Here is a 57,311-nt window from a genome sequence, read left to right as displayed (position 1 = left end):
CCAGCGATTGGGATACTGCTTATAGGCCTTGCCCAGGCCGGTGACGCGAATATGTCCCATCAGAGTTCATCCACCATTTCACCGACACGCCTGCGAAACAGCCGCAGGCCGATCAGGCACATCACCAGCGCGGTGATGAACACCGGCAGCAGCGAACTCCAGACGGGCCACTGCCCATACAGGAACAGGTTCTGATAGCTGCCGATCAGGTTGGTCAACGGGTTGAGTTGCAGCAGGCGCTGAACCCACTCCGGCAGGATGCTCATCGGGTACACGATCGGCGTCAGCCAGAACCAGAACTGCAGGCAGATGGCGAAGAGCTGACCGACATCGCGAAAGAACACATTCAATACGCCGAGGATCATGCCCAGCCCGGCGCAGAACATCATTTGCAGCGCAATCAGGGGGATCAGCGCCAGCAGCGCCATGCCCGGCCAGCGCCCGGTGATCAGCAGAAAGCCGAGGAACAGGCCGATGATGATGGCGAAGTTGATTGCCGCGTTGCAGAGCACAATCACCGGCAGGCAGATTCTGGGGAAGCTGATTTTCTTCAGCAGGTTGGCGTTGTCCAGAAACATGGTCTGACTGCGCAGGGTGATTTCAGAGAACAGCCCCCAGGCCAGCAGACCGGCGCAGAGGTAGACGCTGTAGGCCATGCTGTCATCCACGCCCGGCAGGCGTGCGCGCATGATGTGGGAAAAGATCACGGTGTAGACGATGATCATCGACAGCGGGTTGAACACGGGCCACAAGGCACCGAGCAGTGAATTGCGATACCGCGATTGAAACTCTCGCTGCACGCTGCCGAGAATGAAACCTCGATAGTCATGCAGCGAGCGATACAGGGAAAGCAGCATTTAAACCGTCCTGCCGTACTGGTCTTCGAAGCGGACGATGTCGTCCTCTCCCAGGTATTCGCCACTTTGCACTTCGATGATCACCAGGTCGATCACGCCGGGGTTCTCCAGACGGTGCTTGTGACCGGCGGCGATGAACGTCGATTCGTTCTTCGCCACCAGGGTCGTGCCGCTGCCGTTGTTGGTGACCTTGGCCATGCCTTCGACCACCACCCAGTGTTCATTGCGGTGATGGTGCATCTGCAACGACAGCTTGCCGCCGGGCTTGACCACGATGCGCTTGATCTTGAAGCGCGGGCCTTCCTCGAGCACGGTGTAGGTGCCCCACGGACGGCTGACCGTACGATGCAGGCGATAGGCTTCGTGGGATTTGTCCTTGAGCTGCTTGGCCACGCGCCGCACATCCTGAGCACGGTCGGCGTGGGCCACCAGCACGGCGTCGGCGGTGTCGATGATGATCAGGTCTTCCACACCGACGGCGGCCACCAGCCGGCCTTCGCTTTGAACGAAGTTGTTGCGGCTGTCGATGAAAATCGCTTCGCCGCTGGCGCGGTTATTGTCAGCGTCGGCCGGCACCAGCGCGGCGACCGCGCCCCACGAACCGATGTCGCTCCAGTCGAAACCGGCGGGCACCACCACGACCTTTTCCGAGCGCTCCATCAGCGCGTAGTCGATGGAGATGTCGGTGATCTCGGCGAACAGCTGCGGCGACAGTTCCTGTTGCAGGCAGCCGACGGTTTCCACCGGTTCGCTGGCGGCCATGCAGGCGCGGGTCTGTTCCAGCAACTCGGGGGCGTGCAGCGCCAACTCGGCGATCAGGGTCGCGGTGGTGAAACAGAACATCCCCGAGTTCCACAGGAAGTTGCCGCTCTCCAGATAATGGGTCGCGGTTTGCAGGTCGGGCTTTTCCACGAAGCGCTGCACCTTGGCTGCGCCGTTTGCGTCCAGTGGCGCGCCGGTTTCGATGTAGCCGAATCCGGTTTCCGGGGCGGTCGGCACCACACCGAAGGTCACCAGATAACCGTCTTTTGCCAGATTGACTGCATGTTCGACCGCGCTCTTGAGCGCGTCTTCGTTGACGATCAGATGGTCGGCAGGCATCACCACCATGATCGCTGCATCACCGTGCAGGGCTTGCAGCGACAGCGCTGCCGCCGCGATGGCCGGTGCGGTGTTGCGCCCGGCGGGTTCGAGCAGAAAATGCCCGCGATGGCGTGAAAGGCGCGCGGCCTGATAGTGATCCTTGCTCTGGAAGTAGTACTCGCGGTTGGTCACCGTGACGATGTCGCCCCAGCCGTCCAGCAGCGCGGCGGCGCGCCGGTAGGTCTTGCCCAGCAGCGACTGGCCGTCGGGCAGGGTCATGAACGGCTTCGGGTGGCCCTCGCGGGACACCGGCCACAAACGGGTGCCGGCACCGCCGGACAGAATCACGGGGATCAGCATGGCCTACTCCTTGGCGACGCGTTTCATGTCTGCATCCATCATCATGCGGATCAGGGTGTCGAGGTCGGTCCTGGGTTTCCAGCCGAGCACGCGCTGGGCCTTGGCCGGGTTGCCGAGCAGCACTTCGACTTCGGCCGGGCGGAAGAACGCCGGGTCGATCTTCACGTAGTCGCGGTAGTTCAGGCCGACGTGATCGAAGGCGATGCGGCACATCTCGCGCACGGTGGTGGTGACGCCGGTGGCGACCACGAAATCGTCGGGCTTGTCCTGTTGCAGCATCAGCCACATGGCCTCGACGTAGTCACCGGCGAAGCCCCAGTCGCGCTTGGCATCGATGTTGCCCAGGGCCAGCTCCTGCTGTTTGCCCTGCTTGATCCGGGCCGCAGCGTCGGTGACCTTGCGGGTGACGAACTCGATACCGCGCAGGGGCGATTCATGGTTGAACAGGATGCCGCTGCTGGCGTGCAGGTTGAAGCTTTCGCGGTAGTTGACGGTGATCCAGTGGCCATAGAGCTTGGCCACGCCGTAAGGGCTGCGCGGATAGAACGGCGTGTTTTCGTCCTGTTGCTCGGCCTGGATCAGGCCAAACATTTCGCTGGTGGACGCCTGATAGAAACGCGTGTGCGGGCTGAACTGACGGATCGCTTCGAGCAAGTGAGTCACGCCCAGGCCGTCGACGATGCCGGTGGTCACCGGTTGGTCCCAGGAGGCAGCGACGAAGCTCTGGGCCGCCAGGTTATACACCTCGTCCGGCGCCGATTTGATGACCGCACGCTGCACCGAGCAGGCGTCGGCCATGTCGCCGTCCAGATAAACGATGTCAGCCTCGACACCCATCTCGCGCAGGCGCCAGCGCGAGTCGCTGCTGCGTCGCGCCACCAGGCCGTGAACCTTGTAACCCTTGTCGAGCAACAGTCTGGCCAGATACGCGCCATCCTGGCCGGTGATCCCTGTGATCAATGCACTTTTTGTCATTCTTGTCGTACTCGTGTCTCCCAGTCGGACAGGATCGCCCGCAGGGATTGTTGTGTAGTGATTTGCGGCGTCCATCCTGTGCTCCGGGCCAGCCGTTGGTGGCTGCCGCAGACGCGACGCTGATCCGCGCGGCGCATGCGTGCCGGATCCTGAACCAGTTGCAGCTTGACCTGGGCCAGGTCGGCCATCTGTTCGATGAGGCTGCGGATGCTTTGCTCATGGCCTGAGCAAATGTTGTACACCTGCCCCGGCGTGCCTTTTTCCAGCAGCGCGAAATAGGCCGAGACCACATCGCCGACGTCGAGGAAATCGCGGGTGACATCAATGTCACCGACTTCCAGTTGCGGCGCCTGCAGGCCTTGCTTGATACGGTTGATCTGCCGCGCGGCGCTGGCGATGACAAAACTGTCTTTCTGCCCGGTGCCGATGTGGTTGAACGGACGCGCGACCAGTACCGGCCAACCTTCGCTCAGCCCCCATTGCAGGCTGAGGAACTCCGCCGACAGCTTGCTGACTGCATAGGGATTGCGCGGGCAGGGTGGTTGTTGTTCGGTGATCGGCAGCGCGGGTTCTTCGACCTGGCCATAGACGTCGCCCGAGCTGACATACAGGAACGTGCCCTTGAAGCCGCGGGCCTTGAGGGCCTGCAACAGGTTCAGAGTGCCGAGCAGGTTGATGTCGAGAGTACGTGCCGGGTCGCGGAAAGCTTCGGGGACGAAGGTTTGTCCAGCCAGGTGAATGATCGCATCGGGCAGCTGCGGCCACAGATCGATAAGGCTGTCCGGTTTTGTCAGGTCGTAGGCCGAGGCGGCAGGCAGCAGCTGCCACGACGCGTCTTCCCCTTGCAGACGTGACTGGATGTGTTGTCCTACGAACCCACTGAGGCCCGTGATGAACAGACTTTTTTTCAAACAGCGACCCCTTGGTCTTTAACTTTCACCTCTTCCCACAGGCTTTAAGGGAATGTCTGTCAGACCCCTGGTAAAACCGGGCAGAACGGCAGGTGAAGTCATTGTTGTAGTTGTTTGGCTGTCAATCTGTGCCAATTGCGCAGCAATTTCAACCGGCCAAACCGTGACCGGTCAGTTCTCGTCAGCGTAGTCGCGTTTTTCTCGTCGGGCGGTTCCCGAACCTTCAACGGATGTGTTTAGAATGCCCCTCGTCACGGTTCCCCGAACGCTGCCGGAGTGGGTGTGCAACCGGGTGAATCTGACCACTAAAACAAGAACGAAGACATGTCCCGGAACACTGGACGAGCATCGGCCCTGCCGACTCGATCCAATGGCCAGGCCGTCATAGCGTGAAGTTGCCGGGACGGCGGTTTCACCGTGGGATGCCATGAATTTCATTCTCTACTCGGACGTCAACGACCGCTCCATCAGCCAGAGTCTCGGGCGTCCCGAATACAGCTATTACTTCGTGCTCAAGGCCTATCGCCCGGTGCTTGAAAGCCTCGGGCAGGTGCATGTGGTGTCCACCACCGCCGAGGTCGATCCGCTCTATCGACGGCTGCTTGCTGCCGGCGAGTCCAGCGTGTTTCTGTCTTTTACTCCGCCGCAAAATACCCCGAGCGATCTTGAATGCCCGACGATCTGCGTGATCGCATGGGAGTTCGATTCGATCCCGGACGAGTCGTGGGACGATGATCCGCGCCATGACTGGACGCAGATGCTCGCACGACAGGGACGGGCCATAACGCTGTCGAGCCACACCGCCCGCGCGATTCGCCGCGCCATGGGCGAGGACTTTCCGGTACTCGTGCTGCCGACGCCCTTGTGGGAAAACTTCGCCGCCATTCGTGAGCAGCACGTCAGTGCGCCGATCAATCCAGGCGCGACCCTGGCGATCAAGGGCTGCATTTTCGACAGCCGCACGCTGGGACTGTCTGCCGACGATTTGCTGCCCAAACCGCTGACCGCCGAACAACTGGCTGAAATCGAGGCCCTGCGCCCACCACCGCTGACGGTCAAACGACGCCTGGTCATTGCCCGTCACTATCTGCGTCTGTGGAGGCTGGGCGCGGGTGAAGAACGGGTGAAATTCCTGCACCACTGGTACTGGGAAGGTGTGCAGGATCTGCTGTCGGACAGCGCACACGCCTGGCTTGAAAAACGTTTCCCGGCCATCGCCGCTCCGCATGCGGTGGCGGTGGTCGAGCCACCCCCGCTGGATTTGCCGGACACCTCCTCGGTGGTCGAGACCGCGGTGGAAGGCGTGATCTACGTCACCGTGTTCAACCCCAAAGACGGCCGCAAGAACTGGCACCACCTGATCACCGCGTTCTGCTGGGCCTTTCGCGAAACGCCTGACGCGACGCTGGTACTGAAGATTACCCAGAACGATCTGGCGTCCTACTACAGCGAACTGATGACCCTGCTCGCGCAACTGACACCGTTCGCCTGCCGGGTGCTGGTGATGCACGGTTACCTGGACGACGCGCAATACGCGCGGCTTTACCAGGCCGCCAGTTTTTACGTCAACGCCTCACGCTGCGAAGGCCTGTGCCTGCCGCTGATGGAGTTCATGTCCAGCGGCAAACCGGTGATCGCCCCGGACCATACGGCCATGGAAGACTACATCGACGATACGGTGGCCTTCGTCGTCCGGTCCAGCGAAGAGCTGACGATCTGGCCTCAGGACACCCGGATAATTTATCGCACGCTGCGCTATCGGCCGGACTGGGCTTCGCTCAAAAGCGCCTATGAGAACAGCTACCGGATGGCCAGGGCGCAGCCGCAGGAGTACGCGCGCATGTCTGCCGCCGCTGTCGAACGCATGCAAGAGTATTGCGCGTTCGCCCCGGTGCAACGGCGCATGGCGGACTTTTTCGGCCTCGAGCCATTGGCCGCCGATGCCGCCCCTGTGACGGACAACGCCTCATGCTGATCATCATTCATTCGGAAACCAACCAGCACACCATCGCGCAAAACCTCGGCCGTTCGGAGTACAGCTACTACTTCGTACTCAAGGAGTACCGGCCGGTGCTCGAACGCCTTGGGCGTGTGGTGGAAGTCGTTGATCCGGCGCGCGAAGTCGATGCGTTGTATCTGGAATGCCTGGCCCGTGGCGAGCCCTGCGTGTTTCTGTCGTTCTCGCCGCCGCACCGCACGCCGATCCACCTCGCGTGCCCGACACTGCCGGTATTCGCCTGGGAATTCAGCACCATCCCCAACGAACCCTTCGACAACGAGCCGCGCAACGACTGGCGCACGGTGCTCCGGGCCTGCGGTGCGGCGATCACCCATTCCGGTTACACGGTCAATGCCGTGCGCGAGGCCATGGGCGCCGATTACCCGATTGTCGCGGTCCCGGCGCCGGTATGGGATCGCTTCGCAGCCCGAGGCGCGCAGCTTCAGGGTCAGTCTCCGACCGGACCGGTGCGACTGACGATCAAGGGACTGGTCGCCGACAGTCGCCAGCTCGACCTCGATGCCTTCGGCCCGGAACATTTGCGCCGTGGTGAGGGCATCGATTTCCAGGCACCGGTGTGCGAGCAAGAGTTGTTGCTGGACGGGGTCGTCTACACGTCGGTGTTCAATCCCGGTGACGGCCGCAAGAACTGGGAAGACATGCTGAGCGCATTCTGCGTGACGTTTCGCGACATCGAAGACGCGACGCTGGTACTCAAGCTCACGCACCACGATGCCGAAGAAGCGCTCAGCGACATTCTTCATCACCTGTATAAGAACCAGTCCTATTGCTGTCGCATCGTGCTGATTTATGGCTACCTCGCGGACGCGGACTACGAGCGTCTGGTACAGGCCACGCGTTACGTGGTGAATACTTCTTACGGTGAGGGCCAGTGCCTGCCGTTGATGGAATTCATGTCCTGCGGCAAGCCGGCCGTGGCGCCGCGGACCACGGCGATGATCGATTACCTGAGTGCCGAGAACGCATTCCTGGTCGAGTCCTCCGATGAACTTACCGCCTGGCCTCACGATCCGCGCAGGGCTTTCCGTACCCTGCGCTACATGACCAACTGGGCGTCGGTCTGCGTGGCCTACCGCGACAGCTACGAAGTGGCGAAACACGATCCGCAGCGTTACGCACACATGGCGGCCCGGGCCGTCAGCAGTCTGCAGGGTTTCTGCAGTCAGGCAGTGGCAGAGCAGCGGTTGCAGGTTTTTCTCGCGCAACTGTTCGAGCATCAGGCATCCGCGGGCACCGAGGTGCCCCAGGCATGAGTGACAAACGAATCCTGGACATCGAAGTGCTGCGGGCGATCGCGGTGCTCGGTGTGCTGTTTCATCATTTGCAGGGCAGCCTGTTCACCGACCCGGTACCCCTGCTGGAAAAAATCCACGCCTGGGCGCAGCCGTGGTGGGGCGTCGATCTGTTTTTCGCGATCTCCGGATTCGTCATAGCCCGCAGCCTGATCCCGGCGTTGCGAGGTTGCACGACCCGTCAGGAATACTGGGAGCAGACGCGCAACTTCTGGTTGCGCCGGGTCTTTCGTCTGCTGCCGTCGGCGTGGCTGTGGCTGGCGCTGATGTTGCTGGCGTGCCTGTTTCTCAATCGCTCCGGAGCGTTCGGTACGCTGCACGCCAACCTGCAGGCGACGCTGGCGGGCGTGTTGCAGTACGCTAACTTCCGTTTTGCCGACAGTTTCTTTCATTACGAGTACGGCAGCAGTTTCGTGTATTGGAGCCTGGCGCTGGAGGAGCAGTTCTATCTGCTGTTCCCGCTGCTGATTCTGGTGTGCCGCAAGCATCTGGTCTGGGCGCTGCTGGCACTGGTTGCGGTGCAATTGTTCACCCTGCGCACGCCGATACTGATGGTCATCCGTACCGATGCGCTGGCCCTGGGTGTGTTGCTGGCGATGTGGAGCATGCAGCCGGGCTATCGCCGGTGGGAGCCGACTTTCCTGCGCCGCCCGTGGGCCGGAGTGGGCGCGCTGATCGTGCTGGCGCTGCTGCTGAGCTACATGGCCACCGACCGTTTCACCTTTGTTTCTTACCGCATCGGCTCGATTGCCGTGCTCGGTGCGCTGCTGGTGTGGATCGCTTCGTACAACCGCGATTACCTGCTGCCTGCCGGCAGGCTGCAACAGTTGATGGCATGGGTCGGCAGCCGTTCCTACGGGATCTACCTCATCCACATTCCGGCTTACCAACTGGTGCGTGAGCTGATCTTCCGCTTGCAGGAGGCGGGAATGTCCAGCCCTGCCGGTCACCCGATCATCACGCTGTTGCTGGCGTTCGGTCTGATCGTGCTGCTCAGCGAGCTCAATTACCGTCTCATCGAAATGCCGATGCGCAATCGAGGCGCTGCCCTGGTGCGGCGCCTCGGTACATCGCGAATCGCCGTCCCATCCTCTGGAGCCACCTCATGCTGAGCCTTTTGAAGAAACTCACGGCGTCGACGCCTGCACCGATGCCCGAGCAGCCAGCTGCCGGGAAGGTCGATTCGTACATGCTCGGCCTGCACGACGCGATGCTCAGCGGCTGGTTCAACCAGGAAACCGGTGAGCTGTTCAAAGGCTTCCCGGTGACCGCCGATGACACCTTGCTGGACGTTGGCTGCGGCGACGGTGGCAACGTGCATTTCTGCGGCATGCGCGGGGCGAAGATCATCATTGCCGACATCGACGGCGCCAAGGTCGAGGCGACCCGCCAGCGCCTGAGCGATACCCCGGCGCGTGGGGTCGAATGCCATGTCACCGACTGCAATCCGCTGCCGATCGCCGATGGCACCGCCACTCGTGTGGTGTCCACCGAAGTCATCGAGCACGTCGACGACCCGGCGCAGTTCCTTGCCGAGCTGGTGCGCGTCGGTCAGTCGGGCGCGCTGTACCTGTTGAGCGTGCCGCATCCGAGCTCCGAAGACCTGCAGAAAGATATCGCCGCGCCGGAGTATTTCCAGAAGCCCAACCACATTCGCATCATCAGTGAAGAGCAGTTCAAGGCGATGGTCAGCGAGGCGGGACTCGAGATCATCAGCCATAGCCAGTACGGCTTTTACTGGTCGATGTGGATGTTGCTGTTCTGGGAGGCCAAGGTCGATTTCAGCAACCCGGATCACCCGTTGCTCAACCATTGGGCCGAGACCTGGCAAGCGGTGCTCGACTCGCCGCGCGGCGCGCAGATCAAGCAGGCGCTGGATGCGGTGGTGGCCAAGAGTCAGGTGATCATTGCCCGCAAGCCCTGAACGCTTTTGTGTAACCTTGCAGCTTGATGTCTCAGGGATCTGCAAGGTATGCGCTTTATCATCGGGTGGTTGGCCCTGGTGGCTGTGTTGTTGCTGTGTGCTTGTGAACGACAGGACGCGGTGCCGCTCGATCAGCAGCTTTACGTCTGGCAACGGCAATGGACGCCAGCCCATGAACGTGCCTTGAACGACAGTCGCAACGACTTTTCGACGTTGCGGGTATTGGCGTTGCAGGCTTTCCCGAATGCCGGCTGGAGTCGGGCACGCGTCGATTTCGCGCTGCTGAAACGCGATGCGCGGCCGTTGATCGCGGTGATTCGCCTCGACGGCCAGCTCAAGGCGCTCGATACGCAAGCGGTCACGGCGCAAATCCTTCAAGTGCTCGCTGACTGGCAAGGCCAGGGGCTGAACCTGAGCGGCGTCGAGATCGATCATGACGCCGGCAATGCCCGACTGCCTGCTTACGCTGAATTCCTCACTCAGTTGCGCGGCGCATTGCCGGCCAATCTGCCCCTGAGCATCACCGCGTTGCCCGCCTGGCTCGACAGCCCGCAATTGCCGGCGCTGCTGGCGACCGTCGACAGCAGCGTGTTGCAGGTGCATGCCGTCAGCGATCCGCGTCGCGGTCTGTTCGATCCCGAGCTGGCCCAGCGCTGGGGCAAGGCCTGGGGGCGGGTGACCGACAAACCGTTTTATCTGGCACTGCCGGCCTATGGCGTGGCGTTGTTGGCGGCTGCCGACGGCGCCCCGGTGGTGGAAAGCGAAGTGCCGCTCGAGCGCGGTGGCCAGCGACGCGAATTGCTCGCCGATCCGCAACAACTGGGCCGGCTGGCCAATGAGTTACGCGACGATCGCCCGGCGCATCTGGCCGGTCTGATCTGGTTTCGTCTGCCGTTGGCCAACGACCGCAGAGCCTGGAGCCTGAGCACGCTACGCTCGGTCGCCCGAGGCGATGCATTGAGCAGCCAGCTCGGCTTGGTGTTTACCGATCAGAATGGCCTGCAAGACATTGCCCTGCGTAACGTCGGCAACCTCGACAGCGCCTGGCCCGCCCGCATCACCCTCAAGGCCCGGGGCTGTGAAGGCGCCGATGCGCTCACCGGTTATGCGTTGCAACAGACGGCGGATCTGCTTACCTTCACCCGCCTGCGCGACGGCCGATTGCCGGCGAACGGGCAGCGTGCGATCGGTTGGGCACGCTGCGCAAATATTGATCAAGGAGGTTCGCATGTTGACCCGTAACTGGCCGCGCCATCTGCTTTGCCTGAGCCTCAGCCTGCCGCTGGGCTCGGCGCTGGCCTGCGGCCCGGATTTCCCGATGCGTCTGCTCGACGATCGCGGGCAATCGCTGGCAGAACTGCCGGAGGGCAACTTCAGGTTCGAGATCAGTCGCCTCGGCAAAACCATTGCCGGGCTGAAAAACGTCACCGCCGCCACCCACAATCCGGATGACATCTACGCCGAGGCTCCAGAACCTGCCGAGGTGCGCGACAAGGCCGAACAGATCGGCCTGACGCCTGAACAGCAAGCGCTGGTCAAACAGCTGCGCAGCCTGACCGACGCGCGTCAGGTCGAGGTGCAGGGCGCGAGCCTGCCAGCGGAACTGCGCCTGTATGTGGCGGGCGCCGTGGCGTTCGGTGCCGGTGACCATCAATTGGCTGTCGAATATTTCCGTCAGTTGCTGGCGCTGCCGGCTGACCAACGCGCGTTGCGCAGCACCTGGGCCGCTTATTCGCTGGGCCGGGCGTTCTTTGCCATGAGCAGCGAAACGGGCGACGCGCTTGAAGCGTTGGAAAACGCCATCGAAGCTTTCCGCCAGACGCGGCAGCTGAGCATCGACGGTTTCAGTGATCCGCTGGAACTGGGCGTGGCCAGCCTTGGCGAAGAGGCGCGAGCACTGCGCACGGCCGGCAGCTGGGACAAAGCCATCGAACTCTATGCTACGCAAAACCTGCATGGCTCGAACGTCGGCTACACCTCGCTGAAGCTGTTGATGAACGATCTGGCAGAAGAGCCCGAGGATCGACTGGAGAAGTTGCTGCGTGGCAAAGCCGTGCAGCAACTGGTGACCGCCTCGCTGATCAGCCGGATCGGCTGGTGGTTCGGCGATGAACCGCCGAACGAGAAGAAGCTGGTCAAGGCGCTGCAAGCGAGCACCCGCGGCAGCCTCGATAACGCTGATCGTCTGGCGGCGATGAATTATCAACAGGGCGATTACGCCAGCGCCAAGGCGTTCCTCGAACACGCTGGCGACAGCGGCCTGGCGTGGTGGCTGCGGGCGAAACTGGCGGTGCGCGATGGCGACAGGAACGCGGCGGCTGCGGCTTATGCGAAAGCCGCGCAAGCGTTCCCGCAGGACGAATCCTGGGGCGAGCGGCGCACTGCCGACTGGAATCTCGAAAGCGTGCAGCCCAAGTGCCGGGTCGAGGGTGAAAGCGCGATTCTGGCGTTGCAACGTGGCGAGTACCTGCAGGCCTTGGATCAGTTGTATCGCAGCCAGACCATTTACTGGTTCGACGCCGCGACCGTGGCCGAGCGCGTGCTGACGGTCGAGGAGTTGAAAAACTATGTCGATACCAACGTCCCGGCACCGCCCGCGCTGAGCCAGCAGGATCGCGACAATTACGTGCCGCTGCCGGTGGCCGCCAGTCTGCGTAATCTGCTGGGTCGGCGTTTATTGCGTGAGGGGCACTACGAAGAAGCGGTCGGTTATTTCGACAGCGCGGATCTGCAGAACAAGGCGCGGCTCTATGGTGAGCAACGCCTCAAAGCCGATTCGGCATGGTGGCCGACCAAACGTGCCAGCGCACTGTTCAATGCTGCGTGGACAGCCCGTGAGTGGGGCATGGACATCCTGGGCTACGAAATGGCCCCGGATTACGCGACCTTCGGCGGCAACTACAGCCTGGAAACCACCGAACTGAAAGTTGGGCCTTTGGTGAGCGAGGCTGAAGTGCAGCGCCAGAAGGCCAGTGAAGCGCAGCCGGATGAGCGCTATCACTATCGGTTTGTTGCCACGGCGCTGGCCAGCCGTGCGGCGGATAATCTGCCGCACACCAGTCAGGCGTTTGCTGCGGTGTTGTGCTCGGCAGCCGGTTTCAATAGCAGCCTGCAAGAGCAAAGCGCGCTGTATCAGCGATATGTGAAAGAAGGTCCGTACATGGGCTGGGGCGGCTATTTCGGCCAGCAATGCCCTTATCCGGATTTCGCCAACGCAGACAAACGCTACGTCACCCAGGTTGTCGATGCTGTACGCGGAGTGTTGCGACCCTACAAGCGTGCAGTACAGATCGGCACCATTGTCGGGTTGACCTTCATTGCGCTGGTGATCATTACCCGCCGTCAGCGCAAGGCCCGCAAAACCTAAGCCTGCTGGACGAACGTCAGGCGCACGGCAAAGCCGATCAACAGGCTGCCGAACAGCCACTGTTGCACTCGCTGGACCGTCGGGCTGTGTTTCAGCCAGCGGCCCAGCGCGGCGCCGGTCAGGGCGTAGGCGCTGTCGAACAGCAGGCCTGCGCCCACCAGCATCGCGCCGAGCACGGCGAATTGCGTCAGCACCGGTGCGCCATTTGCCACGATGAACTGCGGCAGCAACACCGAGCAGAACAGCAACGCTTTCGGGTTGAGCAGGTTGGTCAACAGGCCGCGACGGATGGCGGCGTAGCACTGCGCATGACTGTCCGTGATGGTGCCGGCGTTCAGATCCGGCAGCAGCGTGGTGCGCAGGCACTGAATGCCGATCCACAGCAAGTACGCCGCCCCGGCGATCCGCACGGCATCGAACGTCCACGGCGCCGCCTTGAACAGCGCCGCCAGCCCCAACGCCGCGAGCGCTACATGACAGCCTCGGGCGATGGCCAGACCCACCGCCGTGGCCAGCGCTGCACCGCGCCCCTGGCGAGCGCCGGTCTGCAGCAGCAGGATCATGTCCGGGCCGGGCAACAGAAAGACCACTGCCAGCGCCAGGAAAAACAGCCAGAGACTCGCCATGTCGCACCCCTTTCGTTGTCGATTCGGTCGCCTCAGTCTAGGGCCGAAGGGCGGGGCAGGTGGTTGCGTAGTCAGCTTCTAAAGGCCTCTGAATTGGCATAATCTGCGCTCATTCACCGCTCAAACCATCAGGATCTGCCAACCATGAAACTGGATGCCTTCGACCGCAAGATTCTCGCCGCGCTGCAACGGGACGGGCGCTTGAGCAATGTGCAGTTGGCCGACGAGATCGGTCTGTCGGCATCGCCGTGTCTGCGCCGGGTGCGGATGCTCGAAGAGGCCGGGGTGATTCGCGGTTATCAGGCCAATCTGGATCGGGATGAAGTGGGGTTGGGTCTGACGGTGTTTGTCGGGGTCAAGGTCGAGCGGCATAACGACGAACAAGCCGAGGCGTTCCACCGGGCGGTGACGGCGTTGCCGGAGGTGATTTCAGCGTTTCTGGTGTCCGGGGAATCGGACTTTCTGCTGCAAGTGGTGGTGCCGGATCTGCGCGCCTATGACCGCTTTCTCACCGGGTGCCTGTTGAAGCTGCCGGGGGTGAGCGACATCCGCAGCAATTTTGCGATTCACACGGTGAAGACGCCCGGCGCGCTGCCGCTGGGGCATCTGCCGTCCTGATACTTCCCGCATTGCGCGGGAAGTATTCGCACAGTGCTTACATCTGCGTTGCCATCCCCTCGACATTCATCGCCGCCTGACGCAACGCTTCAGAGCGGGTTGGATGCGGGTGACAGGTCAGGGCAATGTCTTCGGCCGAGGCACTGAACTCCATGGCGACGCAGAACTCCCCGATCATTTCACTGACGCTCGGGCCGACCAGGTGCACACCGAGGACTTCGTCGGTGCGCTCATCGGCGATGACTTTGGCAAAACCTTCGGTCTCGTGATTGATCTTCGCCCGGCTGTTGGCGGTGAACGGGAATTTGCCGACCTTGTACGCCCGACCTTCGGCCTTCAACTGCTCCTCGGTCTTGCCGACGCTGGCCAGCTCCGGGCGGGTGTAGATCACGTTGGGAATCAGGTCGTAATTGACCTCGCCGGCCTTGCCGACGATCTGTTCGATGCAGGCCATGGCTTCGTCTTCGGCCTTGTGCGCGAGCATCGGCCCGGACGTCACGTCACCAATTACCCACACGCCGGGTGCTTCGGTGCGATGCTGTTTGTTGGCGAGCATGCCGCGTTTGTCGGTGCTCAGGCCGACGTTTTCCAGGCCCAGGCCCTGGGTGTACGGACGACGCCCGATGGCCACCAGCACGTAGTCGGCTTCAAGGATTTCCGCGCTGCCGCCAGCGGCGGGTTCGACGCTGAGCTGTACGCCAGTGGCCGAAGAAGTGGCACTGGTCACTTTCGAGCTCAGCTTGAAGCTGATCCCCTGTTTGCTCAGCGAGCGTTGCAGAGTCTTACCGGCTTCGCCGTCGACGCCGGGGCAGATGCGATCGAGGTATTCCACCACCGTCACCTGCGCGCCGAGCCGGCGCCAGACCGAGCCGAGTTCGAGACCGATCACGCCCGCACCGATCACCACCAGATGCTTGGGCACTTCGCTCAAGGACAGCGCACCGGTCGAGTCGAGGATGCGCTTGTTGTCGATCTCCACACCGGGCAGGGGAGTGGGCTCGGAGCCGGTGGCGATGACGATGTCTTTTGCGGTGAGCTCGATCCTGCTGCCCTGATCGCCGGTCACGCTGACTTTTCCGGGACCGTCGATGTGGCCCCAGCCCTTGATCCAGTCGACTTTGTTTTTGCGGAACAGGAATTCGATGCCTTTGGTCAGGCCGCTCACGCTTTCGTCTTTCTGCTTCATCATTTGCGCGAGGTTGAGCGTGGGTTTGACCTCGATGCCCAGATTGGCGAACTCCGCGCCCAACGCCGCTTCGTAGAGCTCTGACGCATGCAAAAGCGCCTTGGACGGCATGCAGCCGACGTTCAGGCAGGTGCCACCCAGCGTGGCGCGGCCTTCGACACACGCGGCCTTGAGACCCAGTTGGCCGGCGCGGATCGCTGCGTTATAACCGCCGGGGCCACCGCCCAGAATCACCACGTCATAGTTGCTCATGCTCTTGCTCCTGGCTGAAGGATGCGGATCAGTAAAAGTAGTTCGTGCTAAAAATTACGAGCGTAATATGAGCGTTTCCCGACATTTCGGTCAAGGCTTCAGGCAAGCGACAGGTTGCGCGTCTTTGAATGATGCAAATGAGTACAAATATTTCACGACTTTCGTTATATCGTAACGATATGTGCAGTGAGCCAAGGGTTTTGGGGGGATATGCAAGTCGATCTGGATGAAGGCACGCCAGTGACCGGGTTGCCGCGCTTTCAGCAAGCGGCGACGCAGGGCCGGCGCTTGCGTCGCCTGGTGATCGGTCTGGGTGCGTTGGCCGGGGCAGGGTGGGTGCTGGCGTTTTTTGTCGGGCTGTTTGCACCGCAATCGCTGTGGCCCGCGTTGCTGGTCAATCAGAGCGCGGCATTGCTGGTGCTGGTGGCCGGGCTGCAATCGGCGAGGTGGGTGACACAATGGCGGGCGCGGGTGATCAATCCCGTCGTGCCGGTGACGGCTGCTGAAGAACCTGCGCCGGATGGCTGGTACGAGCGACTGCTGGATCGCATGAGTCAACGCAGTCTGCACCTGCTAGGGCAGATCGGCGCGGCCACATTGTGGCTGGGCGGGTGGTCGTTGCTGGTGCTGTTAAGCATCGAGCAAATGTGGAGCCTGACGCTGCCGGCGGCGGGAGTGGGGTTGTCCGCCACGGTCGGCGCGGCCATCGCGTTGCTGCTGGCGTTCGCTCTGCTGGTACTGGAGCGGCAACTGGCGCAGGAAAACCCGGCGCAATGGCCCGAGGCCGAAGCGCTGGCGCAACTGACGCGGGTGGCAATCATTAGTCTTGTGCTGGGCGCGTTGTGCCTGTTGTTCGCCAGTGACAGTGCAATCTGGCCGGTGCGTCTGGCAGTGCTGATTGGCATTCTGCCGGGTTTGGTCGCTGTGGAATTGCTGCTGCGTGCCTTGCTGTCGCTGTTCAGCCCGCGCCGCGAACAGCTCGAACCGGTGCTGCTGGCGCGCAGTTTCGTCGCCGATCTGCTGCGCTGGCCGCCACAACCTCTGCTCGCGTTGCAGCATGAATTGCATAACCGCTTCGGCATCGATCTGCGTCAGATCTGGGCCTTCAGTTACATGCGCCGCGCCTTCTTGCCGGTGTTGGTGTTGGTGGCAGCGGTGGGCTGGTTGCTCACCGGCCTTCACGAAATACCGATGCAAAGCCGTGGCATCTACGAGCGCTTCGGCAAACCGGTGCAGGTGTTCGGTCCGGGTTTGCACGCTGGTTTGCCCTGGCCGTTGGGGCGTGTGCTGAACGTTGAAAACGGTGTGGTGCATGAACTGGCAACCAGTGTCGGCGAGAACCCGGCAGCCGTGCAGTTGGATCCGGCAGAAGGCCCGGCGCCATTTACTGCCAACCGTTTGTGGGATGCCAGCCACGTCAATGACAAATCCCAGGTTATCGCCAGCAGCCGGGGCGATCAGCAGAGCTTTCAGATCGTCAACATGGACGTGCGCTTCGTCTATCGCATCGGCCTGAGCGATCAAGCGGCGTTGGCCGCTACTTACAACAGCGCCGATGTGCCGACGCTGATCCGCAGCACCGCCAGCCGGATTCTGGTGCATGACTTTGCCTCGCGCACACTCGACGGTTTGCTTGGCGGGGACAGGACCGGGCTCGCCGAAGAAATCGGCCGCGCCGTGCAAAGCGATCTGCAGAAACTCGACAGCGGCGTGGAAATCCTCGCCACAGTGGTCGAAGCGATACACCCGCCAGCCGGGGCGGCCAATGCCTATCACAGCGTGCAAGCGGCGCAGATCGGTGCTCAGGCGTTGATCTCCCGCGAGCGCGGTGCCGCTGCCGAAGCGAGTAATCAGGCGCAGTTGCAGGCTAGCCTCGCGCGGGACCAGGCCAGTGCCAACGCCCACGAAATCAACGCCACGGCCCGGGCGGCGGATCTGAAATTCAGCGCCGAACAAAAAGCCTACGCCAGCGCCGGCCAGGCCTTCGTGCTGGAGCAATACCTCAGCCAACTCAGCCAGGGTTTGAGCAAAGCCAAACTGTTGGTACTCGACCATCGTCTGGGCGGCAGCAGTAACGCACCGACCATCGACCTGCGTACGTTCACGCTGCCGGCAGATCCGGCGCGCACCACCGCTCAGCCAGGAGCCACCCATTGAGCCAGTCGCACACTCACGATCACCATGACCACAGCGGCCACGATCATGCTCACGGCGGCGATCATCACCATCACGGGCATAATCACCATCACCACGGTGCGCCGGAAGAGGCGGGGCCTTTTCCGTGGAAACGCATGGGCTGGGCAGCGTTACTGGTGGCGTTCGCCATCGCGGCGGCGAGCCTGGTGCAAGTGCGCTCCGGTGAAGCCACTGTCATCACCCGGTTCGGCAATCCATCCCGCGTGTTGCTGGATCCGGGTCTGAGCTGGCGCTGGCCGGCACCGTTCGAAGCGGCGATTCCGGTGGATCTGCGTTTGCGCACGACCTCCAGCGGCTTGCAGGACGTCGGCACCCGCGACGGTTTGCGCATCATCGTTCAGGCTTACGTGGCCTGGCAGGTGCAGGGCGATCCTGACAACGTGCAGCGCTTCATGCGCGCTGTGCAGAACCAGCCGGACGAAGCGGCCCGGCAGATTCGCACGTTTGTCGGCTCGGCACTGGAAACAACCGCCAGCAGTTTCGATCTGGCCAATCTGGTGAACACCGATGCCAGCCAGGTTCGCATCGCCGATTTTGAAGCGCAGTTGCGTCAGCAAATCGATCAGCAGCTGCTCGCCACTTACGGCGTGCGCGTGGTGCAAGTGGGCATCGAACGGCTGACCTTGCCATCGGTGACCCTCACCGCAACGGTTGACCGGATGCGTGCCGAGCGTGAAACCATCGCCACCGAACGCACCGCCATTGGCAAACGTGAAGCAGCGCAAATCCGCTCCGCCGCCGAACGCGATTCGCGCATCGTGCAAGCCGATGCTACGGTGAAGGCCGCCGATATCGAAGCCCAATCGCGAGTGGAAGCGGCGCAGATTTACGGACGCGCTTATGCCGGTTCGCCGCAGCTGTACAACTTGCTGCGCTCGCTGGACACCCTCGGCACCATTGTTTCGCCGGATACCAAACTGATCCTGCGCACCGACGCCGCGCCGTTCCGGGTGTTGGTCGACGGTCCGCCGAATCTCGACAGCAAAAGCGGATCGCAGCCATGAATGAAGTTCCACGTGGAACACATTCGCTGAACAGTCCGTGGATTCAAGCAGGACGTTTGGCGTTTTTCGCGCTGTACGCGGTAACCGTGCTCGCGGCATTGGCCTGGGCGTTTTCCAATGTCCGGCAGATCGACCCGCAAAATCGCGCGGTGGTTTTGCATTTCGGAGCGCTGGATCGCATTCAGAATGCCGGGTTGTTATTGGCCTGGCCGCAGCCGTTCGAGCAGGTGGTTTTGTTGCCGGCGGCAGATCGTGTCATCGAACGCAGGGTAGAAAATCTGCTGCGCAGTGATCAGGCCTTGCAGGCGGATCGCGTTGCAACCTTTGCTACGCCGTTGAGTGATGCGCTGGCCGGTTCCGGTTATCTGCTCACCGGTGATGCCGGTGTTGTGCAGCTGGATGTGCGGGTGTTCTACAAAGTCACCGATCCCTATGACTTCGTACTGCAAGGCGAACATGTGCTGCCGGCGCTGGATCGAGTGGTAACGCGCAGCGCAGTGGCGCTGACGGCGGCGCGGGATCTGGACACGATTCTGGTGGCGCGGCCAGAGTTGATCGGCGCTGATAATCAGGCGGCCAAACGTCGCGAACGGTTGCGCGGTGATCTGGTGCAAGGCATCAACCGACGTCTCGCCGAGTTGAAGGCGAGCGGGCAGGGCATCGGCATCGAAGTGGCGAGGGTCGATGTGCAATCGAGTCTGCCGGAGCCGGCGGTCAGTGCTTTCAACGCCGTTCTCACCGCCAGCCAGCAAGCCGACAAAGCGGTCGCCAATGCCCGCACCGAGGCCGAAAAGCTCACCCAGTCCGCCAACGAGCAGGCCGACCGCACGCTGCAAGTCGCCCATGCCCAAGCCGGTGAGCGCCTGGCCAAAGCCTCCGCCGACACGGCGACGGTGCTGAGCCTGGCTAAGGCGCAACAGCAGGGCACTGACCCGCAAATGCTGTTGCGTCTGTACCGCGAGCGCATGCCGAAGATTCTCGGTCAGGCCGGTTCGGTCACCACGGTCGATCCAAAAGACGATTCACGCCTGATCATTCAGGGAGCCAGCAAATGACTGCCACCACCACCGCACCGAGCCTGTTGTCCTCGGCCGAACAACGCCGCGCCGCGCGCCAGTTGACTTTGGCGATGCTCGCCCTCGGCTTGCTCGGTCTGGGGCTGATCTGGCGCTGGGTGATGCCGGAACAGTCGGGCGTCAGTCAGTTGTTGCTCGGATTCGCTTCTTTATTAGTCGCGGTGCCGGTGATGCGTTCGGCGTGGTTCAGCCTGCGTTATCCGAGCCTGCACGGCATCACCGATCAGTTGATCGCCCTGGCGATGATCGGGGCCTGGGCCACGGGCGATCTGCTCACGGCAGCGCTGTTGCCGATCATCATGATCTTCGGCCACGTGCTGGAAGAGCGCAGTGTGATCGGCTCCCAGGAAGCGATTCATGCCCTCGGCCAACTGACGCGCAGCCATGCACGCAAGGTGCAGGCGGACGGCTCGATCATCGAAGTCGACAACGGCACGCTCAAGGCCGGCGACAAAGTCGAAGTGCGCGCCGGGGATCGGGTGCCGGCGGACGGTCGGGTGTTGTCCGGCCAGGCCAGCCTCGATACGGCGTCGATCACCGGTGAGTCGGTGCCGGTGGAAGCGGGCGTCGGCATGGCGGTGTTCGGCGGAGCGATCAACCTCGACGGGTTGCTGCGAATCGAAGTGACCCGTACCGGGGATGAGTCCACCCTCGGCAAAGTCATCGCGCTGATGCAGAACGCCGAACGCTCCAAACCACCGATCACTCGTTTGCTCGAACGTTATGCCGGCAGTTACATGGTGCTGGTGTTGTTGCTCGCGGCGGTGACCTGGTTCATCACCAATGATGCACAGGCGATGCTCGCGGTGCTGGTGGCGGCATGCCCATGCGCTCTGGTGTTGTCGGCGCCGGCCACGGCGATTGCCGGGGTGGCGGTGGCGGCTCGGCACGGGATTCTGATCCGCAGTTCGGCGTTCCTTGAGGAACTGGCCGATCTCACCTCGCTGGTGGTCGACAAGACCGGCACCCTGACTTACGGCACGCTGCGCTTGCAGTCGATCAACAGCCCGCGAGCGGATCACGGGTCGGTGATGGCGCTGGCTGCAAGTCTGGGTGCGGCGAGCAGCCATCCGGTCAGCCGCGCGCTGGCCGGATTGATCAGCGCGGAACAGGTGCTGGTGCTGACCGATATTCATGAGCGGCAGGGATTGGGCGTAGTCGCCGGAACTGCGCAAGGCGAAGCAGCGCTCGGGCGCCCGGAGCTGTTTGCGCAGTTGGGCATCCCGACCACGGCGATCCCCGAACACGACGGCCCGATTGCCGGGCTGGCGCTGAACGGCGAATTCCTCGCCTGGCTGTTGCTGGCCGACACCGTCAAACCGGAAGCGCGATTTGCCCTGAGTGAACTGCGTGACCTCGGATTGGGACGACAACTGCTGTTGACCGGTGACCGGCAAAGCGTCGCGCAGACACTGGCCAAGGATGTCGGCCTGCACGAAGTCGAAGCCCAGGCGTTGCCCGAAGACAAACTCAATCGAGTGCTCAAGGAAATCGACAACGGCTTTCGGCCGATGGTGGTCGGCGACGGGATCAACGACTCGCTGGCGCTCAAGGCGGGCGTGGTCGGAGTGGCGATGGGAGCGGGCGGCGCGGACATCGCGCTGGCCTCCGCCGACATCGTGCTGATTGGCAGCGACCTGCGTCGGCTCGGCACTTGTGTGCGCCTCAGCCGTCAGTGCCGACGGACCTTGCAAGTGAACGTGGTCATCGGCCTGGGCTGGACGCTGGCCATTGTGGTGTTCGCGGCCTTCGGCTGGCTCGGTGCAGCGGGTGCGATGATCGCTGCGTTGCTGCACAACCTGAGCACGTTGCTGGTTCTGGGCAATGCCGGTCGCTTGCTGCGTTTTCAGGAACCACTGCTGAAGCTAAAAGCATCGGACTGATCAATTTTCGAACTGTGCGCCGCTCTCGCAGTCATTTGAGAAGGCGCACTGACACAAGGATGACAGCGCGGTGACAGCCTCTGCGGCTGATAGTCGGCGACTATCAAATCGATAGCCTGCTAATTTTCAAGGATGGTCTACCCTCAGAGCAGACGTCTGAAACCAGGGGGATATTCCATGCTCGCGCAACTTCCACCGGCCTTACAGAATCTGCAGCTTCCGCTTCGCCTGCGACTCTGGGACGGCCATGAATTCAATCTGGGCCCGACGCCCAGCGTCACCATTGTGGTCAAGGACCCATTGATGGTGTCCCAGTTGACCCATCCAAGTCTCGACGCGCTGGGGGCGGCGTTCGTCGAGGGCAAGCTCGAACTGGAGGGCTCGATCAGCGAAGTCATCCGGGTGTGCGATGAGCTGAGCTCCGCGCTGCTTGATGAAGACGATGACAGTCAGCCGGTGCGCACGCTCCACGACAAGGAAACCGACGCCAAAGCCATCTCCTATCACTATGACCTATCGAACGCGTTCTACCAGCTGTGGCTGGACAGCGACATGGCGTATTCCTGCGCGTATTTCGAAACCGGCAGTGAATCCCTCGAGCAAGCCCAGCAAGCCAAGTTCCGGCACCTGTGCCGCAAGCTGCGTTTGCAGCCCGGCGATTATTTGCTGGACGTCGGTTGCGGCTGGGGCGGATTGGCGCGTTATGCCGCCCGCGAATTTGGCGCCAAGGTCTTCGGTATCACCCTGAGCAAAGAACAACTGGCCCTGGCCCGCGAGCGAGTCAAAGCCGAGGGGCTGGAAGATCAGATCGAACTGCAACTGCTCGACTACCGAGATCTGCCCCAGGACGGGCGTTTCGACAAAGTGGTCAGCGTCGGCATGTTCGAACACGTCGGCCACGCCAACCTCGCCGAATACTGCAAAACCCTGTTCGGCACGGTGAAAGAGGGCGGTCTGGTGATGAACCACGGCATCACCGCCAAGCACACCGATGGCCGCCCTGTAGGGCGCGGCGCTGGGGATTTCATCGAGAAATATGTGTTCCCCAACGGCGAACTGCCGCACCTGGCGATGATCTCGGCCGAGATCAGCGAAGCGGGTCTGGAGATCGTCGACGTCGAGAGTCTGCGCCTGCACTACGCGCGCACGCTGGACCACTGGAGCGAACGGCTGGAGGACAACCTTGAAGCCGCCGCGAAACTGGTGCCGGACCAGGCGCTGCGTATCTGGCGTCTGTACCTGGCAGGCTGCGCTTATGCATTCGCTCGCGGCTGGATCAACCTGCACCAGATCCTCGCCGTGAAGGCCCATGCCGACGGCAGCCATGAACTGCCGTGGACGAGGGACGACATCTACCACCCTTGAATCTAGAGAATCGGTGAAATCAGCCGGGCGATCCGCATGCCGACCTGTTGCAGGCGGTGGATCTCCCGGCTTTCTTCTTTGGCGACTTCATAGGCTTGGGCGAAGTCATCGTTGAGCATCTGTTCCACACTGGCGGCGAACTCGCTGTCGACGGTCAGCAGCATCACTTCGAAATTCAGCCGGAACGAACGGTTGTCCAGATTGGCGCTGCCGATCGCGCTGATTTCGCTGTCGATCAACACCACCTTCTGATGCAGGAACCCTGGTTCGTAGCGGAATACCCGCACGCCGGCGCGTACCGCTTCGAACGCATAAAGGCTGGAGGCGGCGTAGACGATGCGGTGGTCGGGACGCGAAGGCAGCAGCAGGCGCACATCGACCCCGCGCAGCACCGCGAGGCGTAATGCTGCGAACACGGCTTCGTCGGGAATGAAGTAGGGGCTGGTGATCCACACGCGTTCGGTGGCGGCGTGGATGGCCTCAACGAAGAACAGCGAGCAGGTTTCGTAAGCATCCGCCGGGCCGCTGGCGAGCAATTGGCAAAGCACGCCGTCCTCCGGGTACGCGTCCGGCAGGATCAGCGGCGGCAACGATCGCGCGGCCCAGAACCAGTCTTCGGCAAATGACTCCTGCATGCACGCCACCACCGGGCCGCGCACCTGGACGTGGGTATCGCGCCACGGTGCCAGCGGTGGTTTTTCACCCATGTATTCGTCGCCGACGTTGTGGCCGCCGACAAACCCGATCAGCCCGTCGACCACCACGATCTTGCGGTGGTTGCGGAAATTCACCTGGAACCGATTGAGCCAGCCGCTGCGGGTGGCGAACGCCTTGACCTCGACGCCGCCGTCGCGCAGCGCCTGCACGTAGCTGTGGGGCAGGGCGTGGCTGCCGATGCGGTCGTAGAGCAGATGAATCACCACGCCTTCGGCTGCTTTCTTTAGCAGCAGGTCGCGCAGGCGCTGACCGAGACGATCGTCGTGAATGATGAAAAACTGGATCAGCACCGCTTCCCGCGCCTGGTCGATTGCGTGGAAAATCGCCTCGAAGGTGGCCGCGCCGTTGATCAGCAATCGCACTTCATTGTTCGCCAGGCACGGCATGCGTCCCAGCTTCGGCATCGCGCGCAACGAGTCATAGGCATTCGAGGCGCGGGCGGTCAGGGCTTCTTCCACCCACGGGCGCCAGTTGAGTTCGGAAATCGCCTGGCGCATCTGTTCGTTGGCCTGGCGGCGGGCCTTGATGTAGCCATCGAAGGTGCTGCGGCCGAACACCAGATACGGGATGAGTGTGAGGTAGGGAATGAAGATCAACGACAGCGCCCAGGCGATCGAGCCTTGGGCGGTGCGTACGGTCAATACGGCATGGATCGCGGCGATCGAGCCAAGGGTGTGTATCAGGGCGATCAGATAACCGAAAATGTGCGGTCCGAAATAATCCATGGGGCAACCTTGCTCCTGAAGATTCAATGCTTAACAGACCATGTTCCATGGCGATTGTCGCTATTTGTTTTCAAGCCGCCAGCGCCCGCCATGAACCGAAACAGGCGGCCGGCGTCTAACGGCCACTACTGATCAGGAGTTTTTCAATGAACGTTCGTCTGCTGGGTTTGGCGCTGGGCCTGGGTTTGGCCTTGCCGGTGGTTGCTCAGGCGCAAATGCTGCAGCCGGGGTTGTGGGAAATGACGTCGAGCAATGTGAAGGTCGATGATCAGGTGATGGATGTGCAGTCGATCCTCGGCCAGATTCAGGGCCAGATCACCCCGCAGCAACGGGCGGAACTGGAGAAGCAGGGGATCAACATCGGTGGCAAGGGCATCCGCGCCTGCCTGACGCCGCAGCAGGTGGCGACCAACGATATTCCGCTGGCGGACCCGCAGTCGGGCTGCAAACAGCAGATCACCGAGCGTGTCGGCAACCAGTGGAAATTCCGCTTCAGTTGCCCGAAAGCCCAGGGCACTGGCGTCGCGACGTTCCTCAGTGACCGTGAGTTCACCACCGTCGCCAACGGTACTTTCAATGCCATCGGGATCAACCAGAAGGGCAGTCTGGAAACCCGGGCAGTCTGGCTGGGTCAGGATTGCGGCACCGTCAAACCGAGAGCGTAACGTCACCATCGAAACCGCCTCCACATCGAGTGGAGGCGGTTTTTTTCAGCGCATGAACCGCAGCGGCAATCCCTGGCAGTTGTCATGGATCCGATGGTCATGCCACGCGATCTGCCCAGACACCATCGTCGTGCTGACCCGATGCCGAAAGCTGCGCTGAGCGAAGGGCGTCCAGCCGCATTGCGACAGAACCGGCTGACGTGACACCGCGACACCCTTGGGCTCCGGTTGAATCAACACCAGATCCGCCCAATATCCCTCACGCAAATAACCGCGATCCGGAATGGCAAACAGATCCGCCACCCGGTGGCTGGTCTTCGCCACCAGCGTGGTGATCGGCAACACGCCATCCGCCACCAGTTCCAGTAACGCCGGCAGTGCGTGTTGCACCAGTGGCAGTCCTGACGGTGCCTGTTCATACGCTTGCTGTTTTTCCGCCCAGGTGTGCGGCGCGTGATCGCTGCCGATCACGTCCAGTCGATTGCTCAGCAGCGCCTGGCGCAGGGCGTCACGATCGCTCTGGGACTTGATCGCCGGATTGCATTTGATCAGGTTGCCGAGGTTCGGATAGTCACGGTCATCAAACAGCAAGTGATGCAGGCAGACTTCGGCAGTGATGCGTTTTTGCGTCAGCGGTTTGTCTTCGAACAGGGCCAGCTCGCGCGACGTGGTCAGGTGCAGGACGTGCAGACGAGTGCCGTAACGTCGGGCCAGATCCACCGCCAGAGAGGATGAGCGAAAGCAGGTGTCGGCATTGCGGATCTGCGCATGGGCGTCGGGTGGCAGTTGGTTGCCGAAGCGTTCGCGAAGGTTTGCGGCATTCGTTTCGATGCTCGGCGTGTGCTCACAGTGGGCCAGCAGAATCGTCGGCACTTCTGCGAACAGGCGCTCGAGGGTGTTGGGGTCGTCCACCAGCATGTTGCCGGTGGACGCGCCCATGAACACTTTGACCCCGGCCACTTCGCTCGGATTGAGCGCCGCGACAATGTCCAGATTGTCGTGACTGACACCAAAGTGAAAACCGTAGTTGGCCACCGAATTGATCGCTGCCCGGCGCTTTTTGTCGGCCAGCGCGTCAAGGGTCAGGGTGGCAGGGTTGGTGTTCGGCATGTCCATGAAACTGGTGATGCCCCCGGCCACGGCTGCACGGGATTCGGTGTGGATACTGCCCTTGGCCGGCGCACCCGGCTCACGGAAATGCACCTGGTCGTCAATCATTCCCGGCAGCAGCCATTGGCCGGTGGCGTCGATTTCACGGGTCGCGTTTTCACCTTCGATGCTGCCGGCGATCTTGACGATGCGCCCGTTGCTGACCAACAGATCGGCGTCGAACTCACGCCCCTCGTTCACCAGCCGCGCATTGCGAATCAGCACACTGCTCATGGTTCAGAACTCGTTCTGCAGGGCTTTGTAGCCGCGCACCAGGTCGACGTTGGTACGCGCCACGTCTTCGGAAAACTCCGAAGCGCTGACGCTCACCGGCGGGAATTGCGAGAGGTCGGTGCCCGGGCCGATGCGTGTCGTGGAGGGCACGTAGAACGCGTCCGGCAGATCTCGGCCGTCGACCACCGAGTTGTGCCGCACCACACAACCGTTGCCCACGACGCAATTGAACAGCACGCTGTTGAAACCGATGAACACCCGGTCGCCGACCGTGCACGGGCCATGCACGATCGAGCGGTGGGCGATGGAGCTGAATTCGCCGATGGTCACCGCCGCGCCGGATTTGGAGTGGATCACCACGCCGTCCTGGATGTTCGAATTGGCGCCGATGGTGATCGGTTCCATCTCGCCCGTGGCGTCCACTTCATCGGCGCGAATCACCGCGTACGGGCCGACGAACACGTTTTCACCGATCACCACTTTGCCGCAGATGATCGCGGTTTTATCGACGTAGGCAGACTCGGCAATCTGCGGCAAATCACCGGAAGGATTTTTACGGATCATGGTTGGCTCAGGGCTTGGTAAAGAGTGTTGAGGTTGTATTCGAACAGCCCGGTGAAGGTGCTGGCCGGGCCGCTGGCGGCGAGGGCGTCGGAGTACAGCGTGCCGCCGATGTGTGCGCCGCTTTCGTCGGCAATCTGTTTCAGCAGGCGCGCGTCCTTGATGTTTTCCATGAACACCGCTTTGACCTTGGCCTGGCGAATCTGGGTGATCAGCGCGGCGACTTCGGCAGCGGAGGGTTCGCGTTCGGTGGACAGACCTTGTGGCGCCATGAAGTCGATGCCGTAGGCCTGACCGAGATAACCGAAGGCGTCGTGGCTGGTAACGATCTTGCGGTTGCCCGGCGGCAATGAACCGAGCTTGGCTTTCGCTTGGGCGAGGAGGGCGTAGATCTGTTTCAGGTAGGCCTGGCTGTTACGCTCGTAGTCGGCTTTGTTTGCCGGGTCGGCGGCGATCAGCGCCTTGGTGATGTTGGCGACGTACAGCTCGGCGTTCGCCAGATTGTGCCAGGCGTGAGGGTCGGGAACGGTTTCGCCGTCCTCATCCAGCGAGCGCGGAATCACGCCGCGACTGGCGCTGATTACCGGAGCTCTGGTGTCGGTGCTGGCGACCAGCCGATCCAGCCAAGGCTCGAAACCTAGCCCGTTCTTGACGATCAGTTTCGCCTTGAGCAGGGCCTTGGCGTCATCCGGCGTCGGTTCGTAAGTGTGGGCATCGGCGTCAGGGCCGACCATGTTGGTGATCTGGATATGCTCGCCGCCGACCTGATGCACCATGTCGGCAAGGATGCTGAAACTGGTGACCACCGGCAGTTTTTCCGCCGCCGATAACGACATCGACAGCATCAGGCTGAACAACACGAGTAGATCGCGCATCGGAAAACACCTCATTGGGATGTGAGCAAAGGCGGGCGGCGCAACAGACCATGAACCGGTCCGAACACCACGGATAACAGGTAACCGCCACCGGCGACCAACACGATGGCCGGGCCGCTGGGCAGCGAGTAGTAGAACGACAGCAACAGGCCGAGCCATACCGATGCGCAACCGATGAGCGCGGCGATGGCAATCAGGATCGGCAGGCGTCGGCTCCAGAAGCGTGAAGCGGCGGCGGGCAGCATCATCAGTCCGACCACCATCAAGGCGCCGATGGCCTGGAAACCGATCACCAGATTGAGCACCACCAGCGTCAGGAACACGCCATGGGCGACGGGGCCGAGTCGGCTGACTGTGCGCAGGAAGAACGGATCGAGGGTGTCGAGCAGCAACGGTTTATAGATCAGCGCCATGGCCATCAGGCTGAGCGCCGATACCCACAACATGCCGTTGAGGGTCGGGCCGTCAACCGCCAGTGCGGAGCCGAATAGCAGGTGGAGCAAATCGAGTCGCTTGCCCGCGATTCCCAGAATCAGCACGCCGCTGGCCAGCGAGATTGGATAGATGGCTGCGAGGCTGGCGTCTTCGCGCAGGCCGGTGCGTCGGGTGATCCACGCGGCGAGTCCGGCCATGCTCAGACCGGCACCGAGTCCACCGAGGGTCAGCGCCGGCAGACTCAACCCGGCGAACCAGAACCCCAACGCGGCGCCGGGGAGGATGCCGTGGGCAACGGCGTCACCAATCAGGCTCATTCGGCGCAGGATCAGAAACACGCCCAGTGGTGCCGTGCTGCACGCCAGGACCAGACCGCCGAGCAGGGCCCGGCGCATGAAAACGAACTCGTGGAACGGTTGCCATAAATGGCTCAGCGTGAGCATCAGGCCACCTGCGTGTGAGGTGTTTGCTGGATAAGGTCGACGCTGCTGCCGAATGCGCAGCCGCTCGGTTTGATCAGCAAGGTCTGTGGAATGTGTTGGCGCACGGCGGCAAGGTCATGGCAAACCACGACCAGGGTTCTTCCTTGTTCGTGCCAGGCGTGCAGGTGTTGCCACAACAGTGTCTGTCCCATTTCGTCGAGCGCGGCATGGGGTTCGTCGAGCAGCAGCAACGGTGTGTCGGCCAGACTCAATCGGGCGAGCAGGGCGCGTTGCAGTTCCCCGCCGGAGAGGGCCATCAGGGGGCGATGTTCCAGTCCGCTCAGGTGCCAGTCTTCCAGTGCGGATTCGAGACGTTGGGCTCTCAGTTGCGAGGACAGTCGACGTCCCCAGAAACCGGCGGCCACCAACTCTTGAAGACTGATCGGGAACTGTCGATCCAGATGCTGTTGCTGAGGCAGGAAGGACAAACCGCTTTGGCGTGGAACACCCAACTCGACCTTGCCGGCCAGCGGTCGCTGTAGACCGGCGATGACTTTAAGCAGGCTGCTTTTGCCGCTGCCGTTGACGCCGATGATTGCCGTCAGGCTGCCGCTTTCCAACCTCAGGTTGAGCGGTGCAGTGAGCGGTTGGCCGGGTATTCCCCAGCTCAGGTTGTGGCAGCGAATCATGGCTGCTCCCGGCGCCAATGACTCTCGGCGACGGCGTCGTGAGCATGAAGGCTTTCGGCGTGGATGACTCGTACGTGGAATTCGCTGACACCGGGTGAGCGGCGCAGTGCCAGGTTCAGGCGTCGGGCGGCGTCTTCGCAGAACATCAGGTTCTGGCCATTGGCGAGGGCGAAGGCTTGTTCGTCGGCGCGTTTCACAGCGGTTTGCACGGCGGTGCCGAGGGCTGCTTCGGCGTCGTTGATGATGGATGTCAGCGGTAGTTCGTCGACGAATTCATCCAGGTGCAAATGTAGCTGGGCGGTACTGCGCTGGCTGTGAGGTGTAGCCACGATGCCTTGTGTTGAACTCAACCACGCCAACACGTCGGCGTGTTGCAGTGGTTTGTTGGCAAAGTCGTCGACGAATTGTTGCTGGATCAACTGCCTCGCCAATGCCGCAGAACACGGGCAGGTTGAGGAATACGCGACGTCGATTTTCAGTTCCACGTGGAACACTTTGTTTTTTAGCTGGGCTGAAACAGTGACGGGATAGGTTTTCCATCCCGCCAGAGGACTGACCAACGCGGGCCTTCTCAAGAGTAAATCGGCGTGGATATTGAGATAGGCGGCATCAGACAGATCTTCGTGGCTGTCGAGAAAGCGCTGCAGAACTCGGTGTAGTAGAGCGGGAGAAAGATTCTGCTGCTCCAGCGTTTCCAGCCCCAGATAAAGCCGCGACATGTGAATGCCGCGTGCGTCTCCATTATCCAGGCTGACGCCTGCATCCGCTCTGGCAGCCAGACGTTGGCCTTCGATAAATACAGGTAAGGCGATGCCGCACATCCCCACCCATTCGAGAGGCAGGGCCTGGCGGGCGGCTTGAGCCGCGACATCCGGCAAAGTCAGCGCGTTCATGAGCAGTTCCATCATGGTGATTGAATTTGATGTTACATTATAACAATTCAAACCACGATGCCTTTTTCATGAACAGGCTTTCATATGCACAGACGCCACTTGCTCAACCTGATGCTGGCCAGCGCGGCCTTTGTTTTGCCTTTTTCGGTGTCCGCCACGCAGATACGCAATGCGCGGCTTTGGCGTTCGGATGACAAGCTTCGGCTGGTGTTCGATCTGAGTGGTCCTGTGAGCTACAAGACCTTCACCTTGAGTGCGCCGGAGCGGTTGATCATCGATTTGAGCGGCGCCAGCCTGAGTGGGGATTTCAGCCAGTTGGCGTTATCCGGCACCCCTATTCATTCGATCCGCTCCGGCCATTTTGGCCAAGGGAACACCCGGATCGTGCTGGATCTAAGCAGCCCGGTTCAGCTCAATTCATTCTTGTTGGCGCCTCAGGATGGGCAAGGGCATCGTCTGGTTCTAGATCTGATGAGCGCATCAGCGGGGCTCCGGGCGAGCGTTCCACGTGAAACACCCCAGGAAAAATCTCACCCCAAGCGCGACATCATGGTGGTGGTGGATCCAGGGCATGGCGGAAAAGATCCGGGTGCAATCGGCGCCAAAGGCGAGCGGGAAAAGGATGTGGTTTTGTCCATCGCGCAATTGCTCGCGCGTCGGCTTAAACGAGAGAAAGGCTTTGATGTGAAGCTGGTTCGTAACGACGATTTCTTCGTCCCGTTACGCAAGCGTGTGGAGATCGCGCGCCAGCACAAGGCTGACATGTTCATCTCGGTGCACGCCGATGCTGCGCCGCGTCTGACCGCCTCTGGCGCGTCGGTGTATTGCCTGTCCGAAGGCGGCGCAACATCCGCGACCGCGCGGTTCATGGCGCAGCGTGAGAACGGTGTGGATCTGCTTGGCGCGTCCAGCCTGCTCAATCTCAAGGACAAGGATCCGATGCTCGCTGGCGTGATCCTCGACATGTCGATGAGCGCAACCATCGCCGCCAGTTTGCAACTCGGAAGCACGGTGCTGGGCAGCTTGGCCGGCATCACCACGCTGCACCAAAAGCGCGTGGAACAGGCTGGATTTGCCGTTCTGAAATCGCCGGATGTGCCGTCAATCCTGGTGGAAACCGGTTTCATTTCCAACGCACGGGACAGTCAGCGCCTAGTGACGGCGCGTCATCAGCAAGCCGTGGCAGACGGTTTGTTTGAGGGCTTGCAGCGCTACTTCCAGAAGAATCCGCCTGTCGACAGCTACATGGCCTGGCAACAAGAGCAGAAAGGATCGCCGGTTTAGCAGCCAGTGATCCGGCTGCAGGTGAACTTCGCACTGCTGCCGCCTGAGCTGGAGAACCGATTGATCGTCGTCCAGCCCACTCGCCGGTTGTAGCCAACCCAGGCTTCCCCATCGGAAGCGATGCCGGTGAAGAACGTCAGTTGCCCGTAGCGGCTGTTGGTTTGTGTCCAATAGCGGTTGCCCGCTTTCTCGAATCCGCGCAGGTAAATCGTGCTGCCGACGGTGTTGACGCTATAAGCGTTGCCGTTGCCATCGATGCACGCCAGAAGGTTCGCGCTGCGCGTGCAATTGGCGAGCCCCGGCACTTGTGCTTCGGCAGTCAGCGTCAGCAATGCCAGGCAGATAAACGAGTATTTCAACGCGGTTTTCATGACGTAACTCGGCGGCGATCTGATTACAGCTTCGGGCCCTTTGTCACTTTGGGCAAGAAGAGAGTGGATTGATTTTATTGTTATACTATAACATTAATCGGACAAGGCTTTCCGTGGCTTCCATTTCAAGCGTCCGCTTCCCTGGTGATCTCATCGAAGCCCAAGAACGCAGGCCCCTGAGAGCCTCCAGCGCTGTTTAGCGACCGTCTGATGAGGTTTATCCAATGTCTTCCCGACTTCCCGTGACCGTTTTGTCCGGCTTTCTCGGCGCCGGAAAAAGTACACTTTTGAATTACGTACTACGTAACAGAGACGATCTGCGCGTGGCCGTTATCGTTAACGATATGAGCGAGATCAACATCGATGGCGGCGAAGTCCAGCGTGATGTCAGCCTGAATCGTGCAGAAGAGAAGCTCGTGGAGATGAGCAATGGCTGTATCTGCTGTACGTTACGCGAAGACCTGCTTGAAGAGGTCAGCCAGCTGGCTCGTGAAGGCCGTTTCGATTACTTGTTGATCGAATCCACGGGAATCTCCGAGCCATTGCCAGTGGCCGAGACGTTCACCTTCCGTGATGAGCAGGGGCAAAGCCTCGCCGACATCGCTCGCCTCGACACCATGGTCACTGTAGTCGACGGCATGAACTTCCTGCCGGACTACCAGGCCGCGGAAAACTTAGCGTCCCGTGGCGAATTCCTCGGTGAAGAAGATGAGCGTTCGATCACCGATCTGCTGATCGAGCAGATCGAGTTCGCCGACGTCCTGTTGATCAGCAAGATCGACTTGATCAGCAGCCGCGAGCGGGAGGAGTTGATGGCCATTCTCAGACGCCTCAACGCTCAGGCTGAGATCATCCCGATGGTCATGGGTGAAGTACCGCTGGCGAAGATTCTCAATACCGGTCGCTTCGACTTCGAAAAGGCCGCCCAGGCCCCGGGCTGGCTACAGGAACTGCGTGGCGAACATGTGCCAGAAACCGAGGAGTACGGCATCGCATCCACGGCTTATCGGGCACGCCGGCCCTTTCATCCGCAGCGTTTCTTCGACTTCATCGATCGCCCTTGGGTAAACGGCAAACTGCTGCGCTCCAAAGGCTTCTTCTGGCTGGCCAGCAAACCCACCGACGCCGGCAGCTGGTCCCAGGCAGGTGGCCTGATGCGCCACGGTTTCGCCGGGCGCTGGTGGCGCTTCGTGCCAAAAGAACAGTGGCCGCAGGATCAGGAAAGTACCGTCGCGATCATGGAAAACTGGATCGCCAGCGTAGGCGATTGTCGTCAGGAGCTGGTGTTTATTGGGCAGAACATCGATTTCGCACAGCTATCGTCGGAACTCGATGATTGCCTGCTGACCGACGCCGAAATGGCGCTCGGTACTCAAGGCTGGCTACAACTGCGCGATCCTTTTGGCTCCTGGCACGACGAGGTGGCCTGATGCTCGCCCTGAAACCGCTGCCAGGCAGTACACGTCATCAATCGCTCGGCCAGACCCCGCAGGCGCTGGCGGACATTCTTGACGATGAGACCAACCTCGCGGTCTGGCAACGACAGCTTCCGCTGCACATTGCCGTGTTCGCGGACTTATTGTTGTCTCTGAACGAACCTTACGCCGAGGCGCTGTGCCTGGAATTGCCGGACGAAGACGCAGAACCGGATCTCACGGGACTGGCCAGCGGCTTTCGCGATCTGGAAGGCTACGAAGGATTTATCGCCGATCTGAAATGGCTGGTCAGTGCCTTCGCCTGCCTGCTGGGCGCGCGGCGGATCGGCTTGCGCCTGCGGGTATTGGACAAGGCCATGTGTCCGCGTTTTCACGTCGATCATGTGCCGGTGCGGTTGATCACGACATACGCAGGTGTCGGCAGTGAATGGTTAAGGGAAGGGCAGATGGATCGTCGGCAACTGGGACAGCCGCAAGCCGAGCCGCAGGAAGCGTCACGGATTCAGCAATTGAATCGCGGCGAAGTGGCATTGCTCAAGGGCGAAAAATGGCACGGCAACGAAGGTTTCGGCCTGATTCATCGCTCGCCGCAACCGGCGCCGGGAGAGCGGCGGCTGATGCTGACCCTCGACTGGCTCGGATAGCGCCTCAGGGCTTGAGCCATTTCCCCTGGCTTTGGGCCTCGCAATAGGGCTGCAAATACGCCGCATCGGTGGCCACGCCGTAATAGTGGATATCCTGGCGATAAGGCATATTGGCGACTTGCGCGTTGCTGCACACGCCGAATGCGCCGGCGGGGCACTGGTCGACATATTGAACCTCGACTTTCTGCCCGGCCAGGGTCGGCTGACAGAAGCCGTCGCTGAACAGTTTTTCCGGGATGTTGCGGTTCTGCTGGCAGACTTTCACGTCAAGCCGCTCCGCCTGGCTGTGCACCACGCAGGCCTGTGCCAGCGCCTCGCCCGACATCAGCGCCAGCAGCAACGACCATCCCATCCACCGCATCTTCGACCTCCAGAAAACCTTGATCATGTTGCAGAACATTCCCACCCACGTCATCGCCGGCCCCTTGGGCGCGGGCAAGACCAGCCTGATCCGCCAGCTCATGGCCCAGCGCCCGACGGGCGAGCGTTGGGCGGTGCTGATCAACGAGTTCGGCCAGATCGGGCTCGACGCTGCGCTGTTGACCCGCGACGTCGATGGTATCGCACTGGGCGAAGTGGCCGGGGGCTGTTTATGCTGCGTGAACGGTGCGCCGTTCCAGATTGGTCTGGGGCGTTTGTTGCGCAAGGCACGGCCGGACCGCCTGTTCATCGAGCCCTCGGGGCTTGGGCATCCGGCGCAGTTGCTGAAGCAGCTGAGCGAGGCGCCGTGGCAAGGCGTTCTCGCCGTACAACCTTGCGTGCTGGTGCTGGACGCCCAGGCCCTCGTCGCGGGCAAACCGCTGCCGGACGCGCAGCGAGAAACCTTGTCCAGCGCAGGCTTGCTGCTGTTGAACAAAGCAGAATGCCTCGACGAGCCCTCGCGTGAACTAATCACCAGACAGTTGCCGTCTGTACGATTGATCTGGACGCAGCAGGCGATGTTGCCGCTGAGCGAGTTGCCAGGTCTGGAGGTGCAGGCGCAAGCAGGTGTGGATAAGTTGATCGTCCCCCAAGGGCTGGCGCAGATGCCGGCCATCTGGAGCGATCCGGCATTGCCGATCTGCCTGAGCCAGGCGCAGGAGAGTGGTTGGAGCATCGGTTGGCGCTGGCATCCGAGCCAGGTGTTCGACGTGTCGGGGATAACCCGATGGCTGAAAAGCCTGGACTGGCGCCGGGCCAAACTGGTGATTCAGAGCCCGGAAGGCTGGCAGTCAGCCAATGCGCTGGACAATGCCGAGCTCAGTTGGGTGCCCAGTGAATGGCGCAAGGATTCCCGGATCGAGCTGATTTTCGACGAACCGCAGGCAGTCAGTGAATTACAGGCCGGGCTGGCCTGGTGTCGGCTTCAGACGGGCTGATTCAAGGCTTCCACTTGGTGTGTTCCTGGCGCCACTGGCTCAGCTCGATCACTTCACCACGCGGCTTGGTCACTTCCACCACGGGCGGCGTGTCATCAAATGGCGCCGGGTAGGGCGCCAGTTCAATCTGCGCGCTGTGCGCACCGAACTGGGTGATGGTGCCGTTGTGCCGGGTTTCGCCGGTCACGGTGAATTCGAAATTGTAGACCCGGGCCAGACGTCGCCGACCGCTGGCGTCCTTGATCAGACCGATCTTCTTCAGCGCCACGTTACCGTCGAGCAACTCGACGCCGACATTCACGCAATGCTGTTTGACCCGCTCCAGCGCCCGCTCGCGCAAGCCGTGGTTGTGCCAGAGCCACGCACCGGCGACGGCGAACAGCATCAGCACGAAAATGTTTTCCAGGGTGAGCATCAACACGAAACTCCAAATGATGGCGTCAGCTTAACTGCGTCGCCGGTCTGTCGTACAGGCTGCGTTTCGTCGCATACTGCGCGGCTTGAATTTCAATCGTTTTACGGAAAAACCCGAATGAAACGTACGCCTCATCTGCTCGCCATCCAGTCCCATGTGGTGTTCGGCCACGCCGGCAACAGCGCTGCGGTTTTTCCGATGCAGCGGGTCGGGGTAAATGTCTGGCCGCTCAATACGGTGCAGTTCTCCAACCACACGCAGTACGGCCAGTGGGCCGGCGAAGTGCTGGCGCCGCAGCGGATCCCCGAACTGGTCGAAGGCATCGCCGCGATCGGTGAGCTGGGCAATTGCGACGCGGTGCTGTCCGGCTATCTCGGCAGTGCGGCGCAGGGGCGGGCGATTCTCAGTGGCATCGAGCGGATCAAGGCAGCCAACCCGAAAGCCCTTTATCTGTGCGACCCGGTGATGGGGCATCCGGAAAAGGGCTGCAGCGTTCCTGCTGAAGTCAGTGATTTCCTGCTGGAAGAAGCCGCTGCCGTTGCGGATTTAATGTGCCCGAACCAGTTGGAGCTGGACAGCTTCTCCGGGCGCAAGCCGCAGTCGCTGTTCGATTGCCTGGCGATGGCGCGGGCGCTGCTGGCACGTGGGCCGAAAGCGGTGCTGGTCAAGCATCTGGATTATCCGGGCAAACCGGCGGATGGCTTTGAAATGTTGCTGGTGACGGCCGAGGGCAGCTGGCATCTGCGTCGTCCGCTGCTGGCGTTTCCGCGTCAGCCGGTGGGGGTGGGCGATCTGACGTCCGGCCTGTTCCTGGCGCGCGTGCTGCTCGGAGATAGCCTGGTGGCGGCGTTTGAATTCACCGCCGCAGCGGTGCATGAAGTGCTGCTGGAAACCCAGGCCTGCGCCAGTTACGAGCTGCAGCTGGTGCGAGCGCAGGACCGGATTGCGCATCCGCGGGTGAAGTTCGAGGCCACGCCGATCAGCCTCTGATACCGCATCGGCTTCAATCGCGAGCAGGCTCGCTCCCACGGATAAAACATCACCTGTGGGAGCGAGCCTGCTCGCGATAGCGGTCGTCAGATCGCTACAAATTTCAGGCGTCGCCCTTGATTTCCTGATAGCGCTTTTCCAGCTCCTGACGGATCTGCCGGCGTTGCTGCGCCTGCATGTAGCGGCGTTTGTCTTCGCTGTTCTGCGGTTGCAGCGGCGGTACGGCAGCGGGTTTTCGCTGATCGTCTACCGCGACCATGGTGAAGAAGCAGCTGTTGGTGTGGCGTACCGAGCGCTCGCGGATGTTCTCGGTCACCACTTTGATGCCGACTTCCATCGAGGTGTTGCCGGTGTAGTTGACCGACGCCAGGAAGGTCACCAGTTCGCCGACATGGATCGGCTCGCGGAAAATCACCTGATCCACCGACAGGGTCACCACGTAGCGGCCGGCATAACGGCTGGCGCAGGCGTAGGCCACTTCGTCGAGGTATTTGAGCAGGGTGCCGCCGTGGACATTGCCTGAGAAGTTGGCCATGTCGGGGGTCATCAGTACCGTCATCGACAGCTGGGCGTTTCCGGGTTCCATAACGTTCTCACGGGTCAAGGCAGGGTTGCTGGAAGAAACACCTCTGCGGGTGCCTGGTCGCTTTTCAAAAGCACCGTTATCGGGACGCCAGGCAACTGGCCGCCGTCACGCCCGAATCGATCTGTTTCCATATATTGCACCGCCTTTCAGCCGGAAGTCGCGGTGTTACCCTGCAAAAGCGCCTCCCCAAGGGCGATTCCTACACCCAAAGCGGATTATTACTCAGCTCGCCCAGACATTTCCCATGCCTGCGTGAGCCTCGTCATTCAAGGAGCCCACACCATGCATGCCATCAGCTTTATTCAGGATCTGGCGGTGATCATGTTGGTCGCAGGTGTGGTGACCGTGCTGTTTCACCGCTTCAAGCAGCCGGTAGTGCTCGGCTACATCGTCGCCGGCTTCATCATCGGCCCGCACACACCGCCCTTCGGCCTGATCCACGACGAAGAAACCATCAAGACCCTCGCCGAGCTGGGGGTGATTTTCCTGATGTTCTGCCTGGGCCTGGAGTTCAGCCTGCGCAAGCTGTTCAAGGTCGGCGCCACGGCCTTCATCGCGGCGTTCCTCGAAATTGTCCTGATGATCTGGATCGGCTACGAAATCGGCCGTTGGTTCGAGTGGAACACCATGGATTCGCTGTTCCTCGGCGCGATCCTGGCGATTTCCTCGACCACCATCATCGTCAAGGCGCTCAACGACCTGAAGATGAAAAACGAGCGCTTCGCGCAGTTGATCTTCGGTGTGCTGATCGTCGAGGACATTCTCGGCATCGGCATCATCGCCTTGCTGTCGAGCATCGCGGTCAGCGGCACGGTGAGTTCCGGCGAAGTGTTTTCTACCGTCGGCAAGCTCTCACTGTTCATGATCGTCGCGCTGGTCGTCGGCATTCTGTTGGTGCCGCGACTGTTGGCCTACGTGGCGAAATTCGAAAGCAACGAGATGCTGCTGATCACCGTGCTGGGCCTGTGTTTCGGCTTCTGCCTGCTGGTGGTCAAACTCGAGTACAGCATGGTGCTCGGGGCGTTCCTGATCGGCGCGATCATGGCCGAGTCGCGGCAACTGCTGAAAATCGAGCGCCTGATCGAGCCGGTTCGCGACCTGTTCAGTGCGATCTTCTTCGTCGCCATCGGCCTGATGCTCGATCCGATGATCCTTCTGCAATACGCGTGGCCGATTGCGGTGATCACTGTGGCCGTGGTGCTGGGCAAGATGCTGTCCTGCGGCCTCGGGGCGTTTATCGCGGGGAATGACGGACGCACCTCACTGCGGGTCGGGATGGGGCTTTCGCAGATTGGCGAATTTTCTTTCATCATCGCGGCGCTGGGGATGACCCTGCAGGTCACCAGCAACTTCCTGTATCCGGTGGCCGTGGCGGTTTCGGTGATTACCACGTTGCTGACGCCGTACCTGATCCGGGCTGCCGATCCGCTGTCGATCAAGCTGTCCGCCGCGATGCCGCAGCGCCTCGGTCGAGTGTTCGGAATGTACGGCGAATGGCTGCGCAGCATTCAGCCGCAGGGTGAGGGCGCGATGCTGGCGTCGATCATCCGGCGGATCCTGCTGCAGGTCGGGGTCAATCTGGCGCTGGTGATCGCGATTTTCTTTGCTGGCGCTTTCTTTGCCGGACGCCTCTCGATCTGGATGCAGGACTGGATCAGCGATCCTAGCTGGCAGAAGGCGTTGATCTGGGGCGGGGCGTTGCTTGTGTCGTTGCCGTTCCTGATCGCGGCCTATCGCAAGCTCAAGGCGCTGTCGATGCTGCTGGCGGAGATGGGCGTGAAGCCGGAAATGGCCGGGCGTCACACGCAGCGAGTGCGCCGGGTGATCGCCGAAGTGATCCCGATCATCTCGCTGCTGGTGATTTTCCTGCTGTTGGCAGCCTTGTCGGCCAGTATCTTGCCGACCAACAAGTTGCTGGTGCTGATCGCCGTGGTCGCGGCCGCCGTGGCGGCGCTGCTCTGGCGCTGGTTCATCCGGGTGCACACGCGGATGCAGGTGGCCTTGCTGGAAACCCTCGACAACCACAAGGAGCCGTCGGGGCACTGACCACCCATGGGGAGGGGCGTTTCAGCTTTCCAGCCAGACGTCCCGAGCCCAGTGCCAGACCGATTCCCAGGACTCTTCGGTGATCAGTTCTTCTTCGCCCGACCACAGCACCACGGTGCCGTCTTCTTCGACGCAGTAGTAGTCATCACCGTCCTGGCAGATCGGAATCAGGTCGCGCGGCACGCCGGCATCCCAGGCGTTGGCGGCAACGTCCGGCAGGTAGGTGTGGGATTGCGGGTCGGTGACGGTCACCGGCTCCAGGCTGCCGTAAACCACGTCGCTGACGGTCAGCAGAAACTCTTTGAAGACGAACGGGATGTTGATGAAGAGCTCTTCTTCGATTTCCACCAACTGGTCTTCGTCGGGCAACTCCAGGGGAACCGGTACGGGTTCGTTGGCTTCGCGCAGTTGTTCGATGATTTCTTCCACGTCCGGGATCCTCTTGCTTGAATGGCGCGGTTTATATGGGGCGGTTTATACAGTAGCTCGCTATAGATGCAACCGCGAAATAGAAAACCCCGGCCGAGGCCGGGGTTTTCATTACTGCGGGTAAAACGTCGGAGGTGATCAGCCGTTCTGGCGGATACCGGCGACCAGCCAAGGCTGGTTGTCGCCCTGTGGACGTTCCATGTTCCAGCTTTCGCTGAACACTTCGCCCTGCTGGTCGAAACGCGAAGTCTTCGACACGCCGCTGAAGGTCAGCGTGGCAATGGTCTTGTCCGCACGGTCATCCACGCCATCCAGTTGCACCTGGAGATTGTCGATGTAGGTGGACTGGAAGGCGTCACCCAGCTCCGCGCGTTCGCGCTTGAGGAACTCGAACATCTGCGGAGTCACGAACTCGGCGATCTTGTCCATTTCGTTGGCGTCCCAGTGCTGCTGCAGCGCCTGGAAGTGGCTGCGGGCAGCTTCGAGGAAGCGCTGTTCGTTGAACCAGGTCGGCGCGTTGATCACCGGACGGGTGGCAGCAGGCGCGGCCGAACCACCAAAGATCGAACCCATGGCTGCCGGTTTCTGTTCGAACACTTCACGCTGCATCGGCGCGCCGGCCGGAGCGAACTGCTCCTGCTGCTTGCGACGACGGGCGGCGATGAAGCGGAAGATCACGAACGCGATCACGGCCATGATCAGGATGTCGAAGAACTGCATGCCTTCGAAGCCACCGCCCATGAACATGGAAGCGAGCAGGCCACCGGCCGCGATGCCGGCCAGAGGGCCGAGCCATTTCGAAGCACCGCCGGCCTTGGCCGCAGCGCCTGCGGCACCGGCAGCACCAGCGGTCGCCGCAGCGCCGCCCATGCCTGGGGAAGAAGGAGCCATCTGGCTGGTCTGGTGCGTCGGCGCAGCGCCGGCGCTTTTGCCACCACCAAAGCGCTTGGCGTTGGCGTCGAGGCTCATCGTCAGGCCGATGCACAACGCCATGGCGATGCTAAGAAAACGTTTCATAAAGGGAATTCCCGTTTGTGGAGACACGCGCGCCATGTTGCACAGCTGAAGTGTTACTGGCTAGCGAGAGAGTGTTTCGGGCTTTTGCCTGACAGGTTACGTTCAGCTCGGTCAGGGCAATAAGGCCATGTACTTTTGTCTGTAGGAAAAGGCGATAGGTTCAGCAGGAAATGGATCAGCGCCGCAAGGCCAGCATCACCACACCGGCGGTGATCAGGCCGATGCCGCCCCACTGGCGCAGGTCGAGTTTCTCGCCCAGCAGGATCACACCGAGCACCGCCACGAAGACCACGCTGAGCTTGTCCACCGGGGCGACCAGCGATGCCGGTCCGACTTTCAACGCCCGGAAGTAGCACAGCCACGAAGCGCCGGTTCCCAGGCCCGACAACAGCAGGAACAGGTAGCTCTTGGCGGAGATCGATCCCAAGGACTGATATTGGCCCGTGGCGTACAAAATCAAGGCCAGACTGACCAATACGACGATTGTGCGCAGTAGGGTAGCGAAGTCGGAGTCGACGTTTTCGATGCCGATCTTGGCGAAGATGGCCGTCAGCGCGGCGAAAGTCGCCGAGAGCAGGGCCCAGAACGTCCAGGAAGAAAAGAAGCCCGAGCCCATCGATGTTGCCTCCAGTGCCCGTTCCCGCGCCGGGCGCGGGAACGAACGGTGACTTATATGGCTTCCAGCTTCGCGTACCCGAGCATCAGCCACTTGCTGCCTTCGGCGAAGTTCACCTGCACCCGCGCCTGGGCGCCGGCGCCCTCGAAATTGAGGATCACGCCGTCGCCGAAGATCGAGTGACGGACAGCCTGACCAAGGCTCAGGCCGGTTTCCGGAATCTCGCTGCCGCTGAACAGGTTGCTGCCGCCCATCGACTGGTTGCCGCCGAACGGCCGGCTGACGCTGTTGGACAGACGCACTTCCTGAATCAGGCCTTTCGGTACTTCCCGTACGAAACGCGACACCTTGTTGTAGGTTTCGCTGCCGTACAGGCGTCGGGTTTCAGCATAGGTCATCACCAGATTCTGCATCGCCCGGGTAATGCCGACATAGGCCAGTCGCCGCTCCTCCTCAAGGCGCCCCGGTTCTTCCAGGCTCATCTTGTGCGGGAACAGGCCTTCTTCCATGCCCACCAGGAACACGTAAGGGAATTCCAGGCCCTTGGCGCTGTGCAGGGTCATCAACTGAATGCTGTCTTCGTGCTCGTCGGCCTGGGTGTCGCCGGCCTCCAGCGAAGCGTGACCGAGGAACGCCGCCAGCGGCGTCAGCTCTTCGTCTTCTTCGGTGTTCTCGAAGTTGCGCGCGGCGCTGACCAGTTCCTCAAGGTTTTCCACCCGGGCCTGGCCTTTCTCGCCTTTTTCCGCTTCGTGGTAGGCGATCAGTCCGGATTGCTCGATAACGGTCTGGGTCATCAGGTGCAACGGCATCTCGGCGCACTTGGCGGCGAGATTTTCGATCAGCTCGATAAACGCGCCCAGCGCACCGGCGGCGCGACCGGTCAGACCCTTGTTGGCCACCAGCTGGCGCATGGCTTCCCACATCGACACATCGCTGTGACGGGCATGGTCGCGGATCGCTTCGACGGTTTTCTCGCCGATGCCGCGAGCCGGGACGTTGATCACCCGCTCCAGGGCCGCATCGTTGCCGCGACCTTCCAGCAAACGCAGGTAAGCCATGGCGTTCTTGATTTCCGCCCGCTCGAAGAAGCGCTGACCGCCATAGATGCGGTACGGAATGCGTTCACGCAGCAAGGCTTCTTCCAGAACGCGCGATTGGGCGTTGGAGCGGTAGAGAATCGCGATATCGCTGCGAGCCAGGCCGGTTTTCAGCGCACTTTCGATGGTTTCGACAACGTAGCGCGCTTCATCGTGTTCGTTGAAGGCGGCGTAAAGGTTGATTGCTTCGCCGTCGCCACCATCGGTCCACAGTTCTTTGCCGAGACGTCCGGTGTTGTTGGCGATCAGGGCGTTGGCGGCCTTCAGGATGCCGGCCGTGGAGCGGTAGTTCTGCTCCAGACGGATGGTCACCGAATCCGGAAAGTCAGAAGAGTACTGGTGGATGTTCTCGATTTTCGCGCCGCGCCAGCCGTAGATCGACTGGTCGTCGTCGCCAACCACCATCAGGCTGTCGCCACCCTTGCCCAGCAGACGCAACCAGGCGTACTGCACGGCGTTGGTGTCCTGGAATTCGTCCACCAGAATATGTCGGAAACGCTTCTGGTAGTGCGCCAGCAGGCCCGGGTGGTCGCGCCACAGGTCGAGGGCGCGCAGCAGCAGTTCGGAGAAATCGATGACGCCGGCACGCTGGCACGCCGCCTCGTACGCTTCATAAATGCCGCGCATGGTGGCCAGGAACAGATCGCCGCTGGCCTGAATGTGTTGCGGACGCAGACCTTCGTCTTTCTGCCCGTTGATGAACCACTGGGCCTGACGGGCCGGCCAGCGTTGCTCGTCCAGCCCCAGCTCGCGGATCACCCGCTTGACCAGTCGTTGCTGGTCGTCGCTGTCGAGAATCTGAAAGGTCTGGCTCAGCCCGGCTTCCTGCCAGTGCGCCCGCAACAGGCGGTGCGCCAGGCCGTGGAAGGTACCAACCCACATGCCGGCCGGGTTGATGCCCAGCAATTGCTCGATGCGGTGACGCATCTCGGCAGCGGCTTTATTGGTGAAGGTCACCGACAGAATCGAGTGGGGCGAGGCGTTTTCGACCTGGATCAACCAGGCGATACGGTGCACCAGCACTCGGGTTTTGCCGGAGCCGGCACCGGCCAGGACCAATTGACGACCAACGGGAGCCGCTACGGCCTGGCGTTGGGCATCGTTGAGGGAGTTCAGCAGAAGGGAGAGATCATCGCGCATCGGGGCATTCTAGGGTGCGCCGCAGGCCCGGGCAAACCGAGCTTTGCATTAGCCGATGAAAGTCCTGCCGATGACGACCGGTCGGTCACCGGCTACAGGCGTTGGCCCGCCTCGCTTGGGGGCTTTTGCGGGTGTCGGGAGGCTGAAAAGTTTCGGTGAAATTATGATCTGGGGCAGTTTGGCAAGTGGTTCGGCTTGTGTATGCTCCGTCCACGTTTCCGGGCGCATGCTCACACTTATAAGAACAAGAACGTTGCCTATGACCCTCAGCTTCGACCTGTCGGGCCCCTCCGTGGAGCCTCGGGTGATCCGCAAGCTTTACGCCACCCAGATGGCGGTCGAGCGCACGCGCCTTCTTTATCAGGGTTCGCTGTTGCCAACCCTGTTCATGTTGATCAATGGTCTGGTCTGCGCCGGTCTGCTCTGGAGTCCGCAGCGTTACTTCGTGGTCAGCGTCTGGCTGGTGTGGCTGCTGTCGCTGGTGGCGTTGCGGGTGATTCAGGTCGCGGCCTTCGATTCGGCGATTCCCGATCGCCAGGCCCAGCCGATCTGGGGGCGGATGTTCCTGCTCGGCTCGACCATGACCGGCCTGACCCTGGCCGGTGCCGGCATCGCGTTGGTCCCCGCCGACAACTTCATGCAGCAAGCCTGGGTGTTCGGCCTGATCGGTGCCGCGACCCTGTCGGCCAGCGTGGCCTACGCCGTGAGCATTCCGGCCTTCCTTTCCTTTACCTTGCCGTGCCTGCTGCCGGCCATCGGCTACCTGTTCTGGGGCGGTGACGAACTGGCGCGCGGCTGGGGCTGGCTCGGGCTGATCCTGCTCGGCTCGCTGAGTGTGGTGGCGTGGCAGGTCAATCGGCTGATCGATCGCGGTTTGCTGCGGCGCTTCCAGAACCAGCATCTGATCGAACACCTGCAACAAGCGCAAACCCGCAGCGAACAGCTCAATCAGGAGCTGGCGAAGGAAATCGAACATCGGCGTTGCGCCGAGGGCAAGTTGCGTGAAGCCCAAGTTGAACTGGAGGACCGAGTCGCCCAGCGCAGCCGGGAACTGGACGTCGCCAACCAAGCCCTGAGCAAGAGCGAGGCGCGCCTGGCCCTGGCGTTGAAAGCCAGTGAGCTGGGGCTGTGGGACTGGAACCTGCAAACCGACGAAGTTCACCACACGCAGATTCAGGAACTGTTCGGCATCGACCCGGAATACGTCACCGGGCTGCTCAGGCATCTGCGGCCACGCCTGCACCCGGAAGACGTGCCGCCGCTCAAGCGCGCGTTGATCGAGCACTTGAAGGGGCGCACCGAGGATTATCAGATCGAATACCGCGTGCGCCACGGCGACGGCCACTGGGTCTGGATCGAAGACCGTGGGCGAGCGGTGGAGCGCGACGAGAACGGGCGGGTCATCCGCATGGTCGGCACCCGCCGCGACATTAGTGTCAGCAAAAGCCTGGAAGCCCAGCAACAACTGGCGGCGACGGTGTTCGAAGCCGCCAGCGAAGGCATCGTGATCCTCGACCCGAATTATTCGCTGATCGCCATCAACCAGGCCTTCAGCCGGGTCACCGGGTATGACATCGACGACATGCTCGGGCGCAACGTCGTCGAACTGCCGTGCAGCCGCGACGCCCGTCGACACTACGTCGCGATCCGCCACGCGCTGGAGCAGCACGGCAGTTGGCAGGGCGAATTGGTGGAAACCCGCAAGAACGGCGAGCTGTATCCGCAATGGCTGCAATTGAATGCCGTGCGCGACAGTCGGGGAAATGTCAGTCATATCGTCGGCTTCTTCGCCGATCTGTCGGCGCGCCGCGAATCCGAAGAGCGCATGCGCTACCTGACCCACTACGACGAACTCACGGGTCTGGCCAACCGCTCGCTGTTCCGCGAACGCCTGCACGAAGCCCATCAGCGCGTGCGGCAGGGCGGGCGCCGGAGTCTGGCGCTGCTGCATATCAATCTGGATCGCTTCAAGCTGCTCAACGACAGCCTCGGTCATGAGATCGCCGACCAGTTGCTGCAAAAGATGTCGCGGCGGCTGGTCAATGCTCTGCCGGAAGCCGACACCATCGCCCGGCTGTCCGGCGATGAGTTCGCGGTACTGTTCGACGCCTACGGCAACCTGTCGAGCCTGGCGCGGGTCGCCACGCGACTGTCGAGCAAGCTGCGCCTGCCGTTGACCGTGGAAGGGCATGAGCTGGTAGTCAGCGCCTCGATGGGCATCAGCATGCTGCCGGACAACGCCCGGGAGATTTCCGCGCTGGTCAGCCAGTCGAATATGGCCATGCAACATGCCAAACACCTGGGTGGCAACAACTTCCAGTTCTACACCGACAGTCTGCAGGCCAGCACGCTGGAGCGCCTGCAACTGGAAAACCAGCTGCGCAAAGCCATCGAGGAAAAGCAGCTCAACGTCTTCTATCAACCGAAACTGTGCCTGGCGACCGGGCGTCTCAACGCGGCGGAAGCGCTGGTGCGCTGGGATCACCCGACCATGGGCCGGGTACCGCCGGGGGATTTCATCGGTCTGGCCGAAGAAACAGGGCTGATCGGGCCGATCGGCGAATTCGTCCTGCGTCAGGCCTGCTGGCAGGCGTGTGAATGGCAGCGTCAGGGGCTGGCGCCGATCCGGGTTTCGGTGAACCTGTCGGTGCATCAACTGCGCCAGGGCAAACTGGTCAGTCTGGTGCGTCAGGTGCTGGAGGAAACCGGCCTGGCACCGCACTACCTCGAACTGGAACTGACCGAAAGCCAGCTGCTCGACAGCGTCGAACACATCATCGCCACGTTCCAGCAGTTGCGGGATCTGGGGGTGAAACTGGCGATCGACGATTTCGGCACCGGCTATTCATCGCTGAGCTATCTGAAGCGGATTCCGGTGGACTACGTGAAGATCGATCAGGCCTTTATTCGCGGGTTGGGCGAGGGCAGCGAGGACGCGGCGATCACCCGGGCGATCATTGCGATGGCTCACGGGCTGTCACTGAAAGTTGTCGCCGAAGGTGTCGAGCGATCCGAGCAGCTGGCGTTTCTGAAAGCTGAAGGTTGCGACGAGGTGCAGGGCTATCTGATCAGCCGTCCGGTGGAGGCGGTCGGCCTTGCCGCGTTGCTGCGTGAACAGGAAAAACCGCTGTAAAGGGCTACATGCAGCGCATGTCGCCTGATCCGGGGGGATCGAGTTACGCATTGAGCAGGCAAAAAGCCGATTCATGTAGTATAACTACAAACTTGCTACATCCCCGGCATCTGGCCAAAGCACATCTTTCCATAACAAGAGTCCAGCCCCTTGAATCTGCTGCAACACATCGCCCAGTCACGTCACCTGTTACGCAAGTCGGAGCTCAAGGTCGCCGACCACGTGCTGCTTGACCCTGCGGCAGTGATGCACAGTTCCATGGCCGACCTGGCTCACAGCGTCGGCATCAGCGAGCCGACCATCGTGCGCTTCTGCCGGGCCATCGGTTGTTCCGGTTTTCAGGATCTGAAACTCAAGCTCGCGCAAAGCCTCGCGGCCGGCGCCAGCTTCGGTCAGTTCGCGATCCATGAAGACGACTCCGTCGCCGACTACAGCCTGAAGATTTTCGACACCACGTTGCACACGCTGATGGAGGTTCGCGAGAAGCTCGATCCTCTGGAGCTGCAACGCGCGGTGACGCTGATGTCCCAGGCCCAGCGCGTCGAGTTCTACGGTTTCGGTGCGTCGGGCGCGGTGGCGGCGGATGCGCAGCACAAGTTCTTCCGTCTGCTGCTGACCGCCGCGGCGTATTCCGACCCGCATATGCAGGCGATGTCGGCGGTGACGCTGAAGCCGACAGACGTGGCGATCTGCATTTCCCAGTCCGGCCGTTCCAAAGACTTGCTGATCACCGCCAACCTCGTTCGCGAGAGCGGTGCGTCGCTGATCACCTTGTGCCCGAGCCAGACACCGCTGGCCGAGCTGTCGACCGTCAACCTGGCGATCGACGTTCACGAAGACACCGAAATCTACACGCCGCTGACCTCGCGTATCGCTCACCTGGTGGTGATCGACGTACTGGCGATGGGCGTGGCCATGGCGCGCGGGCCGAGCCTGGTCAACCACCTCAAGAGCGTCAAGCGCAGCCTGCGCAGCTTGCGGCTGTCGCCAAAATCGGTGAAAGCGCTGGATGACTGATTGTCGTGGGGTGATGGCAATCTTCATCTGCCTGTAACCCCGACGCAGCCAAATCGTCATCCACCGCGCCTATCGTGAAACTCCCGTAAACGCCTTGGGAGACTCGAAATGGCTCAGCCTTACGAAGAACGCAACAGCGCCGCGAAAACCCGTCGTCAGCAGGAAGACCAGCGCCGCATGGAGTTTCGCCGCGCCATCGAAGATCGCTTCGAACTTCGCCAGCTTCAGGCCGAAATCGGCGATTTTCCCGAGGACATCAATCACTGGCAGGCAGCGCCGGCAGCTTCCCGTCGAAGCGCTCAACCAGCGCGCTGATCTGCACCCGTTCGCTGCGGATAAACGCCAGGAAGGCGTGCGCCACCGGTGACAGCCGCTTGGCTTTGGCTTGCACCAGGCACCAGCTGCGAAACAGCGGCAATTCTTCGACCGGCAGCTCGACCAGGCCGCCGGTCGCCAGCTCCAGGTTCAGGGCGTGGCGCGTCAACAGCGCCAGGCCCAGACCCGCTACCACGCATTCACGCTGGGCTTCGGCCGACGCCACTTCCTGGGTCTGGGTGAAGTGCACGCGCTTCTCCTTGAAATACTCCTCGCAGGCCAGTCGCGTGCCCGAGCCGGGTTCGCGGATCAGCAGGGTGTACGGCTCAAGGTCCTGCAAACGCAGCGGACCCATGTGTGCCAGCGGATGATCCGGCCGCGCCACGGCGACGATCGGGTTGTTGAGGAACGGCAGGAATTCCAGACCCATGTCCTGGGGCACCATCGACATGATCACCAGATCGTCGCGGTTGTCGGAGAGCCGGCGGATCACCTGGCCACGGTTGACCACCGTCAGTTGCAGATTTACTTCCGGATGCTGACGCTTGAACGCCGCGAACAGATGCGGCACGAAGTATTTGGCGCTGGATTCCACCGCCAGCTTCAACTGGCCCTGCAGCGAGCCCTGCATGTCCGAGAGCTGCATGTCGAGGTTTTCCAACCGGCCGAAGATGTCCCGGCTGGCGCGCTGAAGTGCTTCGGCCGCTTCGGTCATGTAGAGTTTTTTGCCCACGTAATCGAATAATGGCTGGCCGATCAGCTCTTCGAGCTGACGAATCTGTAGGCTGACGGCCGGTTGTGTGAGCGACATTTCCTCGGCGGCACGGCTGTAGGAGCGCAAATCGCACACTTCGTTGAAGATCTGCAATTGACGCAATGTCATACGCATCAAAGACTTACGCATTTTCTACCGACTCTGGCCGCGGGCTGATGCGTTGACTATAAGTCTTTACTTATGCCTGACCCAATTTTTATTCATTTTTGTTAATCCCTTGGCAGCGCTAGTGTGGAGCCGAGACCAGATTGAAACATTTGGTCACGTGCCGACCTGGGTCTAGCAGGTCGTGGTGCCACCGGCTCAAGGGAACCTCCAAGTGATAACAAAGATCCTGATCGCCAACCGTGGTGAGATTGCCGTACGAATCGTGCGTGCCTGCGCCGAGATGGGCATCCGCTCGGTCGCGATCTATTCCGACGCCGACCGGCATGCCTTGCATGTCAAGCGTGCGGACGAGGCCCACAGCATTGGTGCCGAGCCGCTGGCCGGTTACCTGAACCCGCGCAAGCTGGTGAACCTGGCCGTGGAAACCGGCTGCGATGCGCTGCACCCCGGCTACGGTTTCCTCTCTGAAAACGCCGAGCTGGCAGACATCTGCGCCGAACGCGGAATCAAATTCATCGGCCCGTCGGCGGAAGTCATCCGCCGCATGGGCGACAAGACCGAAGCGCGCCGCAGCATGATCAAGGCCGGCGTACCGGTCACGCCGGGCACCGAAGGCAACGTTTCGGGCATCGAGGAAGCATTGAGCGAGGGCGACCGCATCGGTTACCCGGTGATGCTCAAGGCCACTTCCGGTGGTGGCGGTCGCGGTATCCGTCGCTGCAACAGCCGCGAAGAACTCGAACAGAATTTCCCCCGGGTCATTTCCGAAGCCACCAAGGCCTTCGGTTCGGCGGAAGTGTTCCTGGAAAAATGCATCGTCAATCCGAAACACATCGAAGCGCAGATCCTCGGCGACAGCTTCGGCAACGTCGTGCATCTGTTCGAACGTGACTGCTCGATCCAGCGCCGCAACCAGAAGCTGATCGAAATCGCCCCGAGCCCGCAACTGACCCCGGAACAGCGCGCCTACATCGGCGACCTGTCGGTGCGTGCAGCCAAGGCCGTAGGCTACGAGAACGCCGGCACCGTGGAGTTCCTGCTCGCCGAGGGCGAGGTGTACTTCATGGAGATGAACACTCGGGTGCAGGTGGAACACACCATCACCGAAGAAATCACCGGGATCGACATCGTCCGCGAACAGATCCGCATCGCCTCCGGCCTGCCGCTGTCGGTGAAGCAGGAGGACATCCAGCACCGCGGTTTTGCCCTGCAATTCCGGATCAACGCCGAAGACCCGAAAAACAACTTCCTGCCGAGCTTCGGCAAGATCACGCGCTACTACGCCCCCGGCGGCCCTGGAGTGCGTACCGACACGGCGATCTACACCGGCTACACCATCCCGCCGTTCTACGACTCGATGTGCCTGAAATTAGTGGTGTGGGCGCTGACCTGGGAAGAGGCGATGGACCGTGGCCTGCGCGCCCTCGACGACATGCGTCTGCAAGGCGTGAAGACCACCGCCGCGTATTACCAGGAAATCCTGCGCAACCCGGAATTCCGTAGCGGCCAGTTCAATACCAGCTTCGTTGAAAGCCACCCTGAACTGACCAACTACTCGATCAAGCGCAAACCCGAAGAGCTGGCCCTGGCCATCGCCGCCGCCATCGCCGCCCACGCAGGCCTGTGAGGAATAGAACAATGACTAAAAAGATTTTCGTAACCGACACCATCCTGCGCGACGCTCACCAATCGCTGCTCGCCACCCGCATGCGCACCGAAGACATGCTGCCGATCTGCGACAAGCTCGACAAAGTCGGCTACTGGTCGCTGGAATGCTGGGGCGGCGCGACCTTCGACGCTTGCGTGCGTTTCCTGAAAGAAGACCCGTGGGAGCGTCTGCGCCAACTGCGCGCTGCGTTGCCCAACACCCGCCTGCAAATGCTCCTGCGCGGCCAGAACCTGCTGGGCTACCGCCACTACAGCGATGACGTGGTCAAAGCGTTCGTCGCCAAGGCCGCAGTCAACGGCATCGACGTGTTCCGCATCTTCGACGCGATGAACGACGTGCGTAACCTGCGCGTGGCGATCGAAGCGGTGAAGGCTGCCGGCAAACACGCCCAGGGCACCATCGCCTACACCACCAGCCCGGTGCATACCATCGACGCGTTCGTCGCCCAGGCCAAGCAAATGGAAGCCATGGGTTGCGACTCGGTGGCGATCAAGGACATGGCCGGTCTGCTGACCCCATACGCGACCGGTGAGCTGGTGCGTGCACTGAAAGCCGAGCAGTCGCTGCCAGTGTTTATCCACTCCCACGACACCGCCGGCCTGGCAGCCATGTGCCAGCTCAAGGCAATTGAAAACGGTGCCGACCACATCGACACCGCCATCTCCAGCTTCGCTTCGGGCACCAGCCACCCTGGCACCGAATCGATGGTCGCTGCACTCAAGGGCACCGAGTTCGATACCGGTCTGAACCTGGAGCTGTTGCAGGAAATCGGCCTGTACTTCTACGCCGTGCGCAAGAAGTACCACCAGTTTGAAAGCGAATTCACCGCCGTCGATACCCGTGTTCAAGTGAACCAGGTGCCGGGCGGGATGATTTCCAACCTGGCCAACCAGTTGAAAGAGCAGGGCGCTCTGAACCGCATGGGCGAAGTGCTGGCGGAGATCCCGCGCGTACGTGAAGACCTCGGCTTCCCGCCGCTGGTGACCCCGACTTCGCAGATCGTCGGCACCCAGGCGTTCTTCAACGTGCTGGCCGGCGAGCGCTACAAGACCATCACCAACGAGGTGAAGCTTTACCTGCAAGGCGGCTACGGCAAGGCGCCGGGCACCGTGAACGAGAAGCTGCGTCGTCAGGCCATCGGCAGCGAAGAGGTGATCGACGTACGCCCGGCCGACCTCCTCAAGCCGGAAATGGCCAAGCTGCGTGCCGATATCGGCGCACTGGCCAAGTCCGAAGAAGACGTGCTGACATTCGCCATGTTCCCGGACATCGGTCGCAAGTTCCTCGAAGAGCGTGCCGCCGGCACCCTCACTCCGGAAGTGCTGCTGCCGATCCCGGAAGCGGGCAAGGTGGCTTCGGCCGGCGGCGAAGGCGTACCGACCGAGTTCGTCATCGACGTGCATGGCGAAACCTACCGCGTGGACATCACCGGTGTCGGCGTCAAGGCTGAGGGCAAGCGTCACTTCTACCTGTCCATCGACGGCATGCCGGAAGAAGTGGTGTTCGAGCCGCTCAACGAATTCGTCGGCGGCGGCAGCAGCAAGCGCAAGCAGGCTTCGGCCCCGGGCCACGTCAGCACCACCATGCCGGGCAACATCGTCGATGTGCTGGTCAAGGAAGGCGACACCGTCAAGGCGGGCCAGGCTGTGCTGATCACCGAAGCGATGAAGATGGAGACCGAAGTCCAGGCGGCGATTGCCGGCAAGGTCACCGCCATTCATGTCGCCAAGGGCGACCGGGTGAACCCGGGCGAAATCCTGATCGAGATCGAAGGCTGAGATAACGGCCTCGATACAACGCTTTAAACCTCGGGGGGGCATGTGCTCCCCTTTTTTTTTTTGCTTTCAAATTGCTGCCGCACCGTGCGGCAGCAACCCGTCCGGACTTAGAACGCCATTCGCCATTGCCCCGATACGCCGTGGTTTCGGCTGTCGGTACCGATCTCACCCGACAAGCCAACACCGAGTGTGTGGCTGGACGAGACGGCCAGATCAAGCCCGGTGTCGAGCGTCAGGCTGTTGCGATCCAGCTCCGCGCCGTAAACGGTGTAGTCATGGCCGCCGGTGACCAGACGTTGCCGGGTGCTGGTGTAGGTCTCGCCATAAACGTGTTTCCACCCCGCGCTGAGTCGTGGCGTGAGGCGCATGCCGTTATCCAGCGTGCTGACTTTCGCCATGCGCAGGCCGACGGTGGTGTTGAAGTTGCCTTGGGATTGAGCGTGAACCTTGAGCGCCGCCGCTCCGCCTTTCTCGGTGTAGCCGTCGCGCTGGTAGCGTTGGTAACCGAGGCTGGCAAATGGCTCGATGCTGACGTTGGCCCGACCCAGGTTGTATCCCGACTCGATGAACACTTGCTGGGTGCTGGCCTGGTAGTTGCCTTTCAGTCGGTCATGGAAGCGGCCGAACGCGACTTCGCGGCGGGTACTGCCTTCATGGTTGCTCCAGGCTGCGCCGAGCCGAAGTGACAGCGGGCCGGTCTGACGCAAGGCGTAAGCGCCGAGGTGCCAACTGTCGAGGTCTCCGTCCAGTTCCTTGCTGTCCATGCGCGTATCGGAGGTGCCGCCCATCAAACCCAGTCGCCATTCTTCGTCGAGGCGCCTGTCCGCACCGAGCAGCAGGCCTTTGGTGGAATGCTGCATGGGCTCCACATCGCGATCCAGTTTCCCGCTGTGGCCGAGGGCCTGCAGCCAGACCCTGCCGCTCTCGGCGTTTCCGGCCGCGTGGCGCGGTGCGTTTGGCTGGTTTTCATGCAGGTTATCGAGCTGGTGCATGGCCGACAGCAGGCTGGCGCTGACCGGTGTGACGCTGCTCAAGGTGGCCTTGGCGAGGTTGGCGTTGCTGCCGCCGGCCAGTTGATCGTAGGCGAGGGCGGCCGTAGTTTCGTCGGCAGCGAGCAGGGCTTCGATGGCTGCGTTTCCCGGAGGTAGAGGGGAATCCGTTGACGGCGGCTGGTCTACCACTTGGGTTTGTTGAAATGCGGACGTTTCGGCCAGAACCGATTCCGGTAAGGGCGCTGGTTTTTCCAGGCTTTCTTTGAGTGCGCTGCCGCTTTGCGTCGTGGCGACCTTCTCGGAGGGAATGTCATCGGGTGCAGGAAGGGGTGCCGCTGGAATCTCAGTGCTGACCGGAAATGTTTCTGGCGTCGGAGCGATACTTTCTGCAAGCAGTGGCTCTGGAGCTAGGCTGGGCAGAGCAGGTTTTTCTTTCTTCTTGCGCGCAGGCTTGGGTTTCACTTCGTCCATGACGGGCGCATCGGGCTCCGACTGCTCCGCCAGAGAAAATTCCACGCAACCGACTGCCAGCGCAACCGCCAGCACAAGATGTTGAAGCTTGTATTTGCATTGAATGGGCATTCAGTTCGTCTCATGTGAAATGAGGCCAAACTGTAAAAGTCGATGCCGGTCCACCGATGCCGGGCAATTCCGAGTCGGATGCAGGTGATGGCGTCTGCTTTTGTAGCCCGGGCGCTGGCAGGTAATGAACCCGCCATGATTACCTGATCGACCAGACGCCTTTACCTACAACTCCCGCTGAAATCCGGATTGGCGAAATCTCAAAAACTCATCTGCCACTGCCCGATCAACCCGTGATTACGGCTGTTGCTACCAATCTCGCCGCTGTATCCCAGCCCCAGCGTATGCCGCGCGGAAATGCCAAGATCCAGCCCTGCTTCGAGTACGAGGCTGTCGCGATCCAGCGAGCTGCCATCGACGCTGAACGCCGTGCCACCGACCACAAATGCCTGACGGGTCGAGCTGCTGACATCGCCGTAGGTGTGCTTCCAGCCGGCGGCCATCCGCGGGGTCAGGCTCATGCCATTGTCCAGCGAGCTGAGGTGCGCCAAGCGCAGGCCGAAGGTGCTGCTGAAGTTGTCCTGGGTCTGACTGTCGACCTGCAAGGCCGCGGCGCCACCCTTTTCCTGATAGCGGTCGCGGTGATAGCGCTGGTAGCCGAGGCTGGCGAACGGTTCGGCGCTGAGTCGGCCGCTGCCCATGGCGTAGCCGAGTTCGGCGAACGCTTGCTGGCTGTCGGCGTCGTAATCACCCTTGGGGCGATCGCTGAAACCATTGAACGCGATGGTGCGTTTGCTTTCGCCCTGATGACCGCTGTACGCCGCGCCCAAGCGCAAGGCGATCGGACCGTTTTGATGCAGCGCATAAACGCCGGCGTGCCAGCTCTCGACATTGCCGTCGAAGCCGGTGGCGTCCAGGTCAGTCTTCGAATAGCCGCCGAGCACGCCCAGACGCCATTGTGGATTCAGTGCCCAGTCGGCACCGAGCACGCTGCCCTTGGTGCGTTGTTCCAGACCGCTGCTGCCGTGTTCGCCATCCAGCTTGCCGTAGCCGCCAATGGCCTGCAGCCAGAGCCGGCCCCGGGCGTTCGGATCGTTCAGGTTTCGTGCTTCGGACGGTACGCCGTTGGCGGCGAGGATCGGCGTATCACGCTGATCGAGGCCGACCATCAAGCCTGGGCTGCCACCCATTTGCTGCATCGCCGAGAGCATGCTGCTGCCGACCTGGCTGCTGGCGCCGAGGGTGGCGCTGGTCAGGTTGGCGTTGCTGGCGCCGGCCAGTTGCTCGATGGCTGCGCCCGCGCTGGATTGCGTGGTGTTGAGCAAGGCGTTGTACAGCGCATTGTTCTTGCCGATCGAGGCCAGGCTCTTGGCGGCATTGCTGCCGTTGCCGGTGGCGGCGAATTCATTGAACGCCACGTCATTGCGGGTGTAAGTCAGGTCGACCTGCGTTGGCGTGTAAGCGAGGGTCGGCGTGAGGAACGCGTAGTCGCTGGTGACCGCGCCGAACGTGCCGTTGACCCGCGCTGCCTGCAGCACTGTGTAATGGCTCTGCCACGGATAAGTGCCGCTGCCGGGATTGACCGCCAGCGTTGCGCCGTTGAGGTTGGCCGTGCCGCCGACCTGGACCGGCGCGCTGCTGCCATCGGCATTGACGCCATAAGCGAGGGTGGATGCGCTGCCCATGTTCAAGTCGTGCACGATGGCCGCGGTGCCGAGGCGGGTGTCGGTGCGCAACGTGCCATTGACGTTGAGGTTGCCTACCGAACCGCCACCCGCATACACACCACCGACGTCCACGGTCAGGTTGCCGGCGATACCGCCCTGGTTGATCAGCGTGGCGCCGTTGCGCACGGCACCACCGTCGCTGAAGTCGCCGCTGCCGGTGAGCGTCCAGGCACCTTGTTTGACTTCCAGCCATTCAAGGTTGCGGCTCGCACCGAAGCTGCCGCCCGCCGCATCGTCCATCACCACGCGGTCATAACCGCTGCCGCCATCGACCACGCCGACAAAGCGGCTGCCGTTGCGCAGGGTCAGGCTGTCATTGCCGCCGCCCAGATCCAGCGCCAGCCCGTTACTTCCGCTGACGGTGCCACCGTTGATCACGTTGTCGGCGAACTCACCGACGAATTTCACCCCGAAACCGTCGAGGCCCTGGATGGTGCCGAAGTTCTCCAGCGTGGTGGCCGCCAGCCCAGAACCACCGCTGCCGTCGTCCACCAGAATTGCGCTGTTGGCGCCGCTGATCAGCGCATCCATGGCGTTGAGGATATAGCCGCCGCCCAGCGCAATGCCTTCACTGCCATTGGCGAAGCCACTCTTGTCCACACCACCGGCGCCGACGCCCTGAATGGTGCCGTAGTTTTCGATGTGGGCAATCTTGTCGATGTCCACGCCGTCGCCGTCGCCATTGGCTTGCAACCCGGAATAGGCGCCAGTGATGGTGCCGTGGTTGATCACCGTGCCGTCGCCATCGGAACCGAAACCGGAGCCGTTGCGCCCGGTGATTTGCCCGTAGTTGACCAGCGTCGCTCCCAGGTCGGTGGTGATGCCATGGCGCCCGCCCGAAATCACGCCGTAGTTGGTCACGCTGACACCGGTCGCGGTGTCGATATCGATGCCGTCGAACTTCTGGTCGGCGTTGTGCGAGTCACCGGTGGAGATCTCGCCGTAGTTGCTGATGGTCGCGTTGGCGCCGGTTTTCATGCCGTCGCTGGCGTCGCCACGAATCAGCCCGCCCGCGCGGTTGATGATCGTGGTTTTGACCCCGTCGCTGCGCAACGCATCCAGATCCAGGCCTTGGCCTGTGGTCGAGCGAATGGTGCCGCTGTTGTCGATCAGCAGGCTGCCGCTGACGAAGTTGCTGTCGATGCGAATCGCGTCGTTGGAGCCGAGAATCTGCCCGCCGCTGCGGTTATAGATGGCGTAGTTTCGCGCCTGGGTCAGGTCGCCGCTGCTGTCGATGGCACGGCCACCGGTAGAAATGATCTTGCCGGCGTTGTCGATGATCACGCCGACACCGCTGGTGCCGTCCTTGAGGCTTACCGCCTTGCCGCTGTTGGTGATGCTGCCCGGCGCCGAAATTGTCAGCGTGTCGCTGCCACCCAATGTCTGCGATGCAGTCGTGGCGGTGTCGATTTGCACGGTCTTGCCGTGGGCGGCGCTGGCGGCGATCAGCAGGGCAATGGCAAACGACAGGCGCTGGGGCGGGAAG

49 protein-coding genes (1 of these 49 running past the window's edge) are annotated in these 57,311 nt (G+C 61.7%); 24 read left to right on the top strand and 25 right to left on the bottom strand.

Going from position 1 to position 57,311, the window contains the following annotated elements:
* The 5 genes in view from C1X29_RS16700 to C1X29_RS16680 are tightly spaced (at most 3 nt apart) and all read right to left on the bottom strand, a layout consistent with a single transcriptional unit that may run on beyond the window.
* A protein-coding gene (locus C1X29_RS16700) for an ABC transporter ATP-binding protein (RefSeq protein ID WP_102717941.1) crosses the window boundary here: on the bottom strand, positions 1-60 show its beginning. The gene continues 1,194 nt to the left of window position 1, outside the view; only the first 60 of its 1,254 coding nucleotides appear in the window; its start codon is at positions 58-60; the stop codon falls past the left edge of the window.
* A complete protein-coding gene (locus C1X29_RS16695) occupies positions 60-857 on the bottom strand; it encodes an ABC transporter permease (protein WP_085747994.1) in 798 nt (265 codons plus the stop codon). Before C1X29_RS16695 ends, C1X29_RS16700 begins: the two co-directional genes overlap by 1 nt.
* On the bottom strand, positions 858-2,300 hold the full coding sequence (locus tag C1X29_RS16690; RefSeq protein ID WP_102717940.1) for a mannose-1-phosphate guanylyltransferase/mannose-6-phosphate isomerase: 1,443 nt from the start codon (positions 2,298-2,300) through the stop codon (positions 858-860).
* A gap of 3 nt (positions 2,301-2,303) precedes the next feature.
* Entirely contained in the window at positions 2,304-3,275 is a 972-nt protein-coding gene (gmd, locus tag C1X29_RS16685; RefSeq protein WP_085747992.1) for a GDP-mannose 4,6-dehydratase, read from the bottom strand.
* A complete protein-coding gene (locus C1X29_RS16680; protein WP_102717939.1) occupies positions 3,272-4,186 on the bottom strand; it encodes a GDP-mannose 4,6-dehydratase in 915 nt (304 codons plus the stop codon). Before C1X29_RS16680 ends, gmd begins: the two co-directional genes overlap by 4 nt.
* A 427-nt stretch (positions 4,187-4,613) precedes the next feature.
* On the opposite strand from C1X29_RS16680, the gene C1X29_RS16675 reads away from it, so the two are divergent.
* The 6 genes from C1X29_RS16675 to C1X29_RS16650 are packed head-to-tail and all read left to right on the top strand — an operon-like array spanning position 4,614 to position 12,789.
* Complete coding sequence (locus C1X29_RS16675; RefSeq protein ID WP_102717938.1) at positions 4,614-6,161, top strand: glycosyltransferase family 4 protein; 1,548 nt, start codon at positions 4,614-4,616, stop codon at positions 6,159-6,161.
* A complete protein-coding gene (locus C1X29_RS16670; protein WP_102717937.1) occupies positions 6,155-7,459 on the top strand; it encodes a glycosyltransferase in 1,305 nt (434 codons plus the stop codon). Before C1X29_RS16675 ends, C1X29_RS16670 begins: the two co-directional genes overlap by 7 nt.
* Positions 7,456-8,610 (top strand): acyltransferase, encoded by a 1,155-nt coding sequence (locus C1X29_RS16665; protein WP_102687925.1) that lies wholly within the window; start codon positions 7,456-7,458, stop codon positions 8,608-8,610. The genes C1X29_RS16670 and C1X29_RS16665 overlap by 4 nt, the downstream gene beginning before the upstream one ends.
* Positions 8,604-9,422, top strand: coding sequence for a class I SAM-dependent methyltransferase (locus C1X29_RS16660; protein ID WP_085747987.1), 819 nt, complete (start codon positions 8,604-8,606; stop codon positions 9,420-9,422). The genes C1X29_RS16665 and C1X29_RS16660 overlap by 7 nt, the downstream gene beginning before the upstream one ends.
* 48 nt (positions 9,423-9,470) lie before the next feature.
* Complete coding sequence (locus C1X29_RS16655) at positions 9,471-10,664, top strand: DUF3142 domain-containing protein (RefSeq protein WP_102717936.1); 1,194 nt, start codon at positions 9,471-9,473, stop codon at positions 10,662-10,664.
* Complete coding sequence (locus C1X29_RS16650) at positions 10,651-12,789, top strand: hypothetical protein (RefSeq protein WP_102717935.1); 2,139 nt, start codon at positions 10,651-10,653, stop codon at positions 12,787-12,789. Before C1X29_RS16655 ends, C1X29_RS16650 begins: the two co-directional genes overlap by 14 nt.
* Here C1X29_RS16650 and C1X29_RS16645 read toward each other — a convergent pair.
* Complete coding sequence (locus C1X29_RS16645) at positions 12,786-13,415, bottom strand: LysE family translocator (RefSeq protein ID WP_102717934.1); 630 nt, start codon at positions 13,413-13,415, stop codon at positions 12,786-12,788. The genes C1X29_RS16650 and C1X29_RS16645 overlap by 4 nt on opposite strands.
* Before the next feature lie 144 nt (positions 13,416-13,559).
* Here C1X29_RS16645 and C1X29_RS16640 point away from each other — a divergent pair, with 144 nt between their 5' ends.
* On the top strand, positions 13,560-14,033 hold the full coding sequence (locus C1X29_RS16640) for an Lrp/AsnC family transcriptional regulator (protein ID WP_007954205.1): 474 nt from the start codon (positions 13,560-13,562) through the stop codon (positions 14,031-14,033).
* Between the two features lie 37 nt (positions 14,034-14,070).
* Here C1X29_RS16640 and lpdA read toward each other — a convergent pair whose 3' ends face one another.
* The gene (lpdA, locus tag C1X29_RS16635; protein ID WP_085747982.1) at positions 14,071-15,471 is read right to left on the bottom strand and encodes a dihydrolipoyl dehydrogenase; all 1,401 of its coding nucleotides are present in this window, start codon (positions 15,469-15,471) and stop codon (positions 14,071-14,073) included.
* A gap of 210 nt (positions 15,472-15,681) precedes the next feature.
* Here lpdA and hflK (C1X29_RS16630) point away from each other — a divergent pair, with 210 nt between their 5' ends.
* From hflK (C1X29_RS16630) to cfaB, 5 genes are all read left to right on the top strand, one after another.
* The gene (gene hflK / locus C1X29_RS16630; protein ID WP_102717933.1) at positions 15,682-17,628 is read left to right on the top strand and encodes a protease modulator HflK; all 1,947 of its coding nucleotides are present in this window, start codon (positions 15,682-15,684) and stop codon (positions 17,626-17,628) included.
* A complete protein-coding gene (gene hflC, locus C1X29_RS16625; RefSeq protein ID WP_102717932.1) occupies positions 17,625-18,671 on the top strand; it encodes a protease modulator HflC in 1,047 nt (348 codons plus the stop codon). The genes hflK (C1X29_RS16630) and hflC overlap by 4 nt, the downstream gene beginning before the upstream one ends.
* Complete coding sequence (hflK, locus tag C1X29_RS16620; RefSeq protein WP_102717931.1) at positions 18,668-19,726, top strand: protease modulator HflK; 1,059 nt, start codon at positions 18,668-18,670, stop codon at positions 19,724-19,726. Before hflC ends, hflK (C1X29_RS16620) begins: the two co-directional genes overlap by 4 nt.
* Entirely contained in the window at positions 19,723-21,630 is a 1,908-nt protein-coding gene (locus tag C1X29_RS16615; protein ID WP_102717930.1) for a heavy metal translocating P-type ATPase, read from the top strand. The genes hflK (C1X29_RS16620) and C1X29_RS16615 overlap by 4 nt, the downstream gene beginning before the upstream one ends.
* 177 nt (positions 21,631-21,807) lie before the next feature.
* Positions 21,808-22,995 carry a C17 cyclopropane fatty acid synthase CfaB gene (cfaB, locus tag C1X29_RS16610; RefSeq protein ID WP_102717929.1) on the top strand — a complete coding sequence of 396 codons (1,188 nt, stop codon included), beginning with the start codon at positions 21,808-21,810 and terminating at the stop codon, positions 22,993-22,995.
* Between the two features lie 2 nt (positions 22,996-22,997).
* On the opposite strand, the gene cls is transcribed toward cfaB, so the two are convergent.
* Entirely contained in the window at positions 22,998-24,437 is a 1,440-nt protein-coding gene (gene cls / locus C1X29_RS16605) for a cardiolipin synthase (RefSeq protein WP_011336657.1), read from the bottom strand.
* Positions 24,438-24,583: 146 nt separating this feature from the next.
* Here cls and C1X29_RS16600 point away from each other — a divergent pair, with 146 nt between their 5' ends.
* Positions 24,584-25,102 (top strand): DUF3617 domain-containing protein, encoded by a 519-nt coding sequence (locus tag C1X29_RS16600; protein ID WP_007954220.1) that lies wholly within the window; start codon positions 24,584-24,586, stop codon positions 25,100-25,102.
* A gap of 45 nt (positions 25,103-25,147) precedes the next feature.
* Here C1X29_RS16600 and C1X29_RS16595 read toward each other — a convergent pair whose 3' ends face one another.
* From C1X29_RS16595 to folE2, 6 genes are read right to left on the bottom strand one after another with little or no spacing between them, the layout of a single operon-like run.
* Positions 25,148-26,485, bottom strand: coding sequence for a dihydroorotase (locus C1X29_RS16595; protein ID WP_102717928.1), 1,338 nt, complete (start codon positions 26,483-26,485; stop codon positions 25,148-25,150).
* A gap of 3 nt (positions 26,486-26,488) precedes the next feature.
* Positions 26,489-27,049 (bottom strand): carbonate dehydratase, encoded by a 561-nt coding sequence (locus tag C1X29_RS16590; protein ID WP_011336655.1) that lies wholly within the window; start codon positions 27,047-27,049, stop codon positions 26,489-26,491.
* On the bottom strand, positions 27,046-27,921 hold the full coding sequence (locus C1X29_RS16585; RefSeq protein WP_102717927.1) for a metal ABC transporter substrate-binding protein: 876 nt from the start codon (positions 27,919-27,921) through the stop codon (positions 27,046-27,048). Before C1X29_RS16585 ends, C1X29_RS16590 begins: the two co-directional genes overlap by 4 nt.
* A gap of 11 nt (positions 27,922-27,932) precedes the next feature.
* Positions 27,933-28,799, bottom strand: a complete 867-nt coding sequence (locus C1X29_RS16580; protein WP_039765042.1) for a metal ABC transporter permease — start codon at positions 28,797-28,799, stop codon at positions 27,933-27,935.
* Positions 28,799-29,467 (bottom strand): metal ABC transporter ATP-binding protein, encoded by a 669-nt coding sequence (locus C1X29_RS16575; protein ID WP_102687935.1) that lies wholly within the window; start codon positions 29,465-29,467, stop codon positions 28,799-28,801. Before C1X29_RS16575 ends, C1X29_RS16580 begins: the two co-directional genes overlap by 1 nt.
* Positions 29,464-30,360: a GTP cyclohydrolase FolE2 gene (gene folE2, locus C1X29_RS16570; RefSeq protein ID WP_102687936.1), complete on the bottom strand. Its 897-nt coding sequence runs from the start codon at positions 30,358-30,360 to the stop codon at positions 29,464-29,466. Before folE2 ends, C1X29_RS16575 begins: the two co-directional genes overlap by 4 nt.
* Positions 30,361-30,444: 84 nt before the next feature.
* Between folE2 and C1X29_RS16565 the strand changes: the two genes are divergently transcribed.
* The gene (locus C1X29_RS16565; protein ID WP_102717926.1) at positions 30,445-31,644 is read left to right on the top strand and encodes an N-acetylmuramoyl-L-alanine amidase; all 1,200 of its coding nucleotides are present in this window, start codon (positions 30,445-30,447) and stop codon (positions 31,642-31,644) included.
* Here the strand turns inward: C1X29_RS16565 and C1X29_RS16560 are convergent.
* A complete protein-coding gene (locus tag C1X29_RS16560) occupies positions 31,641-32,015 on the bottom strand; it encodes a glutamine synthetase (RefSeq protein ID WP_102717925.1) in 375 nt (124 codons plus the stop codon). The genes C1X29_RS16565 and C1X29_RS16560 overlap by 4 nt on opposite strands.
* 224 nt (positions 32,016-32,239) lie before the next feature.
* On the opposite strand from C1X29_RS16560, the gene zigA reads away from it, so the two are divergent.
* Both zigA and C1X29_RS16550 read left to right on the top strand, forming a co-directional pair.
* Positions 32,240-33,445 carry a zinc metallochaperone GTPase ZigA gene (gene zigA, locus C1X29_RS16555; protein WP_102717924.1) on the top strand — a complete coding sequence of 402 codons (1,206 nt, stop codon included), beginning with the start codon at positions 32,240-32,242 and terminating at the stop codon, positions 33,443-33,445.
* Positions 33,445-34,095, top strand: coding sequence for a DUF1826 domain-containing protein (locus C1X29_RS16550; RefSeq protein ID WP_102717923.1), 651 nt, complete (start codon positions 33,445-33,447; stop codon positions 34,093-34,095). Before zigA ends, C1X29_RS16550 begins: the two co-directional genes overlap by 1 nt.
* Before the next feature lie 4 nt (positions 34,096-34,099).
* Here the strand turns inward: C1X29_RS16550 and C1X29_RS16545 are convergent, their stop codons facing one another.
* Complete coding sequence (locus C1X29_RS16545; RefSeq protein ID WP_102717922.1) at positions 34,100-34,456, bottom strand: NADH:ubiquinone oxidoreductase; 357 nt, start codon at positions 34,454-34,456, stop codon at positions 34,100-34,102.
* Between the two features lie 25 nt (positions 34,457-34,481).
* On the opposite strand from C1X29_RS16545, the gene C1X29_RS16540 reads away from it, so the two are divergent.
* On the top strand, positions 34,482-35,453 hold the full coding sequence (locus C1X29_RS16540) for a GTP-binding protein (RefSeq protein ID WP_102717921.1): 972 nt from the start codon (positions 34,482-34,484) through the stop codon (positions 35,451-35,453).
* A gap of 1 nt (position 35,454) precedes the next feature.
* Here the strand turns inward: C1X29_RS16540 and C1X29_RS16535 are convergent, their stop codons facing one another.
* Entirely contained in the window at positions 35,455-35,868 is a 414-nt protein-coding gene (locus tag C1X29_RS16535) for a DUF3301 domain-containing protein (RefSeq protein ID WP_007954242.1), read from the bottom strand.
* 117 nt (positions 35,869-35,985) lie between these two features.
* Here C1X29_RS16535 and pdxY point away from each other — a divergent pair, with 117 nt between their 5' ends.
* Entirely contained in the window at positions 35,986-36,858 is an 873-nt protein-coding gene (pdxY, locus tag C1X29_RS16530) for a pyridoxal kinase PdxY (protein ID WP_102717920.1), read from the top strand.
* 103 nt (positions 36,859-36,961) lie between these two features.
* Here the strand turns inward: pdxY and C1X29_RS16525 are convergent, their stop codons facing one another.
* Positions 36,962-37,444: an acyl-CoA thioesterase gene (locus tag C1X29_RS16525; protein WP_003229693.1), complete on the bottom strand. Its 483-nt coding sequence runs from the start codon at positions 37,442-37,444 to the stop codon at positions 36,962-36,964.
* A 282-nt stretch (positions 37,445-37,726) separates the two neighbouring features.
* Between C1X29_RS16525 and C1X29_RS16520 the strand changes: the two genes are divergently transcribed.
* Positions 37,727-39,490 (top strand): cation:proton antiporter, encoded by a 1,764-nt coding sequence (locus C1X29_RS16520; protein WP_102717919.1) that lies wholly within the window; start codon positions 37,727-37,729, stop codon positions 39,488-39,490.
* Positions 39,491-39,511: 21 nt separating this feature from the next.
* Here C1X29_RS16520 and C1X29_RS16515 read toward each other — a convergent pair whose 3' ends face one another.
* The 4 genes from C1X29_RS16515 to uvrD all read right to left on the bottom strand — a co-directional run bounded on the left by C1X29_RS16515 (position 39,512) and on the right by uvrD (position 43,789).
* Complete coding sequence (locus C1X29_RS16515) at positions 39,512-39,919, bottom strand: SMI1/KNR4 family protein (protein WP_007954245.1); 408 nt, start codon at positions 39,917-39,919, stop codon at positions 39,512-39,514.
* Between the two features lie 138 nt (positions 39,920-40,057).
* On the bottom strand, positions 40,058-40,936 hold the full coding sequence (locus tag C1X29_RS16510; protein ID WP_102717918.1) for a Tim44 domain-containing protein: 879 nt from the start codon (positions 40,934-40,936) through the stop codon (positions 40,058-40,060).
* 175 nt (positions 40,937-41,111) lie between these two features.
* A complete protein-coding gene (locus C1X29_RS16505; RefSeq protein WP_102717917.1) occupies positions 41,112-41,552 on the bottom strand; it encodes an EamA family transporter in 441 nt (146 codons plus the stop codon).
* A 53-nt stretch (positions 41,553-41,605) separates the two neighbouring features.
* Positions 41,606-43,789 (bottom strand): DNA helicase II, encoded by a 2,184-nt coding sequence (gene uvrD / locus C1X29_RS16500; protein WP_007954248.1) that lies wholly within the window; start codon positions 43,787-43,789, stop codon positions 41,606-41,608.
* Positions 43,790-44,048: 259 nt separating this feature from the next.
* On the opposite strand from uvrD, the gene C1X29_RS16495 reads away from it, so the two are divergent.
* The 3 genes from C1X29_RS16495 to C1X29_RS16485 all read left to right on the top strand — a co-directional run bounded on the left by C1X29_RS16495 (position 44,049) and on the right by C1X29_RS16485 (position 48,254).
* On the top strand, positions 44,049-46,922 hold the full coding sequence (locus C1X29_RS16495; protein WP_102717916.1) for a bifunctional diguanylate cyclase/phosphodiesterase: 2,874 nt from the start codon (positions 44,049-44,051) through the stop codon (positions 46,920-46,922).
* A 150-nt stretch (positions 46,923-47,072) separates the two neighbouring features.
* Complete coding sequence (hexR, locus tag C1X29_RS16490) at positions 47,073-47,939, top strand: transcriptional regulator HexR (RefSeq protein WP_007954250.1); 867 nt, start codon at positions 47,073-47,075, stop codon at positions 47,937-47,939.
* Between the two features lie 108 nt (positions 47,940-48,047).
* Positions 48,048-48,254, top strand: a complete 207-nt coding sequence (locus C1X29_RS16485; RefSeq protein WP_007954251.1) for a PA3496 family putative envelope integrity protein — start codon at positions 48,048-48,050, stop codon at positions 48,252-48,254.
* On the opposite strand, the gene C1X29_RS16480 is transcribed toward C1X29_RS16485, so the two are convergent.
* Positions 48,196-49,158 carry a LysR family transcriptional regulator gene (locus C1X29_RS16480; RefSeq protein ID WP_039765068.1) on the bottom strand — a complete coding sequence of 321 codons (963 nt, stop codon included), beginning with the start codon at positions 49,156-49,158 and terminating at the stop codon, positions 48,196-48,198. The genes C1X29_RS16485 and C1X29_RS16480 overlap by 59 nt on opposite strands.
* 190 nt (positions 49,159-49,348) lie before the next feature.
* Between C1X29_RS16480 and C1X29_RS16475 the strand changes: the two genes are divergently transcribed.
* Positions 49,349-50,764 carry an acetyl-CoA carboxylase biotin carboxylase subunit gene (locus tag C1X29_RS16475; RefSeq protein WP_007954255.1) on the top strand — a complete coding sequence of 472 codons (1,416 nt, stop codon included), beginning with the start codon at positions 49,349-49,351 and terminating at the stop codon, positions 50,762-50,764.
* A gap of 11 nt (positions 50,765-50,775) precedes the next feature.
* A complete protein-coding gene (gene oadA, locus C1X29_RS16470) occupies positions 50,776-52,584 on the top strand; it encodes a sodium-extruding oxaloacetate decarboxylase subunit alpha (protein WP_102717915.1) in 1,809 nt (602 codons plus the stop codon).
* Positions 52,585-52,691: 107 nt separating this feature from the next.
* Here the strand turns inward: oadA and C1X29_RS16465 are convergent, their stop codons facing one another.
* Both C1X29_RS16465 and C1X29_RS16460 read right to left on the bottom strand, forming a co-directional pair.
* Positions 52,692-54,158, bottom strand: coding sequence for an autotransporter outer membrane beta-barrel domain-containing protein (locus C1X29_RS16465; RefSeq protein WP_102717914.1), 1,467 nt, complete (start codon positions 54,156-54,158; stop codon positions 52,692-52,694).
* 200 nt (positions 54,159-54,358) lie between these two features.
* Positions 54,359-57,311: autotransporter domain-containing protein (locus C1X29_RS16460; protein WP_102717913.1), on the bottom strand; the 2,953-nt coding region annotated here is incomplete at its 5' end.

Origin of the sequence: Pseudomonas sp. GW456-12-10-14-LB2 (assembly GCF_002884345.1) — a bacterium.
In the GTDB taxonomy this organism is placed as follows: domain Bacteria; phylum Pseudomonadota; class Gammaproteobacteria; order Pseudomonadales; family Pseudomonadaceae; genus Aquipseudomonas; species Aquipseudomonas paraglycinae.
The sequence above is the reverse complement of the archived record's forward strand: the minus strand, read 5'-3'. Positions and strand labels throughout refer to the sequence as shown.

Bases quoted from the DNA above. Each gene is read 5' to 3' on its own strand.
- C1X29_RS16695 (WP_085747994.1), bottom strand. From the start codon at position 857: ATGCTGCTTTCCCTGTATCGCTCGCTGCATGACTATCGAGGTTTCATT.
- C1X29_RS16690 (WP_102717940.1), bottom strand. From the start codon at position 2,300: ATGCTGATCCCCGTGATTCTGTCCGGCGGTGCCGGCACCCGTTTGTGG.
- gmd (WP_085747992.1), bottom strand. From the start codon at position 3,275: ATGACAAAAAGTGCATTGATCACAGGGATCACCGGCCAGGATGGCGCG.
- C1X29_RS16675 (WP_102717938.1), top strand. From the start codon at position 4,614: ATGAATTTCATTCTCTACTCGGACGTCAACGACCGCTCCATCAGCCAG.
- C1X29_RS16670 (WP_102717937.1), top strand. From the start codon at position 6,155: ATGCTGATCATCATTCATTCGGAAACCAACCAGCACACCATCGCGCAA.
- C1X29_RS16665 (WP_102687925.1), top strand. From the start codon at position 7,456: ATGAGTGACAAACGAATCCTGGACATCGAAGTGCTGCGGGCGATCGCG.
- C1X29_RS16660 (WP_085747987.1), top strand. From the start codon at position 8,604: ATGCTGAGCCTTTTGAAGAAACTCACGGCGTCGACGCCTGCACCGATG.
- C1X29_RS16655 (WP_102717936.1), top strand. From the start codon at position 9,471: ATGCGCTTTATCATCGGGTGGTTGGCCCTGGTGGCTGTGTTGTTGCTG.
- C1X29_RS16650 (WP_102717935.1), top strand. From the start codon at position 10,651: ATGTTGACCCGTAACTGGCCGCGCCATCTGCTTTGCCTGAGCCTCAGC.
- C1X29_RS16645 (WP_102717934.1), bottom strand. From the start codon at position 13,415: ATGGCGAGTCTCTGGCTGTTTTTCCTGGCGCTGGCAGTGGTCTTTCTG.
- C1X29_RS16640 (WP_007954205.1), top strand. From the start codon at position 13,560: ATGAAACTGGATGCCTTCGACCGCAAGATTCTCGCCGCGCTGCAACGG.
- lpdA (WP_085747982.1), bottom strand. From the start codon at position 15,471: ATGAGCAACTATGACGTGGTGATTCTGGGCGGTGGCCCCGGCGGTTAT.
- hflK (WP_102717933.1), top strand. From the start codon at position 15,682: ATGCAAGTCGATCTGGATGAAGGCACGCCAGTGACCGGGTTGCCGCGC.
- hflK (WP_102717931.1), top strand. From the start codon at position 18,668: ATGAATGAAGTTCCACGTGGAACACATTCGCTGAACAGTCCGTGGATT.
- C1X29_RS16615 (WP_102717930.1), top strand. From the start codon at position 19,723: ATGACTGCCACCACCACCGCACCGAGCCTGTTGTCCTCGGCCGAACAA.
- cfaB (WP_102717929.1), top strand. From the start codon at position 21,808: ATGCTCGCGCAACTTCCACCGGCCTTACAGAATCTGCAGCTTCCGCTT.
- cls (WP_011336657.1), bottom strand. From the start codon at position 24,437: ATGGATTATTTCGGACCGCACATTTTCGGTTATCTGATCGCCCTGATA.
- C1X29_RS16600 (WP_007954220.1), top strand. From the start codon at position 24,584: ATGAACGTTCGTCTGCTGGGTTTGGCGCTGGGCCTGGGTTTGGCCTTG.
- C1X29_RS16595 (WP_102717928.1), bottom strand. From the start codon at position 26,485: ATGAGCAGTGTGCTGATTCGCAATGCGCGGCTGGTGAACGAGGGGCGT.
- C1X29_RS16590 (WP_011336655.1), bottom strand. From the start codon at position 27,049: ATGATCCGTAAAAATCCTTCCGGTGATTTGCCGCAGATTGCCGAGTCT.
- C1X29_RS16585 (WP_102717927.1), bottom strand. From the start codon at position 27,921: ATGCGCGATCTACTCGTGTTGTTCAGCCTGATGCTGTCGATGTCGTTA.
- C1X29_RS16580 (WP_039765042.1), bottom strand. From the start codon at position 28,799: ATGCTCACGCTGAGCCATTTATGGCAACCGTTCCACGAGTTCGTTTTC.
- C1X29_RS16575 (WP_102687935.1), bottom strand. From the start codon at position 29,467: ATGATTCGCTGCCACAACCTGAGCTGGGGAATACCCGGCCAACCGCTC.
- folE2 (WP_102687936.1), bottom strand. From the start codon at position 30,360: ATGAACGCGCTGACTTTGCCGGATGTCGCGGCTCAAGCCGCCCGCCAG.
- C1X29_RS16565 (WP_102717926.1), top strand. From the start codon at position 30,445: ATGCACAGACGCCACTTGCTCAACCTGATGCTGGCCAGCGCGGCCTTT.
- C1X29_RS16560 (WP_102717925.1), bottom strand. From the start codon at position 32,015: ATGAAAACCGCGTTGAAATACTCGTTTATCTGCCTGGCATTGCTGACG.
- zigA (WP_102717924.1), top strand. From the start codon at position 32,240: ATGTCTTCCCGACTTCCCGTGACCGTTTTGTCCGGCTTTCTCGGCGCC.
- C1X29_RS16550 (WP_102717923.1), top strand. From the start codon at position 33,445: ATGCTCGCCCTGAAACCGCTGCCAGGCAGTACACGTCATCAATCGCTC.
- C1X29_RS16545 (WP_102717922.1), bottom strand. From the start codon at position 34,456: ATGCGGTGGATGGGATGGTCGTTGCTGCTGGCGCTGATGTCGGGCGAG.
- C1X29_RS16540 (WP_102717921.1), top strand. From the start codon at position 34,482: ATGTTGCAGAACATTCCCACCCACGTCATCGCCGGCCCCTTGGGCGCG.
- C1X29_RS16535 (WP_007954242.1), bottom strand. From the start codon at position 35,868: ATGCTCACCCTGGAAAACATTTTCGTGCTGATGCTGTTCGCCGTCGCC.
- pdxY (WP_102717920.1), top strand. From the start codon at position 35,986: ATGAAACGTACGCCTCATCTGCTCGCCATCCAGTCCCATGTGGTGTTC.
- C1X29_RS16525 (WP_003229693.1), bottom strand. From the start codon at position 37,444: ATGGAACCCGGAAACGCCCAGCTGTCGATGACGGTACTGATGACCCCC.
- C1X29_RS16520 (WP_102717919.1), top strand. From the start codon at position 37,727: ATGCATGCCATCAGCTTTATTCAGGATCTGGCGGTGATCATGTTGGTC.
- C1X29_RS16510 (WP_102717918.1), bottom strand. From the start codon at position 40,936: ATGAAACGTTTTCTTAGCATCGCCATGGCGTTGTGCATCGGCCTGACG.
- C1X29_RS16505 (WP_102717917.1), bottom strand. From the start codon at position 41,552: ATGGGCTCGGGCTTCTTTTCTTCCTGGACGTTCTGGGCCCTGCTCTCG.
- uvrD (WP_007954248.1), bottom strand. From the start codon at position 43,789: ATGCGCGATGATCTCTCCCTTCTGCTGAACTCCCTCAACGATGCCCAA.
- C1X29_RS16495 (WP_102717916.1), top strand. From the start codon at position 44,049: ATGACCCTCAGCTTCGACCTGTCGGGCCCCTCCGTGGAGCCTCGGGTG.
- C1X29_RS16485 (WP_007954251.1), top strand. From the start codon at position 48,048: ATGGCTCAGCCTTACGAAGAACGCAACAGCGCCGCGAAAACCCGTCGT.
- C1X29_RS16480 (WP_039765068.1), bottom strand. From the start codon at position 49,158: ATGCGTAAGTCTTTGATGCGTATGACATTGCGTCAATTGCAGATCTTC.
- oadA (WP_102717915.1), top strand. From the start codon at position 50,776: ATGACTAAAAAGATTTTCGTAACCGACACCATCCTGCGCGACGCTCAC.
- C1X29_RS16465 (WP_102717914.1), bottom strand. From the start codon at position 54,158: ATGCCCATTCAATGCAAATACAAGCTTCAACATCTTGTGCTGGCGGTT.